This window comes from Massilia hydrophila, from assembly GCF_020208145.1.
GTDB classification, from domain to species: Bacteria; Pseudomonadota; Gammaproteobacteria; order Burkholderiales; family Burkholderiaceae_D; genus Telluria; species Telluria hydrophila.
In genome coordinates, this window is sequence record NZ_JAHYBX010000011.1 from 55881 (window position 1) to 111020 (window position 55140).

General features: G+C 66.7%; 56 protein-coding genes and 1 riboswitch (2 of these 57 running past the window's edge). Of the genes, 38 read left to right on the forward strand and 18 right to left on the reverse strand.

The window, feature by feature from the left end; translation table 11 throughout:
- From pheA to cysM, 14 genes are all read left to right on the forward strand, one after another.
- Window positions 1–156, forward strand: the end of a protein-coding gene (gene pheA, locus LE190_RS19495; RefSeq protein WP_225240262.1) for a prephenate dehydratase. 915 nt of this gene lie to the left of the window's left edge; the window shows 156 of its 1071 coding nt (coding positions 916–1071); its start codon lies beyond the left edge, outside the window; it ends in the stop codon at window positions 154–156.
- Window positions 157–182: 26 nt separating this feature from the next.
- Window positions 183–1286, forward strand: coding sequence for a histidinol-phosphate transaminase (gene hisC, locus LE190_RS19500; protein ID WP_225240263.1), 1104 nt, complete (start codon window positions 183–185; stop codon window positions 1284–1286).
- A complete protein-coding gene (locus LE190_RS19505) occupies window positions 1287–2192 on the forward strand; it encodes a prephenate dehydrogenase (RefSeq protein ID WP_225240264.1) in 906 nt (301 codons plus the stop codon).
- Window positions 2189–3532 carry a 3-phosphoshikimate 1-carboxyvinyltransferase gene (gene aroA / locus LE190_RS19510; RefSeq protein WP_225240265.1) on the forward strand — a complete coding sequence of 448 codons (1344 nt, stop codon included), beginning with the start codon at window positions 2189–2191 and terminating at the stop codon, window positions 3530–3532. Before LE190_RS19505 ends, aroA begins: the two co-directional genes overlap by 4 nt.
- 5 nt (window positions 3533–3537) lie before the next feature.
- Window positions 3538–4200 (forward strand): (d)CMP kinase, encoded by a 663-nt coding sequence (gene cmk, locus LE190_RS19515; RefSeq protein WP_225240266.1) that lies wholly within the window; start codon window positions 3538–3540, stop codon window positions 4198–4200.
- A 305-nt stretch (window positions 4201–4505) separates the two neighbouring features.
- Window positions 4506–6212 (forward strand): 30S ribosomal protein S1, encoded by a 1707-nt coding sequence (gene rpsA / locus LE190_RS19520; RefSeq protein ID WP_225240267.1) that lies wholly within the window; start codon window positions 4506–4508, stop codon window positions 6210–6212.
- 41 nt (window positions 6213–6253) lie between these two features.
- Complete coding sequence (locus LE190_RS19525; RefSeq protein WP_027864826.1) at window positions 6254–6559, forward strand: integration host factor subunit beta; 306 nt, start codon at window positions 6254–6256, stop codon at window positions 6557–6559.
- A gap of 138 nt (window positions 6560–6697) precedes the next feature.
- A complete protein-coding gene (locus LE190_RS19530) occupies window positions 6698–7003 on the forward strand; it encodes a LapA family protein (RefSeq protein ID WP_225240268.1) in 306 nt (101 codons plus the stop codon).
- Between the two features lie 30 nt (window positions 7004–7033).
- On the forward strand, window positions 7034–8209 hold the full coding sequence (lapB, locus tag LE190_RS19535) for a lipopolysaccharide assembly protein LapB (RefSeq protein ID WP_225240269.1): 1176 nt from the start codon (window positions 7034–7036) through the stop codon (window positions 8207–8209).
- Window positions 8210–8220: 11 nt separating this feature from the next.
- Window positions 8221–9198: a D-glycero-beta-D-manno-heptose-7-phosphate kinase gene (gene rfaE1, locus LE190_RS19540; RefSeq protein ID WP_225240270.1), complete on the forward strand. Its 978-nt coding sequence runs from the start codon at window positions 8221–8223 to the stop codon at window positions 9196–9198.
- A 100-nt stretch (window positions 9199–9298) separates the two neighbouring features.
- Window positions 9299–9661: a ComEA family DNA-binding protein gene (locus LE190_RS19545; RefSeq protein ID WP_225240271.1), complete on the forward strand. Its 363-nt coding sequence runs from the start codon at window positions 9299–9301 to the stop codon at window positions 9659–9661.
- Between the two features lie 207 nt (window positions 9662–9868).
- Window positions 9869–11497: a methyl-accepting chemotaxis protein gene (locus LE190_RS19550; protein ID WP_225240272.1), complete on the forward strand. Its 1629-nt coding sequence runs from the start codon at window positions 9869–9871 to the stop codon at window positions 11495–11497.
- A gap of 96 nt (window positions 11498–11593) precedes the next feature.
- A complete protein-coding gene (locus tag LE190_RS19555) occupies window positions 11594–12976 on the forward strand; it encodes a M20/M25/M40 family metallo-hydrolase (RefSeq protein WP_225240273.1) in 1383 nt (460 codons plus the stop codon).
- Window positions 12977–13075: 99 nt separating this feature from the next.
- Window positions 13076–13978 (forward strand): cysteine synthase CysM, encoded by a 903-nt coding sequence (gene cysM / locus LE190_RS19560; RefSeq protein ID WP_224946419.1) that lies wholly within the window; start codon window positions 13076–13078, stop codon window positions 13976–13978.
- A 147-nt stretch (window positions 13979–14125) separates the two neighbouring features.
- Here the strand turns inward: cysM and LE190_RS19565 are convergent, their stop codons facing one another.
- From LE190_RS19565 to LE190_RS19585, 5 genes are all read right to left on the reverse strand, one after another.
- Window positions 14126–14461 carry a hypothetical protein gene (locus LE190_RS19565; RefSeq protein ID WP_036216124.1) on the reverse strand — a complete coding sequence of 112 codons (336 nt, stop codon included), beginning with the start codon at window positions 14459–14461 and terminating at the stop codon, window positions 14126–14128.
- A gap of 452 nt (window positions 14462–14913) precedes the next feature.
- On the reverse strand, window positions 14914–16101 hold the full coding sequence (mltB, locus tag LE190_RS19570) for a lytic murein transglycosylase B (protein WP_225240275.1): 1188 nt from the start codon (window positions 16099–16101) through the stop codon (window positions 14914–14916).
- Window positions 16098–18113, reverse strand: coding sequence for a transglutaminase TgpA family protein (locus LE190_RS19575; protein ID WP_225240276.1), 2016 nt, complete (start codon window positions 18111–18113; stop codon window positions 16098–16100). The genes mltB and LE190_RS19575 overlap by 4 nt, the downstream gene beginning before the upstream one ends.
- A complete protein-coding gene (locus LE190_RS19580) occupies window positions 18110–19108 on the reverse strand; it encodes a DUF58 domain-containing protein (RefSeq protein WP_225240277.1) in 999 nt (332 codons plus the stop codon). Before LE190_RS19580 ends, LE190_RS19575 begins: the two co-directional genes overlap by 4 nt.
- Window positions 19109–19138: 30 nt before the next feature.
- Entirely contained in the window at window positions 19139–20059 is a 921-nt protein-coding gene (locus LE190_RS19585; protein WP_225240278.1) for an AAA family ATPase, read from the reverse strand.
- A gap of 152 nt (window positions 20060–20211) precedes the next feature.
- Between LE190_RS19585 and LE190_RS19590 the strand changes: the two genes are divergently transcribed.
- Window positions 20212–21141, forward strand: a complete 930-nt coding sequence (locus LE190_RS19590; protein ID WP_225240279.1) for a histone deacetylase family protein — start codon at window positions 20212–20214, stop codon at window positions 21139–21141.
- A gap of 10 nt (window positions 21142–21151) precedes the next feature.
- Here the strand turns inward: LE190_RS19590 and LE190_RS21845 are convergent, their stop codons facing one another.
- Window positions 21152–21274, reverse strand: coding sequence for a hypothetical protein (locus LE190_RS21845; RefSeq protein ID WP_267875344.1), 123 nt, complete (start codon window positions 21272–21274; stop codon window positions 21152–21154).
- 165 nt (window positions 21275–21439) lie between these two features.
- Here LE190_RS21845 and ylqF point away from each other — a divergent pair, with 165 nt between their 5' ends.
- The 3 genes from ylqF to LE190_RS19605 all read left to right on the forward strand — a co-directional run bounded on the left by ylqF (window position 21440) and on the right by LE190_RS19605 (window position 25636).
- Entirely contained in the window at window positions 21440–22387 is a 948-nt protein-coding gene (gene ylqF, locus LE190_RS19595; RefSeq protein ID WP_224946427.1) for a ribosome biogenesis GTPase YlqF, read from the forward strand.
- Window positions 22388–22436: 49 nt separating this feature from the next.
- Window positions 22437–22673, forward strand: a riboswitch (cobalamin riboswitch).
- Between the two features lie 84 nt (window positions 22674–22757).
- A complete protein-coding gene (locus LE190_RS19600; RefSeq protein WP_225240280.1) occupies window positions 22758–24731 on the forward strand; it encodes a TonB-dependent receptor in 1974 nt (657 codons plus the stop codon).
- Window positions 24731–25636, forward strand: coding sequence for a cobalamin-binding protein (locus LE190_RS19605; protein ID WP_225240281.1), 906 nt, complete (start codon window positions 24731–24733; stop codon window positions 25634–25636). The genes LE190_RS19600 and LE190_RS19605 overlap by 1 nt, the downstream gene beginning before the upstream one ends.
- A 22-nt stretch (window positions 25637–25658) precedes the next feature.
- Here LE190_RS19605 and LE190_RS19610 read toward each other — a convergent pair whose 3' ends face one another.
- Complete coding sequence (locus LE190_RS19610; RefSeq protein WP_225240282.1) at window positions 25659–25991, reverse strand: hypothetical protein; 333 nt, start codon at window positions 25989–25991, stop codon at window positions 25659–25661.
- A gap of 325 nt (window positions 25992–26316) precedes the next feature.
- Here LE190_RS19610 and LE190_RS19615 point away from each other — a divergent pair, with 325 nt between their 5' ends.
- Both LE190_RS19615 and LE190_RS19620 read left to right on the forward strand, forming a co-directional pair.
- Window positions 26317–26979: a thiol:disulfide interchange protein DsbA/DsbL gene (locus LE190_RS19615; RefSeq protein WP_225240283.1), complete on the forward strand. Its 663-nt coding sequence runs from the start codon at window positions 26317–26319 to the stop codon at window positions 26977–26979.
- Window positions 26976–27341: a hypothetical protein gene (locus tag LE190_RS19620; protein WP_225240284.1), complete on the forward strand. Its 366-nt coding sequence runs from the start codon at window positions 26976–26978 to the stop codon at window positions 27339–27341. Before LE190_RS19615 ends, LE190_RS19620 begins: the two co-directional genes overlap by 4 nt.
- Window positions 27342–27410: 69 nt before the next feature.
- Here LE190_RS19620 and LE190_RS19625 read toward each other — a convergent pair whose 3' ends face one another.
- On the reverse strand, window positions 27411–28712 hold the full coding sequence (locus LE190_RS19625) for an ATP-binding protein (protein ID WP_225240285.1): 1302 nt from the start codon (window positions 28710–28712) through the stop codon (window positions 27411–27413).
- A 290-nt stretch (window positions 28713–29002) separates the two neighbouring features.
- Between LE190_RS19625 and LE190_RS19630 the strand changes: the two genes are divergently transcribed.
- From LE190_RS19630 to LE190_RS19640, 3 genes are all read left to right on the forward strand, one after another.
- A complete protein-coding gene (locus LE190_RS19630) occupies window positions 29003–30235 on the forward strand; it encodes a protease complex subunit PrcB family protein (RefSeq protein ID WP_225240286.1) in 1233 nt (410 codons plus the stop codon).
- Window positions 30236–30301: 66 nt separating this feature from the next.
- The gene (locus LE190_RS19635; RefSeq protein WP_225240287.1) at window positions 30302–31150 is read left to right on the forward strand and encodes a MipA/OmpV family protein; all 849 of its coding nucleotides are present in this window, start codon (window positions 30302–30304) and stop codon (window positions 31148–31150) included.
- Window positions 31150–31854 (forward strand): hypothetical protein, encoded by a 705-nt coding sequence (locus tag LE190_RS19640; protein ID WP_225240288.1) that lies wholly within the window; start codon window positions 31150–31152, stop codon window positions 31852–31854. The genes LE190_RS19635 and LE190_RS19640 overlap by 1 nt, the downstream gene beginning before the upstream one ends.
- Window positions 31855–31876: 22 nt before the next feature.
- Here LE190_RS19640 and LE190_RS19645 read toward each other — a convergent pair whose 3' ends face one another.
- Window positions 31877–33259 carry a right-handed parallel beta-helix repeat-containing protein gene (locus tag LE190_RS19645; protein ID WP_225240289.1) on the reverse strand — a complete coding sequence of 461 codons (1383 nt, stop codon included), beginning with the start codon at window positions 33257–33259 and terminating at the stop codon, window positions 31877–31879.
- A gap of 656 nt (window positions 33260–33915) precedes the next feature.
- Here LE190_RS19645 and LE190_RS19650 point away from each other — a divergent pair.
- On the forward strand, window positions 33916–34365 hold the full coding sequence (locus tag LE190_RS19650) for a hypothetical protein (protein WP_225240290.1): 450 nt from the start codon (window positions 33916–33918) through the stop codon (window positions 34363–34365).
- Between the two features lie 68 nt (window positions 34366–34433).
- On the opposite strand, the gene LE190_RS19655 is transcribed toward LE190_RS19650, so the two are convergent.
- Window positions 34434–35138: a response regulator gene (locus tag LE190_RS19655; RefSeq protein ID WP_439847499.1), complete on the reverse strand. Its 705-nt coding sequence runs from the start codon at window positions 35136–35138 to the stop codon at window positions 34434–34436.
- Window positions 35139–35242: 104 nt separating this feature from the next.
- Window positions 35243–36349, reverse strand: a complete 1107-nt coding sequence (locus tag LE190_RS19660; RefSeq protein WP_225240292.1) for a tartrate dehydrogenase — start codon at window positions 36347–36349, stop codon at window positions 35243–35245.
- 94 nt (window positions 36350–36443) lie between these two features.
- On the opposite strand from LE190_RS19660, the gene LE190_RS19665 reads away from it, so the two are divergent.
- Entirely contained in the window at window positions 36444–37340 is an 897-nt protein-coding gene (locus tag LE190_RS19665) for a LysR substrate-binding domain-containing protein (protein ID WP_225240293.1), read from the forward strand.
- 89 nt (window positions 37341–37429) lie between these two features.
- Here LE190_RS19665 and LE190_RS19670 read toward each other — a convergent pair whose 3' ends face one another.
- Genes LE190_RS19670 through LE190_RS19680 form a run of 3 tightly spaced genes read right to left on the reverse strand, consistent with a single transcriptional unit; the run spans window position 37430 to window position 39538 of the window.
- Window positions 37430–38710, reverse strand: coding sequence for an arsenic transporter (locus tag LE190_RS19670; protein WP_225240326.1), 1281 nt, complete (start codon window positions 38708–38710; stop codon window positions 37430–37432).
- 19 nt (window positions 38711–38729) lie between these two features.
- The gene (locus tag LE190_RS19675; RefSeq protein ID WP_225240294.1) at window positions 38730–39209 is read right to left on the reverse strand and encodes an arsenate reductase ArsC; all 480 of its coding nucleotides are present in this window, start codon (window positions 39207–39209) and stop codon (window positions 38730–38732) included.
- Window positions 39206–39538: an ArsR/SmtB family transcription factor gene (locus LE190_RS19680; protein ID WP_225240295.1), complete on the reverse strand. Its 333-nt coding sequence runs from the start codon at window positions 39536–39538 to the stop codon at window positions 39206–39208. Before LE190_RS19680 ends, LE190_RS19675 begins: the two co-directional genes overlap by 4 nt.
- Window positions 39539–39746: 208 nt before the next feature.
- On the opposite strand from LE190_RS19680, the gene LE190_RS19685 reads away from it, so the two are divergent.
- The 3 genes from LE190_RS19685 to LE190_RS19695 are packed head-to-tail and all read left to right on the forward strand — an operon-like array spanning window position 39747 to window position 42778.
- Window positions 39747–41156, forward strand: a complete 1410-nt coding sequence (locus LE190_RS19685) for an NAD(P)-binding protein (protein WP_225240296.1) — start codon at window positions 39747–39749, stop codon at window positions 41154–41156.
- Between the two features lie 52 nt (window positions 41157–41208).
- Entirely contained in the window at window positions 41209–42423 is a 1215-nt protein-coding gene (locus LE190_RS19690) for an MFS transporter (RefSeq protein ID WP_225240297.1), read from the forward strand.
- Window positions 42424–42460: 37 nt separating this feature from the next.
- The gene (locus LE190_RS19695) at window positions 42461–42778 is read left to right on the forward strand and encodes an ArsR/SmtB family transcription factor (protein WP_225240298.1); all 318 of its coding nucleotides are present in this window, start codon (window positions 42461–42463) and stop codon (window positions 42776–42778) included.
- 16 nt (window positions 42779–42794) lie between these two features.
- On the opposite strand, the gene LE190_RS19700 is transcribed toward LE190_RS19695, so the two are convergent.
- The 3 genes from LE190_RS19700 to xseA form a co-directional block, all read right to left on the reverse strand.
- On the reverse strand, window positions 42795–43292 hold the full coding sequence (locus tag LE190_RS19700) for an arsinothricin resistance N-acetyltransferase ArsN1 family B (RefSeq protein ID WP_225240299.1): 498 nt from the start codon (window positions 43290–43292) through the stop codon (window positions 42795–42797).
- A gap of 162 nt (window positions 43293–43454) precedes the next feature.
- On the reverse strand, window positions 43455–44033 hold the full coding sequence (locus LE190_RS19705) for a superoxide dismutase (RefSeq protein ID WP_225240300.1): 579 nt from the start codon (window positions 44031–44033) through the stop codon (window positions 43455–43457).
- Window positions 44034–44119: 86 nt separating this feature from the next.
- Window positions 44120–45490 carry an exodeoxyribonuclease VII large subunit gene (gene xseA / locus LE190_RS19710; protein WP_225240301.1) on the reverse strand — a complete coding sequence of 457 codons (1371 nt, stop codon included), beginning with the start codon at window positions 45488–45490 and terminating at the stop codon, window positions 44120–44122.
- A gap of 1058 nt (window positions 45491–46548) precedes the next feature.
- On the opposite strand from xseA, the gene LE190_RS19715 reads away from it, so the two are divergent.
- The 6 genes from LE190_RS19715 to adk all read left to right on the forward strand — a co-directional run bounded on the left by LE190_RS19715 (window position 46549) and on the right by adk (window position 50442).
- Window positions 46549–47157: a MotA/TolQ/ExbB proton channel family protein gene (locus LE190_RS19715; RefSeq protein WP_224946450.1), complete on the forward strand. Its 609-nt coding sequence runs from the start codon at window positions 46549–46551 to the stop codon at window positions 47155–47157.
- Complete coding sequence (locus tag LE190_RS19720; RefSeq protein WP_225240327.1) at window positions 47157–47609, forward strand: ExbD/TolR family protein; 453 nt, start codon at window positions 47157–47159, stop codon at window positions 47607–47609. Before LE190_RS19715 ends, LE190_RS19720 begins: the two co-directional genes overlap by 1 nt.
- 37 nt (window positions 47610–47646) lie before the next feature.
- Window positions 47647–48672 (forward strand): tetraacyldisaccharide 4'-kinase, encoded by a 1026-nt coding sequence (lpxK, locus tag LE190_RS19725; protein ID WP_225240302.1) that lies wholly within the window; start codon window positions 47647–47649, stop codon window positions 48670–48672.
- Entirely contained in the window at window positions 48653–48823 is a 171-nt protein-coding gene (locus tag LE190_RS19730) for a Trm112 family protein (RefSeq protein ID WP_224946452.1), read from the forward strand. Before lpxK ends, LE190_RS19730 begins: the two co-directional genes overlap by 20 nt.
- A gap of 4 nt (window positions 48824–48827) precedes the next feature.
- A complete protein-coding gene (kdsB, locus tag LE190_RS19735) occupies window positions 48828–49580 on the forward strand; it encodes a 3-deoxy-manno-octulosonate cytidylyltransferase (protein WP_225240303.1) in 753 nt (250 codons plus the stop codon).
- Window positions 49581–49785: 205 nt separating this feature from the next.
- Window positions 49786–50442: an adenylate kinase gene (adk, locus tag LE190_RS19740; RefSeq protein WP_225240304.1), complete on the forward strand. Its 657-nt coding sequence runs from the start codon at window positions 49786–49788 to the stop codon at window positions 50440–50442.
- Between the two features lie 64 nt (window positions 50443–50506).
- Here the strand turns inward: adk and LE190_RS19745 are convergent, their stop codons facing one another.
- The gene (locus LE190_RS19745) at window positions 50507–51019 is read right to left on the reverse strand and encodes a DsbA family protein (RefSeq protein ID WP_225240305.1); all 513 of its coding nucleotides are present in this window, start codon (window positions 51017–51019) and stop codon (window positions 50507–50509) included.
- 171 nt (window positions 51020–51190) lie between these two features.
- Between LE190_RS19745 and LE190_RS19750 the strand changes: the two genes are divergently transcribed.
- From LE190_RS19750 to LE190_RS19765, 4 genes are all read left to right on the forward strand, one after another.
- Window positions 51191–51838 carry a hypothetical protein gene (locus LE190_RS19750; RefSeq protein ID WP_225240306.1) on the forward strand — a complete coding sequence of 216 codons (648 nt, stop codon included), beginning with the start codon at window positions 51191–51193 and terminating at the stop codon, window positions 51836–51838.
- A 141-nt stretch (window positions 51839–51979) separates the two neighbouring features.
- The gene (locus LE190_RS19755) at window positions 51980–52738 is read left to right on the forward strand and encodes a 3-hydroxyacyl-CoA dehydrogenase (protein WP_225240307.1); all 759 of its coding nucleotides are present in this window, start codon (window positions 51980–51982) and stop codon (window positions 52736–52738) included.
- A gap of 149 nt (window positions 52739–52887) precedes the next feature.
- Window positions 52888–54648: a gamma-glutamyltransferase gene (gene ggt / locus LE190_RS19760; RefSeq protein WP_225240328.1), complete on the forward strand. Its 1761-nt coding sequence runs from the start codon at window positions 52888–52890 to the stop codon at window positions 54646–54648.
- A gap of 188 nt (window positions 54649–54836) precedes the next feature.
- On the forward strand, window positions 54837–55140 hold the 5' portion of the coding sequence (locus LE190_RS19765) for a hypothetical protein (RefSeq protein WP_225240308.1). It continues 107 nt past the right edge of the window; 304 of the gene's 411 nt are visible here — the first part of the coding sequence; the start codon lies at window positions 54837–54839; the stop codon falls past the right edge of the window.

Genomic DNA, 55140 nt, shown 5'->3' on the forward strand with positions numbered 1-55140 from the left:
GAGTCGCGTCCGGCACGCGTCGGGACCTGGGAATACTACTTCTATGTCGACATCGAGGGCCACCTGCGCGATGCCGCGGTCGCCCGCGCCCTCGACGAACTGAAGGACAACGCCGCCTTCTTCAAGGTGCTGGGTTCCTATCCGCAAAGTCTTTAATCTTTCATCATTCACTGAGTACAACCATGTCGAAATTCGGTCCAGATTACGTCCGCGCCATCGCCCCCTACCAGGCCGGCAAACCCATCGCTGAAGTCGCCCGCGAGTTCGGCCTCGACGAAGCCAGGATCGTCAAGCTGGCTTCCAACGAGAATCCCTTCGGCGTGCCGGAATCGAGCCGCGCCGCGATGGCCGCCGCTGCCGCCGATCTCGGCCGTTACCCGGACGCCAACGGCTTCGAGCTGAAGGCCGCGCTGTCCAGCCGCTACGACGTGCCGGCCGACTGGATCACCCTCGGCAACGGCAGCAACGACATCCTGGAAATCGCCGCCCACGCCTTCGTGCAGCAGGGCGAGGCGGTGGTGTATTCGCAGTACTCGTTCGCCGTGTATGCGCTCGCCACCCAGGGCGTGGGCGCACGCGCCATCGTGGTCCCGGCCAGGGACTACGGCCACGACCTGGACGCGATGGCGGCCGCCATCGATGCCGACACCCGCCTGGTGTTCATCGCCAACCCGAACAACCCGACCGGCACCTTCATCCCGGCGGCCGAGATCGAGGCCTTCCTGCAGAAGGTGCCGGCCAACGTGGTGGTGGTGCTGGACGAGGCCTACAACGAATACCTGGCGCCCGAATACCAGTTCGAGTCGAGCCAGTGGGTGCGCAAGTACCCGAACCTGGTCGTCTCGCGCACCTTCTCCAAGGCCTACGGCCTGGCCGGCCTGCGTGTCGGTTTCGCCATTGCCCAGCCGGCAGTGACCGACCTGATGAACCGCATCCGGCAGCCTTTCAACGTCAACTCGCTGGCCCAGGCCGCCGCGATCGCCGCGCTGAACGACAAGGCATTCCTGGCCAAGGGCGCGCAGAACAACGCCGAAGGCTACCGCCAGCTGACCGCTGCCTTCGACGAGCTCGGCCTGGAGTACGTGCCGTCCTTCGGCAACTTCGTGCTGGTCAAGGTGGGCCAGGACGAAGGCGCCGGTGCACGCGTCAACCTGGCGCTGCTGAAGCAGGGCGTGATCGTGCGCCCGGTCGGCAACTACGGCCTGCCGCAGTGGCTGCGCATCTCGATCGGCCTGCCGCAGGAGAACGCCGCCTTCATCGCCGCGCTGAAGAAAGTTCTGGCCTGAATGATCGGCCGCCTCGTCATCGTCGGCACCGGCCTGATCGGCGGCTCCTTCGCGCTGGCCCTGAAGGCGGCCGGCCAGGTGGGCCGGGTGGCGGCGCTCGAGCGTTCGCCGCAGGCGCTGGCACGCGCGCTGGAACGCGGCATCGCCGATGAAGCCTGTGCCACGCCGGAGCAGGCGCTGCGTGGCGCCGACCTGGTGCTGCTGGCGGCGCCGGTCGGGCAGACCGGGGCGCTGCTTGCTTCGCTGCTGCCGCACCTCGAGCCGCACACGGTCGTGACCGATGCCGGCAGCACCAAGTGCGACGTGGTGGCCGCGGCGCGCGCCGCACTGGGCGAGCGCATCGGCCAGTTCGTGCCGGGCCACCCGATCGCCGGCAGCGAAGCGAACGGGCCGGATGCCGCCTGGGCCGGCCTGTACGGGGGCAAGAAGGCGGTGCTCACGCCGCTGCCGGAAAACGATCCGGCGGCCGTCGAGCGCGTGGCTGGCGCCTGGCGCGCCTGCGGCGCGCTGGTCCACACCCTGAGCGCCGGAGACCACGACCGCGTGTTTGCCGCCGTCAGCCACCTGCCGCACCTGCTGGCCTATGCGCTGGTGGACGACATCGCGGCCAGGCCCCATGCCGGCATGCTGTTCCAGTACGCCGCCAGCGGCTTTCGCGATTTCACGCGCATCGCCGGCTCCTCGCCAGAGATGTGGCGCGACATCAGCCTGGCCAACCGCGATGCGCTACTCGCCGAGCTCGATGCCTATCTGGCACAATTGAATTCATTGCGGGCGATGCTCGCCGCCGCCGACGGCCGCGCCCTCGAGACCGTGTTCGCCAGCGCCCAGCGCGCGCGGCAGGCCTGGCTCGACGCGATCGAGGCCGGCTCGCCACCCTTGCCGCCACACCGGGATACAGAATGACGCCTCAGTTACCTCACCCTAAACACTACCCCCAGCACATCGACCTCGAACCGGTGCTGCACGCCGAAGGCACGGTGCGCCTGCCGGGATCGAAAAGCATCTCGAACCGCACCCTGCTGCTGGCGGCGCTGGCCGAGGGCAGCACCACCATCCACGACCTGCTGGCCTCGGACGACACCATGGTGATGCTGGGCGCGCTGCGCGCGCTCGGCATCCGCTGGGACGAGATCGATGAGCGCACTATTGTGGTGCATGGTGGCGGCGGCCTGCTGCCCAAGCGCGAAGCCGACCTCTTCATGGGCAATGCGGGCACCGCGATCCGCCCGCTCACGGCGGCGCTGGCCGTGATCGGCGGCGACTACACGCTGCATGGCGTATCGCGCATGCACGAGCGCCCGATCGGCGACCTGGTCGATGCGCTGAACGCCGCCGGCGCCCAGATCGAATACATGGGCGAGCCGGGCTATCCACCGCTGCGCATCCGCCGCGGCCACATCCACGCCGAGCGCATTGCCGTGCGCGGCAACGTCTCGAGCCAGTTCCTGACCGCGCTGCTGATGGCGGCGCCGCTGATGACGGGCAGCCACCCGGTGTCGATCGACGTGGTCGGCGAACTGATCTCCAAGCCCTACATCGAGATCACCCTGAATTTGATGCGCCGCTTCGGCGTCGAGGTCGAGCAGAACGGCTGGGCCTCGTTCACCGTGCACCCGGGCCAGCGCTATGCCTCGCCGGGCAGCATCCATGTGGAGGGAGACGCCTCCTCGGCCTCCTACTTCCTGGCGGCCGGCGCGATCGCCGGCGGGCCGGTGCGGGTGGAAGGGGTGGGCCTGCACAGCATCCAGGGCGACGTGCGCTTCGCCGACGCGCTGGAACGCATGGGTGCCATTGTCACGCGCGGCGAGAACTGGATCGAGGCGCGTTCGAACGGGGTGCTGAAGGCGATCGACGCCGACTTCAACCACATTCCCGACGCGGCGATGACGATCGCGGTGGCGGCCCTGTATGCGGACGGCCCGAGCACGCTGCGCAACATCGCCAGCTGGCGGGTGAAGGAGACCGACCGCCTGGCCGCCATGGCCGCGGAGCTGCGCAAGCTGGGCGCCGAGGTGGAGGAGGGCGCCGACTACCTGCGCATCACGCCGCCGGAACAGCTGAAACCGGCTACCATCGCGACCTACGACGACCACCGCATGGCGATGTGCTTTTCGCTCGCCTCGCTCGACGGCCAGGCGCGGCGCGGCAATGCGATGCGGATCCTGGATCCGAAATGCGTCGCCAAGACCTTCCCCGACTACTTCGAGGCCTTCGTCGGCATCGCCCGCAACGAACTGTTTTGACCACCATGCCGAACAATCCTATTCCCGTCATCGCCATCGACGGCCCCACCGCCTCCGGCAAGGGCACGGTTGCCGCCCGCGTGGCCGAGCGCCTGGGCTTCCACCTGCTCGATTCGGGCGCGCTGTACCGCTTGAGCGCGCTGCAGGTACTGCGCCGCGGCGTCGAGCTGCGCGACGAGCATGCCATCGCCAAGCTGGCCGAGCACCTGCCGGCGCGCTTCGTCGGCGGCGACATCTTCCTGAACAACGAGAACGTCACCGAGGCCATCCGCGCCGAAGAGGTGGGCAACATGGCATCGAAGATCGCCGCGCTGCCGACCGTACGCCAGGCCCTGTACGGCCTGCAGCTGGGCTTTCGCGAGACCCCCGGCCTGGTGGCCGACGGGCGCGACATGGGGACCGTGATCTTTCCCGGCGCAAAGCTAAAAGTGTTTCTCACCGCAAGCGTCGAGGCGCGGGCGCATCGCCGCTATAAGCAATTGATTGACAAAGGATTTTCTGCTAATATGGAAGGTCTGCTGGCGGATTTGAAGGAACGTGACGAGCGCGACACCAAGCGCGCCATCGCTCCCCTGGTTCCGGCAGCGGATGCGCATTTGCTCGATACCTCGAACATGACGGCGCTTGACGCGGTCGAACAGGTCCTGGCCTGGTATGCGCAAGCCTGACTTGTCAGGCGTTGAACGAATGTTGTGAATTGTCTTCTTGCCTTGGGCAATGAAGACTTTCCGTGCAGGTGGATCCGGATGCTGTGCATCATCGCCGGCTTGAGTCATCGCCAGATGACTGCGCTGCGACTTCCGGAACGACGATGGCCGTTGCATCGTTCGCCCTTGCGCGGGGGCAGGGGCCTGGTCCTTGCCCATGCTGGTGCCTGCGACGGCAATTCCGCCGCCGCGGGTGTGTGTCAACCTAACCCCAGTTCAGTCCGCACCATCGCCGGCCTGCTGGGCTAACTCGAGTAATAACCTTTATGTCTACTGCAACCAATCAAGATACCGGCATGGAAAGCTTCGCCGCCCTGTTCGAAGAATCGCTGTCGCGTCAGGACATGCGTTCGGGCGAAGTCATCTCGGCTGAAGTCGTGCGCCTGGATCACAACTTCGTGATCGTCAACGCCGGCCTGAAGTCGGAAGCCTTCATTCCGGTCGAAGAATTCAAGAATGACCAGGGCGAACTGGAAGTCCAAGTGGGCGACTTCGTTTCCGTGGCCATCGAATCGCTGGAGAACGGTTTCGGCGATACCATCCTGTCGCGCGACAAGGCCAAGCGCCTGGCATCGTGGCTGGCTCTGGAAAAAGCAATGGAATCGGGCGAGATCGTCACCGGCACCGTCAACGGTAAAGTCAAGGGCGGCCTGACCGTCCTGACCAACGGCATCCGCGCATTCCTGCCGGGTTCGCTGGTCGACACCCGTCCGGTCAAGGACACCACCCCGTTCGAAGGCAAGACCCTGGAATTCAAGGTCATCAAGCTGGACCGCAAGCGTAACAACGTCGTCCTGTCGCGTCGCGCCGTCATCGAAGCATCGATGGGCGAAGAGCGCGCCAAGCTGATGGAAACCCTGAAAGAAGGCACCGTGGTCACCGGCGTCGTCAAGAACATCACCGACTACGGTGCGTTCGTCGACCTGGGCGGCATCGACGGCCTGCTGCACATCACCGACCTGGCATGGCGTCGCGTGCGTCACCCGTCGGAAGTGCTGTCGGTTGGCCAGGAAATCACCGCCAAGGTCCTCAAGTACGACCAGGAAAAGAACCGCGTCTCGCTGGGCGTCAAGCAGCTGGGCGACGATCCGTGGACCGGTCTGTCGCGTCGCTACCCGCAGGGCACCCGTCTGTTCGGCAAGGTCACCAACCTGACCGACTACGGCGCGTTCGTGGAAGTCGAGCAGGGCATCGAAGGCCTGGTGCACGTCTCGGAAATGGACTGGACCAACAAGAACGTGGCTCCGAACAAGGTTGTCCAGCTGGGCGACGAAGTCGAAGTCATGGTCCTGGAAATCGACGAAGAGCGTCGCCGTATCTCGCTGGGCATGAAGCAGTGCAAGGCCAATCCTTGGGACGACTTCGGCATGACCCACAAGAAGGGCGACAAGGTCAAGGGTTCGATCAAGTCGATCACCGACTTCGGCGTGTTCATCGGCCTGCCGGGCAACATCGACGGCCTGGTGCACCTGTCGGACCTGTCCTGGACCGAAGCCGGCGAAGAAGCCGTGCGCCGCTTCAAGAAGGGCGACGAGCTGGAAGCCGTCGTGCTGGCCATCGACGTCGAGCGCGAGCGTGTCTCGCTGGGCGTCAAGCAGCTGGAAGGCGACCCGTTCAACAACTTCGCTTCGCTGAACGACAAGGGCACCCTGGTCACCGGCACCGTGAAATCGGTTGAGCCGAAAGGCGCCGTGATCGCGCTGAACGAAGAAGTCGAAGGCTACCTGCGCGCTTCGGAAATCTCGCGTGACCGCGTGGAAGACGCCGGCACCCACCTGAAAGTGGGCGACAAGGTCGAAGCCCTGGTCATCAACATCGATCGCAAGGCTCGCAGCATCCAGCTGTCGATCAAGGCGAAAGACAGCGCTGACACCCAGGAAGCAATGAGCAAGCTGGCTCAGGACAACAGCGCTGCCTCGGGCACCACCAGCCTGGGCGCACTGCTGAAGGCCAAGTTCGATAACAAAAACTGAGCAAGAACTAAGCAGCGCTTACTTCTTACTGGAGCTTGCAGATGACCAAGTCCGAGCTGATCAACCGCCTGGCTGAACGCTATTCCCAGCTGGTGGCGAAAGATGCCGAGTTTGCCGTCAAGACCATTCTCGATGCGATGACCAACGCCCTGGCGACCGGGCAGCGCATCGAGATCCGCGGTTTCGGCAGCTTTGCGCTGAACAGCCGGCCTCCACGCATCGGCCGCAACCCGAAGTCCGGCGACAAGGTGATGGTGCCCGAAAAACGGGTGCCGCACTTCAAGCCGGGCAAGCAGTTGCGCGAGCGCGTGGACGCGATGGTCGGGCAACCGATCATCGAAGACTGAATCGTCTGCCAGTCTCCAGGCTAGAACGGCGTCCTTCGGGGCGCCGTTTTTTATTGCTGGCTTTTGAAATATCATGGCGGATATGCGACACTGCGCCTTTGCGCACCCATTTGCCTATCCTAACAGCGGGCACTGCTGATGAAATTCGTTTCCACCATTGTTGGCATCATCCTGTTCGTCCTGTTCTTCGGCTTCGCCCTGAAGAACACCCAGGAAGTCGACCTGCATTTCTTCCTCAACTACGAGCTGCGCGGCCCGCTCGTGCTGATGCTGCTGGCCTTTTTCGTGGCCGGCGCGGCGCTCGGCATCCTGGCCCTGACGCCGACCGTGTTCCGCCAGCGCCGCCAGAGCTCGCAGCACAAGAACACCATCCAGGCCCTGCAGAGCGCCGCCGGCACCGGCACCGTGCAGCCGCAGCCGGATGCCGTGAATCCGGCGCGCTAGCGCGTCCGCGCCAACACAGAACAAGAACACATGGAATTCGAACTCTGGATGCTGCTTGGCATCCCCGTCATCTTCGGCCTGGGCTGGATCGCCGCCCGCGTCGACATCAACGCCGTCGTCTCCGAATCGCGCAGCCTGCCGCGCGGCTACTTCAAGGGCCTGAACCACCTGCTGAACGACCAGCCGGACAAGGCCATCGATTCCTTCATCGAGATCGTCAAGCTCGATCCGGAATCGGCCGACATGCACTTCGCGCTCGGCAACCTGTTCCGCCGCCGCGGCGAGATCGAACGCGCCATCCGCGTCCACCAGAACCTGCTGGCGCGCCCCGACCTGCCGGGCGAGCAGAAGGCCCATGCCCAGTATGAACTGGGCATGGACTACCTGAAGGCCGGCCTGCTCGACCGCGCCGAGGAAACCTTCAACCTGCTGGTCGGCACCCCGTTCGAGGTGCAGGCGCGGCGCGCGCTGCTGGAAATCTACCAGCGCGAAAAGGAGTGGCGCCGCGCGATCGATGTCGCTAGTGGCCTGCAGGAATCGGGCGCCGGCGCGCGCCAGAAGGAAATTGCCCAGTTCTATTGCGAGCTGGCCCAGGACGCCCTGGTGCACCTGCAGCCGAGCGACGCCATTGTCCTGCTGGACAAGGCCCTGCTGGCCGACCGCTCCAGCGTGCGCGCCACCATCCTGATCGGCGACGCCCAGCTGGCCCAGGGCGATACCGAGGCCGCGCTGGCGACCTGGCGCCGCGTCGAGCACCAGAGCGTGCCGCACGTGGCCCTGGTGGCGGGGCGCCTGATGGACGGCTACCGCAAGGTGGGCAGGCCGCAGGAAGGGGTGAACCTGCTGCGCTCCTACCTGTCCGAAGCGTCGTCGATCGACCTGATCGAAGTGGTGTTCAAGGCCGTGATCGAACTCGACGGCGTGGAAGCGGCGAAGCAGCTGGTGGTCGAGGAACTGCGCCGCAACCCGACGCTGCTTGGTCTGGATAAATTGCTTGAAGCGCACCTGATGGAAGCCCGCACCGAAGTCTGGGAAGAGCTGTCGATGGTGAAGAACCTGGTCCAGCGCTATACCCAGAAGCTGGCCCGTTACCAGTGCAGCCACTGCGGCTTCAAGGCGCGCCAGTTCTACTGGCAGTGCCCGGGCTGCAGCCGCTGGGAGACCTACCCGCCGCGCCGCACCGAAGAACTCAATGTGATGAACTGACGCAGCAATCCATGACCCACCCGATCCCGAGCCGCCTGCTGGCGGCAGACAGCTTCCGCCGCCAGGCGGCCCCCGAACTTTCCAGCGTGCGCCTGCTCGTGGTGGGCGACGTCATGCTCGACCGTTACTGGTTCGGCGAGGTCTCGCGCATCTCGCCGGAAGCGCCGGTGCCGGTGGTGCGCATCGAGCGCCGCGAGGAGCGCCTGGGCGGCGCCGCCAACGTGGCGCGCAATGCCGCCGCGCTGGGCGCCCATACCGGCCTGCTGGGCGTGAGTGGCCAGGACGAGGCGGGCGACGAAGTCGAGAAGCTGCTGAAGGAAAGCGGCATCCACAGCTACCTCAAGCGCGACGAGGCGATTTCGACCATCATCAAGCTGCGCGTCATCGGACGCCAGCAGCAGATGGTGCGCATCGACTTCGAGGATGCGCCCACCGAGACCGTGCTGGTCGAGAAGCTCGACCAGTTCCGGACCCTGCTGCCCAGCTACGACGTGGTGATCCTGTCCGACTACAACAAGGGCGCCCTGGCCAACGTGGCCGAGATGGTGAAGGAGGCGCGCGCGGCTGGCAAGACCGTGCTGGTCGATCCCAAGGGCGACGACTTCTCTCCCTACCGCGGCGCCAGCATCCTGACCCCGAACCGCTCGGAACTGCAGCGCGTGGTCGGCGCCTGGAAGACCGAGGAACAATTGACCGAAAAGGCGCAGCGCCTGCGCGCCGAACTGGGCCTGGACGCCCTGCTCCTGACCCGGTCGGAAGAGGGCATGAGCCTGTACAGCGCCGACGAAGTGCTGCACGTGCATGCCGATGCGCGCGAAGTGTTCGACGTCTCCGGCGCCGGCGACACCGTGATCGCCACCCTGGCCGCGATGCTGGGCGCGGGCGCGTCGCTGGCCGAGGCGCTGGCCACGGCCAACCGCGCCGGCGGCATCGTGGTCGGCAAGCTCGGTACGGCCACCGTCACCCGCGACGAGCTGTTCCCGGCTTGAGCGCGATCAGGCCGGGACCGTCAACCCGGGCCGGACAGCCCCGTTAGGGCGTGGATGGGTGGCGCCGCTGCCCATCCCATAACCTACGGAGATCGAGAACATGATGAAGAAACTGGTATTCGCTGTTGCCGCGCTGCTCGCCTCGAGCGGGATCGCCTTCGCCCAGGTCGACGTCAACAAGGCCGATGCGGCCGCGCTGGACAGCGTCAAGGGCGTGGGCCCGAGCATGTCGAAGTCCATCCTCGACGAACGCGCCAAGGGCGAGTTCAAGGACTGGGCCGACTTCCGGCAGCGCGTCAAGGGTGTGGGCGACAAGAAGGCGCTCAAGCTGTCCGAGGCTGGCCTGGTGGTCAACGGCAAGCCGATGGAGGGCGCGGCGGCTGGGCCGGCCGGCGCGAAGGCGGAAAAGACTTCCGCCAGGGCGCCCGGCAAGGACAAGCCGGCCGAGCAGAAGGCGATGTAGCAGCAGGAACCCGCGGCAACGCGGGTTTTTTTTTGCCCGTTTCCAGGCGAATAAGGTGCCAGCACGGACTGTCCGGAATTGACCCGCATCTGTACGCGATTCAATTGACGAATCTGATGGAACGAAAAAGGCGCATGCTATATTCCTTTCCCCTTGGAAACACCCCTTGCTTTCCTTGCAGCCTTCTACGCGGATCGAGCCTCTCTCATGAACAAGAAGTCCCTCACCATCGGTGCACGCCTGGCAATCGGCTATGGCGCTGTGTTTTTCCTGATGATCGCCCTCACGGCCCTTGCCATCAGTCGCGTCGGCGACATCGAGCGTATCCTGAAGCACATCAACGACGTCAACAACGTCAAGCAGCGCTATGCGATCAATTTCCGCGGCAGCGTGCACGACCGTGCCATCGCCCTGCGCGACGTGGTGCTCTCCACCGATCCGGCTGCCGCCGCCGTACCGGTGCGGCTGATCGCCAGCCTGGACGAGAACTATGCGCGCTCGGCCGGACCGATGGACCGGCTGTTCAACGAGCTGGCCGACAGTTCCGCTGCCGAGAAGGAAGCGCTGGCCGCGATCAAGGCGCAGGAGCGCCGCACCAAGCCCCTGATCGAGCGCGTGATCGCGCTGCAGGCGGCCGGCCAGGCAGAGGAGGCGAGGAGCCTGCTGGCCCGCGAAGCGGCGCCGGCCTTCGTCGACTGGCTCGCCAGCATTAACGTCTTCATCGACATGCAGGAAAAAATGAGCAACGACGAAGCGGCCGGTGCGCGCACCGTGGCCTCGGGCTTCTTCGGCTGGATGACCTTGCTGTGCCTGGGCGCGATCGCGGCCGGCGCGCTCGGGGCCTGGATCATCACCCGCGGCCTGCTGCGCCAGCTCGGCGGCCAGCCCGAGTATGCCGCCTCGATCGTCAAGGCCATCGCTGCGGGCGACCTTGGCGTGAAGATCGAGACCGCGGCGGGCGACAAGCGCAGCCTGCTGTACGCCATGCAGGGCATGCGCGACAGCCTGGTCGCCATCGTCGGCCAGGTGCGCCACGGCACCCTGAACATGGCCAGCGTCTCGACCGAGATCGCGGACGGCAACCGCGACCTGTCGCAGCGTACCGTGCGCCAGGCCGATACGCTGGAAGCGACCACCGCGTCGGTGGCCCAGCTCAGCGCCACCGTGCGCCAGAACGCCGACAATGCCAGCCAGGCCAATGCGCTGGCGGAATCGGCTTCCGAAGTGGCGCTGCGCGGCGGCGCCGTCGTGTCGCAGGTGGTGCAGACCATGGCCTCGATCAACGACTCCTCGAAGCAGATCGTCGACATCATCGGCGTCATCGACGGCATCGCCTTCCAGACCAATATCCTGGCCCTGAACGCCGCCGTGGAAGCAGCGCGTGCCGGAGAACAGGGACGCGGCTTCGCCGTGGTGGCAACCGAGGTGCGCAGCCTGGCCCAGCGCTCGGCCGCGGCGGCCAAAGAGATCAAGGGCCTGATCGGCAGCTCGGTCGAGCGGGTCGATGCGGGTGCACGCCTGGTGGACGAAGCCGGCAGCACCATGAACGACATCGTCGCCTCGGTACGCCGCGTTACCGACATCATGGCCGAGATCACGCGCGCCAGCGCCGAGCAGAGCGCCGGCATCGGCCAGGTGCATGCCGCGATCGGCCAGATGGACGAGGCGACGCGCCAGAACGCGGCCATGGTGCAGCAGGCAACGGCAGCCGCGGCGGCGCTCGAAGACGAGGCCGAGCGGCTGGCGCAGGTGGTCAGCGTGTTCCGGCTCGATGCCGCGCATGACCCGGTGACCGGCGCCGGGCGTGCCGCCCCGCTGGCGATCGCCGCCGGCTGACATGCTCGTGCGGCGCATGCGTGTATTGACTGACATGGCGCAATCCGCATGAGAAGATGTGCATGACGTTTCGCTCCCATCACTAGAAAGGTATCCATGCCTCACGCCCGCGTTTCTTCCTCCCTGCTGGCGGCCCTGTTCGCCCTGACCGCCGGCGCAGCAGGCGCCGCACCGGCCGGCCAGGCCGCGCCGGACCTCAAGCGCCACCAGCCCCAGATCGACAGGATCCTCGCCGAGATCTCGCCCAAGCGCATCGAGGCCTATGTCGCCAAGCTGGTCAGCTTCGGCACCCGCCACACGATGTCCGAAACGGAATCGGACACGCGCGGCATCGGCGCCGCGCGGCGCTGGATCAAGGCCGAGATGGAGCGCTGCGGCGCCGGCACCCCGCTGCAGGTGGCCTTCGACAGCCACGTGGCGCCGGTGTCCGCCCGCATTTCGCGCCCGACCGAGATCGTCAACGTGGTCGCCACCCTGCCGGGCAGCCAGGTTGCCTCGAAGGACCGCCTCTATGTGGTAAGCGGCCACTACGATTCGCGCGTCAGCGACGTGATGAACTACACCGCCGACGCCCCGGGCGCCAACGACGACGCCTCGGGCACCGCCGCCGTGATGGAACTGGCCTGCGTCATGGCCAAGTACAAGTTCGACGCCACGCTGGTGTTCATGGCCGTGGCCGCCGAAGAGCAAGGCCTGCTGGGTGCCCGCCACTGGGCCGAGCAGGCGCGCAAGAACAGCCTGAACGTGGCCGGCATGTTCACCAACGACATCATCGGCAGCTCGCGCGCCGACAATGGCAAGGTGGACAACAAGCAGGTGCGCCTGTTCTCGCAAAGCATTCCGGCGACCAAGGAAATGAGCGAGACCGTGCGCCAGCTGGTGGCCACCGGCGGCGACAGCGATTCGCTGTCGCGCCAGCTGGCCCGCCACACCAAGGAGGTGGGCGAGCGCTACGTGAAGGGCTTCAAGGTGTCGGTGATCCACCGCGCCGACCGCTACCTGCGCGGCGGCGACCACATGCCCTTCCTCGAGCAGGGCTACGCCGCGCTGCGCTTCACCGAGCCGGCCGAGGACTTCGCGCACCAGCACCAGGACCTGCGTACCGAGAACGGCAAGGTGTACGGCGACCTGGCCGAGTTCAACGACTACGACTACATCGCCCGGGTGGCCCGGGTGAACGCCGCGGCGCTGGCCTCGCTGGCGCTGGCGCCAGCCGCGCCGCAGAACGTCAAGCTGCGCACCGACCGGCTGACCAACGATTCGACCCTCGTATGGCAGGCGAACGCCGAGCCGGACCTGGCCGGCTACCGCGTGGTCTGGCGTGACACCACCGCCAGCGACTGGCAAGGCGCGAAGTGGGTTGGCAACGTGCAGGAGGCCACGATCGACCTGTCGAAGGACAATGTGTTCTTCGGCGTGCAGGCAGTGGACCGGGACGGCAACGTCAGCGTTGCCAGCTATCCGTTGCCACAGCGCTGAGCCTTGCGCGATGCCGGGGCCCGCGGACCGGTCCCGGCAAATACGCCGCCTTGCAGACCGGATTAGAATAGCGGTTTAGGAATCGCGAGAAAGCAAGGAATGGCTTACAAGACCATCGAAGACACGATCGGCAACACCCCGCTGGTACAGCTGGTGCGCCTGCCCGGCGCCGAGGCCGCGGCGCGCAACAACATCATCCTCGGCAAGCTCGAAGGCAACAACCCGGCCGGCTCCGTGAAGGACCGCGCCGCCATGGCGATGCTGCGCGGCGCCGAGGCGCGCGGCCAGATCAAGCCGGGCGACACCCTGATCGAAGCCACCAGCGGCAATACGGGGATCGCGCTGGCGATGGCGGCCGCCATCCGCGGCTACAAGATGGTGCTCCTGATGCCGGACAACCTCTCGGTCGAGCGCCGCCAGAGCATGGCCGCCTATGGCGCGCGTATCGTGCTGACCCCGAAATCGGGCGGCATGGAATATGCGCGCGACCTGGCCGAGCAAATGCAGAAGAACGGCGAAGGCCTGATCCTCGACCAGTTCGGCAACCAGGACAATCCGCGCGCCCACTACGAGAGCACGGGCCCGGAAATCTGGCGCGATACCGAAGGCCGGGTCACCCATTTCGTCAGCGCCATGGGCACCACCGGCACCATCATGGGCGTGTCGCGCTACCTGAAGGAACAGAACGAGGCGATCCGCATCATCGGCGCGCAGCCGGAAGAAGGCTCCTCGATCCCCGGCATCCGCAAGTGGCCGGAAGCCTACCTGCCCAGGATCTACGACAAGGCGCGCGTGGACCAGGTCGAGCCGGTCAGCCAGGCCGCGGCCGAGCAGATGGCGCGCCGCATGGCGGCGGAGGAAGGCATCTTCTGCGGCATTTCGGCGGCCGGCGCCTGCGAAGTCGCGCTGCGCATCGCGCAGACGGTGGAGAACGCCACCATCGTGTTCGTCGTCTGCGACCGTGGCGACCGCTACCTGTCGACGGGCGTGTTTCCGGCCTGAAGCCTGGCAAGACCCATAAAAAAGCCATCCTGACGGATGGCTTTTGTTTTTCTGCAAGCAAGCGCAGGCGCGGCAAGGGCGGCAGGGCGGTGTGCCCGCAGCCTGCGCATCGGCGGCAGCCTGGCACGGGGCGCAAGGCCCCGCGGATCACGCCTCTTTCGGGGCGGCGCCTTCTTTCGGCTTGAACTGCTTGTCGCTGATGCGGAACTTCGCGCGGCGGTCGCCCATGAGGTAGCGCAGGTCGCGGATCGACAGGTCGCTCACTTCATGCATGCGGATCAGCAGCGATGCGCCGACCGGCAGGCGGTGATGGCGGATCTTGGAGATCACGGGCGGCGCCACTTCCAGTGCGCGCGACAGGGCCGCGTCGTTTTTCAGACGCAGGTTCTCGATCAGGGTGTCGAGCAGGCGATTCGGGTTGTACTGCAGGAGTTCATCGGACTCCGAATCGCTATTCATATCAATCCCGACTTGGTTTGTCATGATTCAAATTCCTATTTTTGGATGTGGACGGAGCCCCATGCGGTGCTCGGCTCCAGGCTTCGGTGTTTCGACATTTTCTATTCAATTGTACAACTAATTTCTAATCTGATACTCAGTAGCAATAGCAATCAGAAGACACGCATCAGTATTGTTGTCTTATCGCAACAATAGCTGCAATGCAATTCTCTCACAAAGTCACTGAAATAATAATTGTTTTTTGGTTAAGCATGAGTGTATCGCCACACCGGCATGAATGCCGCACGGTATGGAAAAAGCTATAGAAAAAAGCAAGAAATACGGGGGTATGGGGACCAGCGGGGTGTTTCTACAGAGAATCTGTACAAAAGAAGGATATACCCTGGGGGAGTATCAGGGATGTCGTTCGGGCAAAACAGGAACAAGCAGTGGGAAACCAGTTACAAATCGATACAAAGTTTCCCAGTGGGCAATGCTTACCCAGCGCGTGCGGCACGTACCGCCCGGCCCAGTTCTACCACCGACATAGCATAAAAATAACTTCGGTTGTACTTTGTGATGGCAAAAAAGTTATCGTTTGCCACCCAGTACTCGGTAGGATCGGCGCCGTTCTGCAGGTCGACCACGCCATACAGGCCTTGCGGCGGCAGCGCTTCGACGCTCTCCACGCCTGCCGTGCGCAGCTCTTCCGGCGTCAGCGTGGCCGCCAGGCCGCGCTCGCGCAGGGGTTCCCAGGCGCGGCTCGGCGAGACCTCGGCCGGGTACACCGGGCTGCCCTTGTGTTCCGGGTTCCAGCCATGCTTGACCAGGAAATTGGCCACGCTGCCGATCGCATCCTCGGCCGAGTTGCGCAGGTCCAGCTGGCCATCCCCGTCGAAGTCCACGCCATAGTCGAGGATACTGCCGGGCATGAACTGCGGCATGCCGATCGCGCCCGCGAACGAACCCAGCAGCGAAAAAGGGTCGACCCCATGCTCGCGCGCGAACAGCAGGGTATTCGCCAGTTCGCTGCGGAAGAAGGCCATGCGGCCGGCCCGGTTCGGCGCTTCCGGATAGGCGAAGGCAAGCGTGGCCAGGGTGTCCAGCACGCGGAACTTGCCGGTATCGCGCCCATAGATGGTTTCCACGCCGATGATGCCGACGATGACTTCGGCCGGCACGCCATAGACGGCCTCGGCGCGCTCCAGGGCCTGGGCATGTTCATCCCAGAAGCGCACGCCGGCCGCGATCCGGATCGGTTCGATGAAGCGGGTGCGGTAGACCTGCCAGTTCTTCGGCTTGCCCGGCGGCGCCGGCTTGACCAGCTGCACCGCCGAATCGATGAAGCGGGCCTGGCCGAACAGCGTCTCCAGCGCGGCGCGCTCGAAACCGTGGCGGGTGCCCATTTCATCGATGAAGGTGCGCACCGCTTCCCATTCGAGGAAATTGTGGTGTTCGCCATCGTAGTCGATCCTGGTGGCGGCCTGCACGGCCTTGCCGGATGTGGCGGCGCGCTTGCGGGAAGCCTTGGTTTTTTTTCCGGCGGACTTGGCCTTGGCGGCCTTGGCTGGCTTGGATGCCTTGCTTGCCACGCTGCGGGCAGGCGTTTCCTTTGCTGCGGCGGCCTGTCCGGCGGGGGCAAGGGCCAGTGCCAGCGCGGCAAACAGGGGAAGGATAGCTTTCATCTTACTTGCGACAATAGACTCTTCAGGACGGCGGCCAGTTGCCGGTCGCGCCGAAGCGGCGGGCCGGGCTGGGGAGGCGCATAGCGCCAGGCGCTGTAACGGCGCAGGAACTCGGCGGCGGCGGCAAGCGCGGACGGCGCCAGCTGCCGGGTGGCTGCGATCCGGGCCGCGTAGGCGCTGGGCCCTTCGTCCGCTGCGCGTGCCAGCCCGGGCGCGAGCTGGGCCAGGCGCTTGCACAGCGACGAGTATACCGCCTCAACCGGATTCATTTCCCGGCGGAGATAGAAAATCCTGAGTACAAGCAACACCGCGCCCGTGACCATGACCAGCACGGCAATCCGCCAGCCCGCCAGATGCTCGCCCAGCGCCTGCAGGAAGCCGCGCTGGCGTTCCGGCGTGTAGTTCAGCACCCACTGGTTCCAGCCGTTGTTGACGGCGCCGAGCGCATGGCGCAGGCGCCCCAGCAGGGCGTTGCCGCCGCCGTCGAACAGGGACAGGCCGCGCAGCGCGTCGATGCCGAAGGGCGCCGGCGGCGGCACGGCCGCGGCCAGGTTGCGGCGCACCCGTTCCGGCGCCACCGCGGCGGTGGGGTCGACCCGTACCCAGCCGTGTCCGTGCAGCCACACCTCGGCCCAGGCGTGGGCGTCGGACTGGCGCACCGTGAAGTAGCCGTCGAGCGGATTCAGCTCGCCGCCCTGGTAGCCGGTGACCACGCGCGCCGGGATGCCGGCCGCGCGCATCAGGAACACGAAGGCGCCGGAGTAGTGTTCGCAGAAGCCGGCCCGGGTCCCGTAGAGGAATTCGTCGACCGAATGGCGGCCCAGCAGCGGCGGCTCCAGCGTATAGCTGAAGGGCTGCTCGCGGAACTGGCGCAATACCGCCTCCACCCGGCGCGCCGGCTCCGTTTCGCGGCGCAGCGCAAGGCCGGCCGCCAGCGCCCGCGGGTTGTAGCCGTAGGGCAGCAGCAGCCACTGGTTCGGGTCTTCCAGCGCCTCCTGCCCGTCGAGCGCATAGTCCGGATAGGACTGCATCGCATAGCGCACCCGCTGCGCCAGCGGGCGCTCCGTGCTCAGCTCGAGCTGGTGCGAGGCACGCACGCGGTAGCCCGCCAGCTGCGGCATGTGGCCAGGCATCTCGAGCGTGAACAGCCAGCGCGCGTCGGACGGCTCCTGGGTGATCTCGTAGCGCAGGGCCTGGCCGCGCACGCTGAGCGAGGTGCCGGAGCGGGAGGCGATCGAGCCGCCGCGGGTCCAGGCGGTGCCGTCGAAGGCGTCGAGCACCAGGCCGCGCCAGTACAGTTGCTCGCGCGCCGGCGCCGCGCCCTGGAAGCGCACCCGGAACGCCGGCTCGCCCGACATCGCCAGGTTCGACAGCTGCCCCGGCGCCATGCGCTCGGACAGGCCCGACCGGCCGCCGCCATTGCCGCCGCCCGGCATGCCCCACAGGGGCCCGCCCAGGCGCGGGAACACGAAGAACAGCAGCACCGCGATCGGCGCCGCCAGCAGCAGCATGCGCGCGCCCAGCGCCAGGCGCGCGCGCAGCGGCGGCACCTTGCCGGTGAAGCCGAAGGAAATCTGGGTGGTGAGCAGGGCCAGCACCGCGGCCACCATCAGCAGCGCGCTGCCGATTCCCTGCGCATAGAAGAAATTGCTCAGCACCAGGAAGAAGCACAGGAAGATCACGACGTACAGGTCGCGCCGCGCGTGCATTTCGAGCATCTTGAAGGCCACCAGCAGCACCAGCATGGCAACCCCGGCGTCGCGCCCGAGCAGGGTCTGGTAGCTGAACTGCACGCCCACCATCGCCGCCACCGCCACCGGCAGCAGCAGCAGCGCCGGCGGCATGCGCCGGCCGCGCAGCGTGACCACGGCGCGCCAGGCCAGCGTGGCCGCGCACAGCAGCGTGACCCAGGGCGGCAGGTGGGCCGCGTGCGGCGCCAGCACCAGTACCACGCTGCCCAGCAGCAGCAGGGTATCGGCCTTGTCGCGTGGCAGCGAACGCAGGAAGCTCATGCCGGCTCCGCGCTGCCGTACAGGGCCAGCGCGCGCAGGCAGGCGGCCTGGTGGGCGGCGCCCTGGCCGGCCTCGTAGTGCACGCCCCCCAGGCGGAAGGCGTAGGGCAGGGCGCGCTGCTCGGCATCCAGCACCCAGCGCGTCATGCGCGACAGGCGCAGCTCGAGGTCGAGCCCGGGCGGCAGCCGGGCGAAGTCGAGCACCAGTTCGTCGCCCGCGCCGCCCTCGAAATGCTTGGTGACGAGCTGGCCGCCGAGGCTTGGGTCGAGGCGCGCAATCTGGCGCCAGGCCAGCTGGCGTGGCGAGTCGCCGGCCTGGTAGCTGCGCACGCCGGCGAAGTCGTCCTGGCCGGCCACGCGCCCGTTGGCGCCGGCCTGGGCATCGGCCTGCAGCGGCAGCGGCGGCCCGCCTTCTTCCGGACGCGGATAGACCAGGGCGCGCGCCGCTGGCCGCCAGTAGCTCCAGGCGCGGAACAGCCCGAGCGGAAAGCGGGTGGACAGCACCACCCGTTCCGGCTGCAGCCAGCCGCGCGCCGTGCTGGGCACGCCCAGCCGCACCGCGGCGCTGCCCTGGGCGCCGATGTCGGTCACGTGGCGCGGCTCGGCAGCGCCGGCGAAATCGATCCAGACCGCGTAGCGCGCCAGCTTGCCGCGGTTCGCGATGTGCAGTTCGAACTGCGCCTCCTGGCCCGCGAACACGCTCGCCGTGCGGCCCTGCTGCAGGGCCAGGTGGGCCAGGTTGCGGTAGGTGAAGACCATGTCCACCAGCGCGCAGGACAGCGCCAGGAAGCTCAGCGCGAAGCCCAGGCCGAGCGTGTAGTTGATCGAGCCGATCAGGAGCACCAGCACCAGCAGGGCGAAGCCGAGGCCGGCGCGGGTGGGCAGGATGAACACGCGGCGCTGGCTCAGCACCACTTCGCCGGCATCGAGCGCGCCGTGGCGCGGCAGCCAGTTGCCGGTCGTGCGCCGCAACCAGGCGCGCAGGCTGCCCCGCATGGCTCCCTGTGCCCCCGCCGTGCCCGCCATCTAGACCGGCACCGCTTTCTGCAGTTGCAGCACCAGGTCGCGGCTGGCGAGCGCCTGGCCGTGCGCGGCCTTCAAGGGACGCAGGCGGTGCGCGCAGACCGGCACCAGCAGCGCCTGGATGTCTTCCGGGATCACGTGGTCACGCCCCTCGAGCGCGGCCCAGGCGCGTCCCGCCTGCAGCAGCGCGATCGCGGCGCGCGGCGACAGGCCTTCGGCGAACAGGCCGTTCTGGCGCGAGGCCTGGGCCAGCGCCTGCACGTAGGTGATCAATGCCGGCGACGCGTGGATCTCCTTGAGCGCGCGCTGGGCCTGGGCCAGCTGCTCCGGCTGCATGGCCGGCGCCAGCTGGCGCAGCATCGCGCGCCGGTCCTCGCCCATCAGGAGGGCGCGTTCGGCCGCCGCGTCCGGATAGCCCAGCGACAGGCACATCAGGAAGCGGTCGAGCTGGGATTCCGGCAGCGGGAAGGTGCCGACCTGGTTGGCCGGGTTCTGGGTCGCGATCACGAAGAAGGGTTCGGGCAGGGCGCGGGTGACGCCGTCGGCGCTGACCTGGCGCTCCTCCATCGCTTCGAGCAGGCCGGACTGGGTCTTGGGCGTGGCGCGGTTGATCTCGTCGGCCAGCAGCACCTGGGTGAAGATCGGGCCCGGGTGGAACACGAAACCGTTCGTCTCGCGTTCGTACACCGAGATGCCGGCCACGTCGGCCGGCAGCAGGTCGCTGGTGAACTGGACCCGGTTGAACTTCAGCCCGAGCGAGATCGCCAGCGCGTGGGCCAGGGTGGTCTTGCCGACCCCGGGCAGGTCTTCCAGCAGCAGGTGGCCGCCCGCCAGCAGGCAGGTCAGGGCCAGGCGTACCTGCTGGTCCTTGCCTACCACGACCTGGCTGACCTGGCGCGCGACGGCATGCAGTTGATTGAACATGGTTGGGTTCCGGTAAACTGTTCGGTGCGAAGGCGGGCTCCCATGGTAGATTAGCGCCATTGGCAACCTTCATACTCCGTCGGCAACAAGCCTTTGGGTCGATTCTATGCGAGAACGGCGGCAAAGGTGCGCTATGGATGAGCATTCGCAAGATGAGTACAGCAATCTACAGCCACCCCGACTGCCTGAAGCACGAGATGGGCGACTGGCACCCCGAGGCGCCGGACCGCCTGCGCGCGATCGAGGACCAGCTGATCCTGGCGCGCCTTGACGGCCTGATCGAGCAGCGCAGCGCGCCGCTGGCCGAGACGGCCGCCGTGCTGCGCAACCACACGCCCGGCGCGCTGGCGCTGGTGCGCGACAACCTGCCGGCCGCCGGCGACTACTATCCGCTCGACGGCGACACCATCCTGTGCCACGACAGCTACCAGGCGGCCCTGCGCGCGGCCGGGGCCGCGGTGGCCGCCACCGACGCCGTCATCGCGGGTGAGCTGGACAACGCGTTCTGCGCCGTGCGCCCGCCCGGCCACCACGCGACCCCCACCTCGCCGATGGGCTTCTGCCTGTTCAACAACGTCGCCATCGCGGCGCGCCACGCGCTGGAAGTGCATGGGCTGGAGCGGGTGGCGATCGTCGACTTCGACGTCCACCATGGCAATGGCACCGCGGATGCCTTCCGCCACGATCCGCGGGTATTGATGGCCGGGCTGTTCCAGCATCCCTTCTATCCCTACTGCGACCCGGAACCGGTCAGCGCCACCAACGTCAACATGCCGGTGCCCGCGCTCGCCGACGGCGAGACGGTGCGCAAGCTGGTGCAGGACTACTGGCTGCCGGCCATGCATGCACACCGGCCGCAGATGATCTTCGTGTCGGCCGGCTTCGACGGCCACCGCGAGGACGACATGGGCGGCATCGGGCTGGTCGAAAGCGACTACGCCTGGATCACGCGCCAGCTGATGGCGGTGGCGCGCGAGCACGCGCGCGGACGCATTGTCAGCTGCCTGGAGGGTGGCTATGCGCTGTCGGCGCTGGGCCGCAGCGTGGTGGCGCACCTGAAGGCGCTGGCCGAGCTCGAATGAGGAGCCTAGCCTAGCCCTGCAGCAGCGGAAAGCGCCCGATGAAGCAGGCGGCAAGGACCATGCCGCACAAGGCGCCGAACGCGCACCAGCGCGCCAGCGCGCGTTTCGGGGAAAGGTGAACGGCGGTTCGCATAGTGGACCTCCAGGTCGCGGCAATGCACAAGAGCGCCAGTGTGCGCCGCCGCGCCGGCCGGATGTTGCTGAGCATCAATGAATTCCTCCTTGCCGCCTGTGGTTTTTTACAGTGTCCGCGCTCGGCGTAAAATAGCGGCCTGACCGAAGACGAAGAAAGCACAGCATGTCGATACAATGGTTCCCGGGGCACATGAATGCGGCCAAGAAGGAAGCCGCCGAGCAGATGGAGAACACCGACCTGGTGATCGAAGTGCTCGACGCCCGCCTGCCCGAGGCGAGCTGCAACCCGATGGTGGAGGAGCTGCGCAAGTTCCGCCAGCGCCCCTGCCTGAAAATCCTGAACAAGACCGACCTGGCCGACCCGGCCGCCACCGCGGCCTGGAAGGCGTATTACGAAGCCCAGCAGGGCGTGACCGCCTATCCGATGTCGACCAAGCACCCGGCCGACGTGGCGCGCATCCCCGCGCTCTGCCAGTCGCTGGCACCGCACCGCGGGGTGCCGACCAAGCCACTACGCATCATGATCATGGGCATTCCGAACGTCGGCAAGTCGACCCTGATGAATGCCCTGCTCAAGAAGCGGGTGGCCAAGGTGGGCGACGAGCCGGCCGTGACCAAGATCCAGCAGAAGCTCTATCTCGGCAAGCACACGGTGCTGGTCGATACGCCGGGCATGCTGTGGCCGAAGATCGCGATGGCGGGCGACGGCATGATGCTGGCCGCCAGCCATGCGGTCGGCTCGAATGCGCTGATCGAGGAGGAAGTGGCGGAGTTCCTGGCCAACCTGCTGCTCGACCGCTATCCGCAGCTGCTGACGGCGCGCTACGGCTTCAAGACCGAGGGCCTGGACGGCATCGCGGTCATCGAGCAGGTGGCGCAGCGGCGCGGCTTCCGCGTGCGCGGCGGCGAATTCGACTACGAAAAGGCGGCCCACGTGCTGCTGCACGACTACCGCACCGGCGCCCTCGGCCGGATCAGCCTGGAGACGCCGGAAACCCGCGCCGCGGCCCTCATCCAGCATGCGGCCGAGATGGCGGAAAAGGCCCGCATCGCCGAGGAAAAGGCGGCATTGAAGGCGGAAGAGGCGATGCGCGGCAAGCGCGGCACCTGAAGCTACCGAGGCAGCCGCCGCCTGCCCGGCGCAAGGCCGGCTTGTCAGGTTATAATCGCCCGGTTTTGGTGCCCGCGCACGCGATCAGCGTGCGCAGTTAAACGGGAAACACGAAGCAAAGGCGCATCGCGCCGGCGCCGAGGTGTGCTGCCCCCGCAACGGTCAACAAGCGCTGCATCCACCCTGGATGCGGCAGGCTGTCCCGAACACCACTGTGCGTCGTGCATAGGAAGGTGGGACAGTCGGTCTTGCAAGCCCGGATACCGGCCAGGACAGGTGGAAGCAGCGGCGCGCCCATGGCAGCCGCGGCTTCCGTTGAACTCCGGTGTGCGGGGACGCAGGCCGGTGCCATTACCGAGAACATCCTACAATGAAATCTGCTGTCGTTTCACGCAGCGCGCCGGCGTTCAAGCCGCTCGCGCTCGCTTGCGCCCTGTCGCTGTCCGTCCTGGCCGCCGATGCCCTGGCGCAGGAAATCCTTCCCTCGATCGTCGTCACCGGCGCGCGCTTCCCGGCGCAGGCCGCGGCCGCTCCGATCGGCGCCACCGTCATTACCGCCGACGAGATCCGCCGCGCCGGCGCGACCGACGTGAATGCCGCGATCCGCAAGGTCGGCGGCGTCTATGGCCGCCAGAGCCTGGACGGATCGCCCGACTTCGCGCTCGACCTGCGCGGCTTCGGCTCGAACAGCCCCCAGAACCTGGTGATCCTGGTCGACGGCGTACGCCTCAACGAGAACGAACTGGCCAATGCCGTCCTGTCGAGCATTCCGGTGGACACGGTCGAGCGCATCGAGATCGTGCGCGGCGCCGGCAGCGTCTTGTATGGCGAAGGCGCCACCGGCGGCGTGATCAACATCATCACGCGCCGCGGCACCCAGGGCGGCACCCACGGTTCGCTGTTCGCCGAGGGCGGTCGCCATGATTCCCACGACCTGCGCGCCTCGCTCGGCCATGGCGCCGGCCCGCTGTCCTTCGACCTGGCCCTGGCCGACCGCGGCACCGACAACTACCGCGACAACAACGCGTTCAAGCAAAAGAGCGTGAGCGGCGGTGTCCAGTACCGCCATGGCGCCGGCCGCGCCGGCCTGCGCTTCGAGCATTCTGAGCAGGATGCGCGCTTCCCCGGCTCGCTCAACGAAGCGCAATTCCAGGCCAAGCCGCGCCAGACCCTGACGCCGTACGACTTCGGCACCCTCGACACCGACCGCGTCAGCGCCTTCGCCGAGCACCGCATCGGCCAGGTCGAACTGGCTGCCGAACTGTCGCACCGCGAGCGCGAGGTCGGCGCCAACTATTTCTACCCGGGTGGCGTCACCCGGGTGGCGTATGACGCCAGCCAGACCCAGTTCTCGCCGCGCGCGCGCCACACGGCGCTCATCGGCGACAAGCGCAACGAACTGGTAGCCGGCATCGACCTGGTGCGCTGGAAGCGCCAGACCAGGTCCGACTTCTCGCTCGGCGACGCCGAGCAGGACGCGCAGGCGGTCTACCTGCGCAACGAACTCCTGTGGAACGCCGCGCACCAGGCGCGCCTGGCCGTCGGCGGCCGCCACGAACGCTTCACCAAGGACTATTCCGACCCGCTGGCCTTCCCGCCGGTGGTGAACGAGCACCGCAGGCAGTCGATCAATGCCTGGTCGCTCGAAGGCAGCATCGACCCGATGCCGCAGCTGACCGTGTTCGCGAAACTGGGGCGCAGCTACCGGATCGCCAACGTCGACGAGAACAGCCTGCGCGGCGGACTGGACGTGCTGGCGCCGCAGGTCTCGCGCGACCTCGAGCTGGGCGTCACCGCCGGTTCGGCCACGCGCCAGCTGACGGCGCGCGTGTTCCGCCATCGCCTGACCGACGAGATCTTCTACGATCCGACCATCGGCTGGGGCGCCAACACCAACCTCGACCCGACTCGCCGCCAGGGCTTCGAGCTGGAAGGACAGCAGGCCCTGACCGCGGCGCTGCGCCTGAGCGCCAAGTGGCAGCGGGTGGAGGCCGAATTCACCGGCGGCGCGAACGCCGGCCGCGAGATGGTGCTGGTGCCGGAGAACGTGGTCACGCTGCGCGCCGCCTGGATACCCGCCGGCGGCCACAGCGCCGACATCGGCGCCCAGTGGGTCGACAGCCAGCGCTACGGCAGCGATTTCGCCAACGACTGCGGCGCGCGGATTCCGTCCTATGCCACTTTCGACGCCCGTTACGCCTACCGCGTGGGAGGCTGGGAAGCCGCCGTCACCGCGCTCAACCTGGCCGACCGCCAGTACTACAGCAACGCCTTCGGCTGCCGTTCGGGGATCTATCCGAGCGATGGCCGCCAGCTGAAGCTGTCGCTGCGCTACGACTTCTGATGCGCGCGTCCCGACTCCTCGCCGCCGCGCTGCTGGCCGGCCTGGCCGGCAGCGCGGCCGGGGCCGCGGTAACCGTGGTGGACGATGCCGGCCGCCGCGTCACCGTGGCGCAGCCGGCGCGGCGCGTGATCTCGATGGCGCCGCACGCCACCGAACTGCTGTTCGCGGCCGGCGGCGGCGCGCGGGTGGTCGGGGCGATGAACTACAGTGACTTCCCGGCCGCGGCCAGGAAGATCCCGCTCGTTGGCAGCAACAGCGTGATCGACATGGAGCGGGTGCTGGCCCTGAAGCCCGACCTGGTCGTGGTCTGGCACACCGGGAACACGGCGCGCCAGATCGCCCAGATCGAGGCGCTGGGGGTGCCGGTGTTCCACAGCGAGCCACGCCGCATCGCCCAGGTGGCCGACAACATCGAGCGGCTCGGCCGGCTGCTGGGCACCGGGCCGGTTGCGGCCCCGGCCGCGGCGGCGCTGCGCACGCGCCTGTCCGCGCTGCAGGCGCGCTATGCCGGACGCCCGCCGGTGACGGTGTTCTACCAGGTCTGGGACCAGCCGCTGTACACCCTCAACGATGCCCAGATCGCCAGCGATGCGATCCGCGTCTGTGGCGGACGCAACGTGTTCGGCGCGCTCAAGGTGGTGGCACCCCAGGTCGGCATCGAGGCGGTGCTGGCGGCCGACCCGGAAGCGATCCTGGCCGGCAAGCGCTACGACCCGGGCAATCCCGGCCTGGGGCTGTGGCAGGCCTATCCAGGGATGACGGCGGTGAAGCGCGCCAACCTCCTGACCGTGGACGGGGAACTGCTCTCGCGCCCTGGCCCGCGTACGGTGGACGGCGCGGCGCGCCTGTGCGAGGCGCTGGAAGATGTGCGGCGGCGCCGGCCGCGCCAGGGCGCGGGTGAATGACCGGCGGGCGCGCGCCCGCATCCTAGCCGAAGACCAGCATGAGGGCGCCACCGGCGCCCAAAATCATCGGCCAGTACTTGACGGGGACGAAGAACAGGTCGTGCGCTTCGCGCAGTGTGTACCGCTCTCCGGTCGCCTCGTCGACGTGGACGCGCGCGCCGGCGTAGCGTGCCAGCACGAGGTGCAGCAGGTAGACCAGGACGGCGGCCAGCAGCAGCGCGACCGGCACGATCACCGAGCGCACCATCGCCGGCGAGGATTTGCCCCACAGCTGTTCGGCCGCTATCTCCGTCCCCAGAAAGCACAGGGACAGGAAGACCACGACCAGGATGCCAAAACCACGCCAGACCAGCATGCCAATCTCCTTTTGATGATGAGTGAGTTTGCCCGGTGGCCCCGGCTAGCGGCCGATGAGCCCGGCAAGAGAAGGCGAGTGTGGGGCCGGTCCGGATGGCCAGCAACCCGGATTCCGGCCAAACAGGATTGATTTCGATCACCCATCTACGCGACGGCGTTTGTGTTGCCGCTAAGATATATCTTGTGTGCAAGCGTCCTGCCGCCGCATGCATCACCTCTGTTAATTCCGTAAGCAAATGCAAAATTCCCTGCCTCACCACGAAGGCGGCGCGAAAAAGTGGTAATCTCCCGGCGTTTGCTCACTCTATTCTGGAAGGATATCCATGCGTTCCCTGCGTTTTGCCCTCATCGCCGCCACCATGGTCGCCAGTACCGCCTTCGCATCGCCCACCGATCCGAAGAACGGCGTCGACTACCAGACCCTGAGTGCGCCGCAGCCGGTACAGGCAGCGGGCAAGAAGGTCGAGGTCATCGAATTCTTTGCTTACCACTGCCCGGCCTGCAATGCGCTCGAGCCGAGCCTGAACCAGTGGGTCAGGAAGCAGGGCGACAACATCGTGATGCGCCGCATCCACCTGCCGTTCCAGGGCAACGCCGACCCGGAAGCGCACCTGTTCCTGACGCTGGAAGCGATGGGCAAGCTGGAGGAATACCATCCGCGCGTGTTCCAAGCCGTGCATGGGCAGCGCCAGCGCCTGATGAAGGATGACCAGATCATCGAATGGGCGGTCAAGAATGGCCTGGACCGCGCCAAGTTCATGGAAACCTGGAACTCGTTCGGCGTGACCACCAAGCTGCGCCGCCTCGGCCAGCTGGCCAACAACTACAAGGTCAGCAGCACCCCGACCATCATCATCGACGGCAAGTACGTGGTGTCGCCGTCCCAGGTGGGCACCGCCAACAAGCTGCAGGACATGGGCCAGGCAATCCAGGCCACCACCCAGGTGATGGATGCGCTCGTGAAGAAGGCGGCCGCCACCAAATGAGCAAGGACGTCGAGCGCGAAGTCCTGAAGATGTACGACAGGTCCCGTCCCAACGAGGACGACCTGTTCGAGACCAGCCGCGTGAACCACATCGCGTGGTCGCTCGCGGTGTTCTGCGCGGGACTCGCCATCTGGCTCGGCATTGCCCTCGTCAATGCCGAGAACCAGCGCTACGCCCTGATGACCAACCAGTGCCCCGATCCGCTGTTCAAGGGCGCCATCGACAAGGCCTGCCTGCTGACCGTGCACTCGCGCGAACACTGGTGGGAACACCTGTGGTACGCGGCCACCCACGTGCGCCCCGAATCCGAGCCGGTGGAGCGCTATCCCGCCAGGCGCCAGGCGCCAGCCGCCGCACGCTAGCGGCCAGGCCGCCGGCGCCTTCGTCCTTCTTCCATTGCCAATGTGACGGTGCTGTCGTGCCTGCCGCGCTCAGGCGGGCAGGGTGATCACGAAGCGCGCACCCCCTAGCGGCGAACCGGTCGCATGCAGGGTACCGCCGTGCAGGGCCACGGCCTTGCGCGCGATCGACAGGCCCAGGCCGAAGCCGCCGGTGGCGCGGTCGCGGCTGCGGTCGAGCCGGTAGAAGGGATCGAAGATGCGGTCGCGCTCTTCTTCCGGAATGCCGGGACCGTCGTCGTCCACCGTGATCTCGGCCTGGCCACCGCTGCGGCTGGCGGCCAGCAGGATGCGGCTGGACGCATATTTCTGGGCATTGCGCAGCAGGTTGCAGACGGCGCGCGCCAGCAGGCGGCGGTCGGCCTCGATCTCGCCCAGCGACGCGTCCAGCGCGCATTCGAGCTGGAGCGGGGAGGGTGGCAGCATGCCGGTGCATTCCTGCAGCACCGCGGCCAGCCCGACCGGCTCGGCCTGCAGGTTGCGTGCGCTGTCGAGCTTGCTCATGTCGAGCAGTTCGTTGACGAGGGAATTCAGTTCGCGCAAGTCGCCTTCCATGGCGCGCACGCGCTTGCTCAGGCCCGGGTCCTTGGCCCGCGCATCCAGCAGTTCCAGGCCGAATTCCAGGCGCGCGATGGGGGTGCGCAGTTCGTGCGACACCGAGTGCAGCAGGCTTTTCTGCGCTTCCAGCAGGTCTTCGATGCGGTCGGCCATGTGGTTGATGCGCTCGGCCAGCGGATAGATGCTGGCCGATGGTTTCATCTGCGAACGCGCGGTCAGCTTGCCACTGCCGAACGCGTCGGCCACGCGCGACAGCGACTGCAGGCCCTGCCAGTGCGCGCGCGACCACAGCGCGATCGGCACCAGGAGGGCGACCGCCACGATCACGTAGCGCAACGCTTCCATCTTGAGGGCTTGGCCGATGTCGACCGGCAGGTTGCGGGCATGCAGCACTTCTTCGTGGCTGCCGATGTAGCGCTCGCCTTCCAGGTCGACCCGGCGGTAGAAGCTGCGGCTGGCCGGATCGAGCACGATCTCGCCGCGGTCGAGCTGGGCGCGGCGGCCGCTGGGCAGCGCGGCCCTGGCCTCGGCCAGCGGAATCAGGTCGTAGCGCACGCTGGAGACCACGCGCACGTTGTTCAGGCGCGTCAGCCAGTCGTCCGGCGGGGCTTCGTCCACGTACTGCTCGAGCAGGAAGATCTGGGCCGCCGCCTGGCGGCGTGCGATGTCCTCGAGCGGATCCCCGAACAAGCGGCTGAAGGCGAAGTAAATCACGAAGGTAGCCGCCGTGATCGACAGCATGACCAGCACGAAGAAGCGGAAGAAGATCCGGTTCACGTACCCATCCTGCATGACTGGCGGTTACGGACTGCTACATACATAGTGTCTCCTTGGCCGGCATTGTATAGGAGCAACCGCCCAGCGTGAAAGCCTTACAAATTGTAGACAATTCCTCGACAGTTGGAGGGGGAATCCGCGGCCGGGAATCCATACCATGTTCCTACATCAGGTCAATCTGGTTTTCCGTTTGCCCGCCTGATATGCGAGTGTCGGCGGGTTTTTTTATTTCCAAGGAATCGATCGGTGCCGTCGCCCGGCGATGCCGCCCCAGCGTGGAGAACAAGAACATGAACAAGTCCGTACGCGCTGTCGCCCTGTTGGCAACGGCCGGCATCGCCATGGTGGCTGTGGTCGCCTGTGGCGGGGGCGAGGGCGACATGGCCGGCACCATGCGCAACCAGCAGGCCGGGCAGGGCATCACCGTCGGCGAGCCGAACGGCGGCGTGCCAGTCGTTTCCGAGTACATCAGGATGGCCAGGGAAGCCTCCTGCGCCACGACCCGCAACCGGCTGTATGTCATCGACAGCAAATACGTGCTGTGGGACCGCGCCGGCGATTGCGCCGACAACGCGTACGGCCAGCAACTGCTGGGCGCAAGCCCGCAGGCGCTGCTGTGCAGCGCCGCCGGCACGATCGCCGGAGCGCGCATCGGCTGTAGCGACGCCAGCCTGCGCCCGCTGTTCGACACGGTGCTGAACAACCTGGAGCGGGCCGACCTTGGCCTGGGCGCCAGCCACAAGGTGGAGCGGGTCGATTTCCTGCCGCCGGACGGCACCCCGGTGCCGTTCCGGACCGTGGCCAGCGAGGATACGTCGAATATCAAGGCGCCGCGCGAAGTCGTGGTCAAGGATGCCGCCGCCTGGACTGCCCTGTGGGCCGAGCATGGCGCAAGCCGCGCGGCGCCGCCGGTCGACTTCAGCCAGCACATGCTGGTGGCCGTCTTCGCCGGCGAGGGCAGTGCCGGTTGCGGCGGCTTCGACATCGTGCATGCCGGCGTCCACGCAGGCCAGCTGCTGGTCGAGTACGCATTGCGCCACCCGTCGCCGATGACGGCATGCCCGGCTGTGGTGACCCAGCCGATGCGCGTGGTGGCGCTGCCGCGCTCCGATGCCAGGCTCGTGTTCCGGAAAATCGTGTCGGACTTCGCCAACTTCACGACCGTCGAGCCGAACCTGCGCACCCAGGTGCTTGCGCAGCGCAATGTCGTGGTGCGCGACGAAGCGGCCTGGGCCGCCCTGTGGGCGGAGCATGCGGGTCGTGACGCCGCGCTGCCAAAGGTCGATTTCACGCGCCAGATGGTAATCGGCGTGTTCCGTGGCGCCCAGCCGGATGGCTGCCGCAGCACGGCGATCCGTTCCGTTGATTTCCGTGATGGCAAGCTCCATGTGGTGCATGTCGACACCGTTCCTGGTCCTGGCATCCTGTGCACAATGGCAATCGTGTATCCGTCCCACCTGGTCATCGTCGACCGCAGCGAAGCGCCGGTGGAATTTATTCGCGAAGTACGTACCTTGCAGTAACAATTCGTGAGTGTTCGGCTTGCTCGACGTAAAATATCGGGATGCCGAACTCCGATTGTGAAAAACATGAAAAAGCTATTCGCCCTGGTCCTGGCTGTCTCGGGCAGCGCTGCAAGCGCACAGACGCCGACCACCAACCCGATGCCCGATGGCAGCCGCGACATGTATGCCGGGCTGGGCGTCGTGTCGGGCCCGCGCTACGAGGGGGCGGATAGCAGCCGGACGGCGGCGCTGCCGGTCCTGCAGATCCAGTGGAGCAACGGGATCTTTGTCTCGGGCATGAGCGCCGGGATGCATCTGTCGGCCAGCCCGCTGGTCGAATACGGCCCGCTGCTGGCCCTGCATCCGCGCCGCACCGAGTCGGGCACGGGCGGGCGCCTGGACGGGGTCGAGGGCAGCGCCAAGCCCTTCCTGCCGAGTTCGGTACGCACCTATGAGTCGGACAATCCACTGGCCGGCATGGACGAGATCCGCATGCGCCCGGAAGCCGGCGCCTTCTTCAATTACTACCTGGCGCCGGAATGGCGCCTGACCAGCAGCGTGCTGGCCGGTGCCGGCAACGACCGCAACGGGGTGCGCGCCGCGCTGGGCATCCAGCGCCTGGCGATGGCGCTCGCGCGGCATCACAGCGTGTCGGTGAGCGCCGGCCTCGGCTTGGCCAACCGCGCCTACCAGCAGAGCTATTTCGGCGTCAGCCCGGCCCAGGCCCTGGCCAGTGGCAACCGCGTCTACCGCCCGGAAGGCGGCCTGAAGGACGTGTACGTCGGCGCGCGCTGGAACTGGGCGCTGTCGCCGTCCTGGATGCTGACGTCGAGCGCGCACCTGTCCCGCCTGGCCGGTGATGCGCGCCATAGCCCGCTCGTCGAGCGGTCCACCAACCTGACGGTTTCGACCGCCATCGCCTACCGCTTCTGATGATGCGCTTCGCCCACGTCACCACCTGCGTATGCTTCCTCGCCACGGCCGGCCTGGCTGCGGCGCAGGCGCACGCGCAGGTGCAGGGTGTGGACTGGGCAAGCTACCGCGACGCCTACCGGGCCGTGGTCGTGTTCGAGAAGTACGGCGGGGCCAAGACCCTGCTGCAGAACCACCTGCAGTTGCTGCCGCGCGAGAAAGGCGTGCTGGGCGAGGGCGTGCAGCTGATCCTGAAGGGCAAGACGGTCCAGACCAGCCTTGCCTTCGATGCGCTCGGACGCGGCGTGCTGCCGCTGATCAAGACGGCCTACGACGAGAACGCCGTGCTGGCGCCGAACCGCCCCATCGGCCCCTTTGCGCTGCGCGCCCGGGTCAGCATTGCAACGCAGGCGGACAACACCTACGACGCGGCCGAGCTGCGCGCCGCCTGCGAGCAGGCGCTGGACTTTGCCCGCCACACCGATGCCGGCGCGCGCAGCCGCCAGTGCGTGGGAGTGCGCCTGGTATTCCCGAAGAAGGGCACCGACACCACCGTCAAGCTGCGCCGCCCGGATGCCGAGGCGGCGCTGCCGGTGACCCAGGGCGCGGCCTTCGCCGGCGACGCCGATGCCGATTTCCCGGTGGTGAACTACCGCTTCGGCAACGAGCGCGCCCAGCTGGTCACCTACAGCGCGCCGCTGGCGATCGTGCCGCTGTTCGAGTAGCGCACCGCCTTTTCTTTTTCGCTCAGTAGCTCTCGTAGGCGCCGATGTCCCACGCACCGCCTTTCGGACGCGGCGTGCCGGCGATGTCCGTGAGCGGGGCGGAGGTCTTGGTGCCCTGGTTCACGGCCGGGGAGCCGCTTTGCAGGCGGTAGTCGCCATTGCCGGCCGGGTTGTAGCTGACGAACTTCGGATCCGCGTTGACCGTGCCGGTGGCGCTGCCGACGCGCAGCGTGATCGCCGAGCCATTGCCATAGACCAGGTTGTTTGCGGTGACATTGCCCGAGCCGATGCAGTTCTGGCCTGAATAGCAGTACTGCGCGATGCCCTGGCGCGGGTTCCGGACCACGATGTTATTCACCACCATCGTATTCTTCAGCTGGATGTTGCCCGGCTTGTCGCCCACGCCGGTAACGATGCCGCCGCCCATGCCGCTCGATCCGTTGGCGAACACGGTGTTGTTGGCGATGACCGAATCGGTCGCCGCATGCCACAGGTGGATGCCGTAGGCCGAGGCGCGGTAGACGATGTTGTTCAGGATCTTGCTGCCCTTGTTGGACGAGTAGATGCCCTGCACGCCATTGCAGCCGCCCGGCTTGCCGATGTCGTGCACCACGTTGCCGACGATGTCGCCGGCCGCGCTGCCGTAGTTGGCGTTGACGATGCCGGCGCCACCGCTGCCCGTGCAGCCGCCGGAGACGGTGATATGGTGGACGCGGTTGTTGGTGACCAGCGTGTTCGAGCCCATGTTCTGGATCCCGAGGCGGCCCGGGCCGCTGATGTCGAAGCCGTTGATCTCGACGTAGCTGCCGCTGTTCAGCCACATGACCTCGGTGCCGCTGCCGACGATCTTTGCGCCCCACCTGGTGTCGGACACGAAGCGGATCGGACCGGTGGCGCTGCCGCTGGCCCTGGTGCTCACGTTGCCGTTGTAGGTGCCCGGCGCCACGTGCACGGTGGTGCTGGCCCTGGCCACCGATGCGGCCTTGCCGACGGTCTTGAACGGACGCGCCTGGGTACCCGGGTTGGCGTCCGAACCGGTGGTGGACACGTACAAGTGGTAGAAGGACGCGGGGGCGGTGGAGGCTGTGCGGTTGGCGTATTCCTGGCTGCCGACCAGGGCGGCGCGCACGCTGTCCAGGGGCAGGCCCTGGTTGACCAGGCCCACCCAGTAAGCCAGGCCGGCGCTGTCGGGATCGCGGCCGAGCAGGCTACGGTAGAGTTCGGAGACGGCATCGACGGTGCTTGTGGCGGCGGCCACGGTGCCGGTACTCGGGGCGGCGTAGTCGGCGGCCTGGACGCTGGCGCCGAGGGCGGCCAGCAGGACGGCGGCGCTGCAGCAGAGCAGGGTACGTGCGCGGCCTGGGTGGGATGGACGGCAGTGTTCATCAGCTTGTTTCCTCTTCAAAAAGTGAATGCGAAACTTTGAGCCTAGGAAATTGCGCGAGTTCACTTTTTCAAGAGAAAAATTTTCGCCTGATATTGCTTTCTTAAGTGTGATTTCGATAGGGAAATAAAAGTGTTAGAACGGTGTGATCCGCAGAACAGCGCTGATGGAACAATCGCGGTTCAAAGCGGACCGGTTGCCAGACTGCGCTTGGTGCAGCGGCGCCAAGAACGTACACTGGGGCATTCCCGACCTGTCGAAAACCCTTTCCATGCCCTTCAGTCGCCTTGATCTCCCCCGGGTCTGCCTTCCGGAGCTGGCGCTGAGCGTTCCGCCGCTGACCAGCGACGATTGTGTGTTTGCTTTCTTCGCGTCCGAAGCTGCCGATGCGCTCAGGGCAGGGACGCTGCGATTCCACCGCCCTGGGGAGCCGCACCACGCATGAAAACCGGAAAAATCGTCCTTGGAGCATGTGTGCTGTCCTTGTTGGTCGCGCTTGGTATGTACTTGCGGAACGAAGTGCGAACAGACAGTTGCCTGGACCGTGGTGGCAGCTGGGACAAGGAACAACAACTTTGTCACGGCGCTACGCATTCGCATCGTCGCGCGAAGGTCCTTGTATCGGCTCCGGCGTACCCAATGCTCGCGTACCCCGTTCACGATAGGACAGCGGGCCCATGAACGAAAAAATTGGTTTGCCTGGATTGCTTCTGCTGGCACTCCTGGTCCACTCCGTGCCTGCCCATGCAGTTTGCCGCGATCCAGTCAGCGGCCGATCGGGATACAAGCTTCCCCTCGCTGAGGAGGTTCATACCGCCGAGGCGGTCATCATCGGTCGTGTGCTTTCCGAACAGCGCGTGCAGGAAGATCCAGACGATCCGGAGGGCCTGACGGCATCCAGGCTAGGCATCAAAGTGCTGAAAAAGCTGAAGGGCAGTCTGCCAGGCGTGATCATCGTCGAGAATGAAAACACATCATCCCGCTACCCCATGAGCGTCGGCGAAGAACACATCCTGTTCATTTCAAGCGCAAACCGAGGCAAGTGGATCGATAGCTGCGGCAATTCGGAGGCAATGCCCGGTGGACAATTGGTCGCTAGGAAGGTCCGGGCGCTCCTGGAGCGTTGAAGCCGTCACTGGGGACGGTGGTGCGCGGCGGATCCAGGGGAGGCGATCCGAGAGAAACGGCTTCCTCTTCAGTTCCAGGCCGACGGCGAAAACAGGTAGCCTTCTCCCCACACCGTCTTGATCTTCTCCGACTCGGCATCCTCGAACTTGCGGCGCAGTTTGGAGATGCAGTTGTCGATGCTGCGGTCGAGGCCATCGAACTCGATCCCACGCATCTTCTTGAGCAGCGCATCGCGCGAGAGCACGCGTCCAGCCGCTTCGGCCAGCACCAGCAGCAGCTTGTATTCGGTGTTCGACAGCACGCAGGGTTCGCCGCGCCACATCACGCTGCGGTCGGTGGTCACGATGCGCAGGGCGCCGAACTGCAGCACGCGCGCGTCGCTACCCTTGGCCTGGGCGGTGCGCCGCATCAGGGCGCGCAGGCGCGCCAGCAGCACCCGCGGCTGCACCGGCTTGTTGACGAAGTCGTCGGCGCCCTGTTCCAGGCCGGAGACTTCGTCGTAGGAATCCTCGCGCGCGGTCAGGATCAGGATCGGCACCTCCGACGTCTCGCGGATCTGGCGGCAGACCACCATGCCGTCCAGGCCAGGCAGCATCAGGTCGAGCACGACGACGTCGGGCGTGAGCGCGCGGAAGCGCTCCAGCGCCTGGTCGCCGCGACTGACCAGGTCGACCGTGAATTCATAGCCGGACAGGTATTCGGTGACGAGCTCGGCCAGGCGCGCATCGTCTTCCACCAACATCACTCGGTACATGCTCATGTTTTCCTCCAGCCGGAATTGTATAAGAGTGCTTGTCAGAAAGCACAGCCCCTACAAAGGGGGGACATTCTCATACAAACGGTGACATGTGCAAGAAGAAAGGCGCTGCGGCCCGTCTAGGCTTGCGCGACGCCCTCGGCGATCGCCCGTCCGACCTCGGTGGTGCTGGCCGTGCCGCCCATGTCCGGTGTGCGCGGGCCCTGCACCAGGCAGCCCTCGATCGCCCGCAGCAGCGCGTCGTGCGCCTCGCGGTAGCCCAGGAATTCCAGCAGCATCGCGCCCGACCACACCATGCCGATCGGATTGGCGATGTTTTTCCCATAGATATCGGGCGCCGAACCGTGTACCGGCTCGAACAGGGAAGGAAAGCGGCGCTCGGGATTCAGGTTGGCGGAGGGCGCGATGCCGATCGTGCCGGCGCAGGCCGGGCCCAGGTCCGACAGGATGTCGCCGAACAGGTTCGAGGCCACCACCACGTCGAAGCGTTCCGGCGAGAGCACGAAGCGGGCGGCCAGGATGTCGACGTGATACTTGTCCCATCGCACGTCCGGATAGTCGCCCCCGATTGCCGCCACCCGCTCGTCCCAATAGGGCATCGAGATCGCGATGCCGTTCGACTTGGTGGCCGCGGTCAGGTGTTTCTTCGGGCGGCGCTGCGCCAGTTCGAAGGCGTAGCGCAGGATGCGATCGGTGCCGTGACGGGTGAACACCGCTTCCTGCAGCACCAGCTCGCGCTCGGTGCCCTCGAACATGCGCCCGCCCACCGCCGAGTACTCGCCTTCGGTGTTCTCGCGCACGACGTAGAAGTCGATGTCGCCCGGCCCCTTGTTCGCGAGCGGGCAGGGCACCCCGGGCATCAGGCGCACCGGGCGCAGGTTCACGTACTGGTCGAACTCGCGCCGGAACTTCAGCAGCGAGCCCCAGAGCGAGATGTGGTCGGGCACCGTGTCGGGCCAGCCGACCGCGCCGAAGAGAATCGCCTCGCAAGCGGCCAGCTGCTGCTTCCAGTCGTCCGGCATCATCTGGCCGTGGGCGAGGTAGTAGTCGCAGCTGGCCCAGTCGAAGTGGACGAACTCCAGCGCGATACCGAAGCGCCTGGCGGCCGCTTCCAGCGCGCGCAAGCCCTCGGGCATGACTTCCTTGCCGATGCCGTCGCCGGCGATTACGGCGATCCTGTGCCGTGTTTGCTGCGCTTGCTGCGTTTGATTAGCGTGCTGCTGCATGCCTGGCTCCTGTAGATAGCTTATCGGCGCTCAGCTTAGCAAGAAAACACAGCGTTTATAATCGGGCATAACGTGGCTTCATGGAACATGATTCGTGAATAATCAAGTCGAAAATGGCGACCTGCGGGTCCTGGTCGAGGTCGTGCGCAAGGGCAGTTTCGCCGGCGCGGCCGAGGCGCTGGGGATGTCGGCCGCCTTTGTCAGCAAGCGTATCGGCGTACTCGAGTCAAGGCTCGGCGTACGCCTGTTCGAGCGCTCGACGCGGCGCATCCTGATCACCGAGGAGGGTGAGCGCATCTATGGGCGCGCCCAGCTGATCCTCGAACAGATCGACGACATGCTCGACGAGCTCGCCGAACAGCGCGAGGCGCCGGCCGGGCGGCTGCGCATCTGCAGCAGCTTCGGCTTCGGGCGCAAGGTGGTCGCGCCCGTGATCGCGCGGCTGGCGGCCGCCTATCCGCGGCTGCAGATCCGCTTCGAGGTGTTCGACCGCCTGGTGGACACGGCGGCCGAGGGCTTCGACCTGGACGTGCGCATCGGCGACGCCATCCCGCCCCGGCTGGTGGCGCGCAAGCTGATGGACAACCACCGCATCCTGTGCGCCGCGCCCGCCTATCTGGCGCGCCATGGCACGCCGGCGACGTTGAAGGAACTGGCCGCCCACCAGTGCCTGGCGATCAAGGAACGCGACCATCCGCTGGGCAGCTGGCGCCTGCAGGGACGGCACGGCGAAGAAACGGTGCGGGTGGCGGGCGCGCTGTCGACCAACCATGGCGAGATCGCGCTGCGCTGGGCGGTGGAGGGGGGCGGCATCGTGCTGCGTTCGCGCTGGGATGCGCAGGCCTACCTCGACGCGGGCAGCCTGCGCCATGTGCTGCCCGAGTACACCCAGCCGGCGAATGTCTGGGCCGTGTACCCGCAGCGCCTGGCCGGCTCAAGCCGGGTGCGGGTGTGCGTGGACTACCTGCACCGGCATTTGCAGCCGGCGTGAAGCAGGAAACGGCGCGCGCCGGCGGCAGGCCCGGCAGCGCCGCCCGATGGCGGGAAGCTGCGGGATGCTGCCGTGCCGCTTCCTTCGTCCTAGCTCAGACGCAGCGCAAGCGCGGCCAGGGTAAGCAGGAGAATCGGCAGCGTCAGCAAGATACCGGTCCGGAAATAATAGCCCCAGGAGATACGGATGTTGTTCGCCGCCAGCACGTGCAGCCACAGCAGGGTAGCGAGGCTGCCGATCGGCGTGATCTTCGGACCGAGGTCGGCGCCGATGACGTTCGCGTACACCATCGCCTCCCGCACCACGCCCTGGGCCGCGCTCGCATCGATGGCCAGGGCACCTACCAGCACGGTCGGCATGTTGTTCATGACCGACGACAGGATGGCGGTGAGGAAGCCAGTGCCGAGCGCGGCGCCCCAGAGGCCCTGCCCGGCGCACAGGTTGAGCAGGGTCGTCAGGTAAGCGGTCAGGCCGGCATTGCGCAGGCCATACACGACCAGGTACATCCCCAGCGAAAAGACGACGACCTGCCAGGGCGCTCCGCGCAGGACTTCCCGGGTCGAGATGCGGTGACCGCGCGCCGCCACCGCGAGCAGGAGGACAGCGCCGGCCGCGGCCACGGCACTGATCGGGATGCCGGCCTCGTCGAGCCAGAAAAAGCCTGCGAGCAGCATCGCCAATACCCACCAGCCAGTCAGGAAGGTCGTGCGGTCATGGATGGCTTCCTGCGGGCGCTTGAGCTGTGCCAGGTCGTAGTCGGCGGGAATGTCATTGCGAAAGAACCAGAGGAGCGCAGCCAGCGTGGCCGCCACCGACACCAGGTTCACGGGAACCATCACCGCGGCATAGCGTGCGAAGCCGATATCGAAATAGTCGGCCGAGACGATATTGACGAGGTTCGAGACGACCAGCGGCAGGCTGGCGGTGTCGGCGATGAAGCCGGCCGCCATCACGAAGGCAAGCGTCGCCCTGGGCGAAAAACGCAGGGCGACCAGCATGGCGATGACGATGGGCGTGAGGATCAGGGCGGCGCCATCGTTCGCAAACAGCGCGGCCACCGCGGCACCCAGCAGGACCAGCATCACGAACAGGCGCCGGCCATTGCCGCCACCCCAGCGCGCCACGTGCAGCGCGGCCCACTCGAAGAAGCCGGCCTTGTCGAGCAGCAGGCTGATGATGATCACGGCGACGAAGGCGCCGGTCGCGTTCCAGACGATGTCCCAGACGATCGGGATGTCGCTGACGTGGATGACGCCGGCAAGCAGGGCCACAGCGGCGCCCGCTGACGCGCTCCAGCCGATGCCCAGCCCGCGCGGCTGCCAGATGACGAATGTCAGGGTCGCCAGGAAAATGAGGAAAGCGATCATCAGAAAAAATCTTTCAAGCAGGTCAGGCGTCGATGCGGCCGATGCGGTCGAGCTCGGTCTTGAGCCTGGCGGGGTCGCCACGCAAGGCGTCCAGCGGCAGGGCCAGGAAGGCTTCGATGCGGGCGCGCAGGATCGCATAGGCTCGCTCGAAGGCGGCGCTGATCTCGTCTTCGGTACCGACGACATGGCTCGGGTCGTCCACGCCCCAGTGCGTCCGCAGGACCGGACCGAGGTAGGCCGGGCAGGTCTCGCCCGCGGCACTGGCGCAGACTGTGACGACGATGTCCGGCGTGACCGGGAGGCTGTCCCACGACTTGCTGGTAAAACCCTCGGTCGGAATGCCTTTGCTGGCCAGCAGGGCAAGTGCCCGCTCGTTCAGCTTGCCGGTGGGCTGGCTGCCCGCGCTCAGCGCGTGCCAGCCGCCGGGGGCGAGGTGCTTGAAGACGGCCTCGCTGATCAGCGAGCGGCAGGAATTGCCGGTGCAGAGGAACAATACGTTCATGTCGGGCCCGCTTCGCACGCCTGGCTGCCGATGGAGGAACAGGAATTGCCGCCGCAGCAGTTCTCGGTGAGGAAGCCAAGCAAGGCGTTCATCGTCCCGAACTGCGCGGCATAGATGACGAAGCGGCCTTCCTGGCGCGGCACGATGAGGTTCGCGTGGGTCAGCTCTTTCAGGTGAAACGAGAGCGACGATGGCGGCATGCCGAGTGCTTCCGCAATCCTGCTGGCAGCGAGTCCTCCAGGGCCGGCCTGGACAAGGAGCCGGAACGTTGCCAGTCGTGATTCTTGCGCGAGCGCGGCCAGGGCCACGACTGCATCCTTGTCTACCATGATCGCTTCCTTGGTCGTTTCCATACTTTGAGTATAGTCGAATAGATTTTCATAAACAATACGACTGTTCGAGATTTATCGAAATGTCTTGACACCCGCGATTCCCGGGCATTATTCTTCGTTCGTCGAATAACGAATAACGAATAACGGCCCGTTGCGACCGGTAACCGATATCCGGCGGACGCCGGTTTGACCAGGAGAGCAAACCATGAACACGAACGCCAAACAAGCATTGCCGGTCGCGGTACTGGGCGCAGGTCCGGTCGGCCTCGCAGCGGCAGCGCATCTGATCGAACGCGGCCTGACCCCGCTGCTTCTCGAGGCAGGGGCAAGCGTAGGCGCCAACCTGTCGACCTATCGCCACGTACGCCTGTTCTCGCCCTGGCAGTACAACGTCGACAAGGCCGCGCGCCGCCTGCTGCAGGGCCAGGGCTGGAAGGCGCCGGCCGCCGACGTCCTGCCTACCGCCGGCGAACTGCTCGACGATTACCTGCTACCGCTGGCGGGGGCGCCCGGGATTGCGGCTGGTCTGCGGCTCGGCCACCGTGTCACGGCGATCACCCGTGTGGGCTTCGACAAGGTCAAGACCCGTGGCCGCGACGGCGCTCCCTTCCTCATCCGTACCGAAACAGCCGATGGCCCGCGCCAGTTCCTGGCGAGCAGGGTGATCGATGCAACCGGTACCTGGTCGCATCCCAACCCCCTGGGCGCGGATGGGATCCCTGCGCTCGGGGAGGCGGAGCTGGCCGCGCGCATCGACTACGGCATGCCCGACGTGCTCGGTGCCGCACGCGCACGGTTTGCCGGCCGGCGGACCATGGTCGTGGGCGCCGGGCACTCCGCGGCCGGCACGCTGCTCGCGCTGGCCCAGCTCGCCCAGGAACACCCGGGAACCGGCATCGTGTGGGTGACCCGCGGCAGCCAGCTGGCCCGGGTGTTCGGCGGCGGCGAAGCCGATGGCCTGCAGGCGCGCGGCCAGCTGGGGATGCGCCTGAAGGCGCTGCGCGATGCCGGCGGCCTGGCGCTCCACCAGAATTTCCGGATCGAGGCGCTGCGCGAGGTCGATGGCAGGGTTCGGGTGATCGGAGCGCAGGTCGACGGCGCGGCGCCGGTAATCGACGGGATCGACCGCATCGTCTGCGCGGCTGGCGCACGGCCCGACCTGGCGCTGACCCGCGAGCTGCGCTTGCGCCACGATCCATGGCTCGAAAGCACCGATGCGCTGGCGCCGCTGATCGACCCGAACGAACATAGCTGCGGCACGGTCCGCCCGCACGGCCATCGCGAACTCGCCCACCCGGAGCCGGGCTACTACGCCGTCGGTGCAAAAAGCTATGGCCGCGCGCCGAACTTCCTGCTGGCGACTGGGTACGAACAGGTGCGTTCGGTGGTTGCGGCCCTGGTCGGCGACATGGCGGCGGCCGACGACGTCCAGCTCGACCTTCCCGAAACGGGCGTCTGCAATACGCGCCTGGCGTACGAGGATGCGGCAGCCGGGCAGGCAGGCGCCTGCTGCGGTGCGCCGGCTGCATCGGCCGCTTCCTGCTGCGAGCCCGCACCGTCTCTATCCGGCGCCTGCGGTTGCGGCAGGCCGGTCGAGGTGAGCTGCTGTGCCTGATCGAGCGATCCTGCCGCCGGCGCCGTCCGGCGCTGCCATCCCGGAGTGACCCGTGCATCAGCCATCGAAGACCATCGGCATCCTTGCCGTCACCCAGGTCGTTTCCTGGGGTGCGCTTTACTATGCTTTCACTATTGTCGCGCCGGACATCCAGCGTGACCTGGCCCTTGCGCCGGAACTCGTGTTCGGTGCCTTTTCATGGGCACTGCTGGTTGCCGGGCTGGCGGCCACGCCGGCCGGCATCCTGCTGGACCGCTACGGTGGCCGCACCATGATGGCGGCCGGCTCCTTCCTGTCCGCCCTGGGCCTGGGCTGGCTGGGCCATTGCAGCGGTGTCGTGTCCTACTATCTGGCCTGGACGCTGATCGGCCTGGCCATGGCGCTTACCCTGTACGAAGCCGCTTTCGCCACGATCAACCGCAAGCTCGACACCGGCTCCAGGGGGGCGATTTCAAGCCTGACGCTGTTCGGCGGCTTTGCCAGTACCGTGTTCTGGCCGCTGACCGCCGCGCTGCACACGGCGCTTGGCTGGCGCGACACCTACCTGTGGTATGGCGCCGTCCAGCTCATCGTGTGCATGCCGCTTCATCTCTGGCTTGGTTCCGACCGCGCACGCGGCGTCCAAGCGGGGCCGGCTGGCATTCGCCCGGGCCATACCCTGGCCCAGGCCGTGCGCCATCCCGCATTCTGGACGCTGGCACTGGCGTTCTCGGCCAATACCTTCATCTTCTCGGCCATGGCGGTCCACCTGATCCCCCTGCTGCAGGACCTGGGGCAATCCGCCGACGCGGCAGTCCTGCTGGCCGCGCTGATCGGTCCCATGCAAGTGCTCGGGCGGGTGGGGGAGATGACGCTGGCACGGAACATGGCCCCGCAAACGGTCGGCAAGCTGAGCTTCGCAATGCTGCCCGCGGCCTTGCTCGTCCTCGTGCTGTACGGGTCGCAGGCCTGGACAGCGGCTTTGTTCTGCGTGCTCTACGGCCTGAGCAACGGCATCCTGACGATCGTGCGTGGTGCGATTCCACAGGTGCTGTTCGGCCGCGAACACTATGGCGCCATCGCAGGAGCGATGGCAGGCCCTTCGCTGTTGTCGAAGGCGGCGGGACCGCTCGTTGCTACGGCGGTCCTGCGCCACGACGGCGGGCTGACGGTGTTGCTGTCCATGCTGCTGGCCATCTCCATCGTCTCGCTGGCGTTCTACCTGCGGGCAGTCACCATGGAACGAAAGGGGCAGGCTGCCAAAGGTTTTGACAAGCGCACTGCCTGACGTCTATCCTGCGTTCGCCACACAAGGAATGAACCCGATGTCAACCTCCTGCTGTCCTCCGGATACCCCGCGCGCGCGCGCTGCGCACATCGATGCCGATGACCTCGCGCGCATGTGCAAGGCGCTGGCGCACCCGGCGCGTATCCAGCTGCTGCGCCATCTCAGCGATCATGGTGCCTGCTATTTCGGCAATCTGGCTGACGTGCTGCCCCTGGCGCCATCGACGATCTCCCAGCATGTCTCGATCCTGAAGGAAGCTGGCCTGATCGAGGGCTCGTCCGATGTGCAGCGCGTCTGCTACTGCGTCAACCAGGAGCGGCTGCAGGCGCTGAAGTCGGCGATCGGCAGTCTCTAGCGAGAAAGCAGCGGGCTCAGAGTTTGCGTTCCCAGTAGCCCACGTCGATCCAGCGTCCGAACTTCAAGCCCACCTCCGTGAAGTGAGCGGCCTTGCGGAAGCCGAGGGCTTCATGCAGGCCGACGCTGCTGTCGTTCGGCAAGGCGATGCCGCCGATGACCATGTGCAGCCCGCGCTTGCCCAGCTCGTCCAGCAAGGCGCCGTAGAGCACACGCCCCAGGCCGCGGCCGGTGAAGGCCGCATCCAGGTAGATCGTGCTCTCGACCGAATGGCGGTAGGCCGGCCGCACTCTCCACCTGGTCGCGTAGGCATAGCCCGCAAGCTTGCCGTCCACCTCGAGCACCAGCCAGGGCAGGCCTGCGCCATGCACATCGGCAATGCGCTGCGCCATGTCGGGCGTCGTGACCGCTTCCTCTTCGAAGGTGATGGCGGTGTTCGCCACGTACGGGTGATAGATGGCGCAGATCGGCGCGGCGTCGGCCGGCGATGCGCAGCGCAGGTGAATGCTCGGCATGGGTGTCGTCGGGAATGGCAGGTCCAAGGAGAACGGATGCGCGGCACGTGCTACGCCGAAGCAGGTCCGGGCGAGCGCGACGCCAACGGACACAGCCCGCAGAAGCGGGCTGTGTGCATCAAGTCCTTGCTAACTTGATGATGACGAAACGCCGGACGGCGTTCAGGCCATGTTCTGGTTCACGAAGTCCCAGTTGGCGACGTTCCAGAAGGCGTCCAGGAACTTGGCGCGCGCATTGCGGTAGTCGATGTAATAGGCGTGCTCCCACACGTCGGCGGTCAAGAGCGGCTTGTCCGAGGTGGTCAGGGGGGTGCCGGCATTCGAGGTGTTGACGATGTCGACGCTGCCGTCGGTCTTCTGCACCAGCCAGGTCCAGCCCGAGCCGAAGTTGCCCAGGGCCGATTTGTTGAACTCTTCCTTGAACTTGTCGAACGAGCCCCACTTGGCGTTGATGGCATCGAGCGCCTTGCCGGTCGGCGCGCCGCCGCCGTTCGGCGACATGCAGTTCCAGAAGAAGGTGTGGTTCCACACCTGGGCCGAGTTGTTGAACACGCCGCCGGTCGATTTCTGGATGATCTCTTCCAGGGACATGTTTTCGTACTCAGTCCCTTTGATCATATTGTTCAGGTTGGTGACATAGGTCTGGTGGTGCTTGCCATGGTGGAATTCCAGGGTCTCGGCCGAGATGTGCGGCTGCAGGGCATCCTTGGCGTATGGCAGTGGCGGCAGGGTATGTTCCATGTTTCTTCCTTCGTGTGGTTGGACAGGTTTTGTTCCAGAGCGGCGTCATTCTAAACCGGATGGGCCGGTGTTGCATGGATGGCTAGCTATTCGGACAGGCTTTGTGTGCTGGACACGCCGATTTCCACGCTGCCGCCCGCCAGGCGCAGCGACAGCTTCCGGCGCGCCTTGACCTGGTCCGGGTCGCGCAGCACCTCGCCCTGCGCATTGCGCACGATGGCGTAGCCGCGCTCCAGGGTGCGCTGCGGATTCAGCAGTTCCAGCTGGGCCGCCAGCGCGCCCAGGGCGTCGCGGCGCGCCTTGATGCCGCTACACAGGCTGGCGTTCAGGTGGCGTCCCTCGGCGAGCAGCTGGGCGCGCAGCGTGCGCAGGTCGGGACGGTGGCGCACCCAGCGCTGCTGCAACTGGGCCAGCACCAGCGTCTGGCGGTTGACCGGGGTGCGTACCGCATGGGTCAGCGCGGCCGCCATCGCCAGCAGCTTCACGCGCTGGTGGCGGATCTGGGCCGCGGGGCTGAGCAGGCGGCGGCTGTAGCCGTCCAGGCCCTGGCTCGCATCCGACAGCGTGCGGCGCAGCGCGCGGCGCAGGTCCTGGGCGTCCCCTGCCAGCGAGGCCAGCCAGTCGGCACGCGGCGTGGCCGCCAGTTCGGCGGCGGCGGTGGGCGTGGCGGCGCGCACGTCGGCGGCGAAGTCGGCGATGGTGACGTCGGTCTCGTGGCCCACGCCCGAGATCACCGGGATCGCGCAGGCATCGATGGCGCGCGCCACGCACTCCTCGTTGAAACTCCACAAATCCTCGATCGAGCCGCCGCCGCGGCAGACCAGCAGCACGTCGGCTTCCTGGCGACGCGACGCGGTCATGATGGCTTCCGCGATCTTGTCGGCCGCGAACTGGCCCTGCACCGGGGCCGGGTAAAGGATCACCCGCACGTGCGGTACGCGGCGGCGCAGGGCGGTGAGCACGTCGCGCAGCGCGGCCGCCTGGGGACTGGTGACGATGCCGATGGTGCGCGGGAACAGCGGCAGCGGGCGCTTGCGGCCGGGATCGAACAGGCCCTGGGCCTCGAGTTTTTCCTTGAGCCGCAGGAAAGCTTCGTAGAGCTGGCCGACGCCGGCGCGGCGGATGGTCTCGACATTGATCTGGTAGTCGCCACGCGCGCCGTACAGGGTGACCAGGGCGCGCACCTCGACCTTGTCGCCTTCGCGCGGAGTGAATCCGGCGTACTGGGCACGGCTGCGGAACATCACGGCGCGCACCTGGGCCGCGTCGTCCTTCAGCGTGAAATACCAGTGGCCGGAGCTGGCGCGCGTGAAATTCGAGATCTCGCCGCCGATCCACACCAGGGGAAAGCTGCGCTCGAGCAGGCGCGCCACCTGCTGGTTCAGGGCCGTCACGCTCAGGACGGGCGGAGCGGTGTAGGCGGGGTCGGCGGGGACAGCGTCGAATCGGTCTTCCATGGCGGCTTTCGTGCGGGGCAAAGCGATGCTTATGTCATATCCGGGCGAAATCGACAAGGGCCGTCCCGCTGGCGTGCGCCTTGCCCGCGCAATCCTGTTGTTGCCAGTTTTCAATGCATTCTATTGAAAAGCCTTTCGATTCAAGGGTTTGCAGCCGGGTGGGGGAGCGCCAGGCGGGGCTTATCCACAAAAACTGTGGGCAACTCATCCATTGGCGCAATTGGTTGCATGCAAAACAGACCAGCCCCCCGCTTGCCTTATGCATCAAGCACTTAGCATGCATATGCCTGGCTTGAGCACAATGTTGTCCACAAAAGCTGTGTACAAACTGGATTGCATCGCGCATGGCAGGGAAGACAGGCCGACGCATGAAGGAGTCTCGCGCGCTGCATGTTCTGCAGGCAGTCAGCAACTATCCCATTAAAATCATAAGCTTAGTTCCAGGCATACAGGCTTCATCACAAACTTATCCACAAAAAGTGTGCAGAGGAAAATTTTCTCTGCATTCGGGCGCCAAAAGCCGCAGGTGCAGTGCAAAACACGCGAAAAACGCGTTGGAATGTTGCCTATGGCAGATTTTGACTAAATTTTGTGCAGACTAGGTTTTTTGTGCGAGATCAAACACTTAGCTGTCGAAAAAGGGCATTGCTCACATTTTTGTCCACAAAAAATGTGAGGAACCGCACAGTCCCAACATGTGATGCGTACGGCGAAGCCTGCCTAAATTTTTTGCTTAGGAAAATTATCTATGCAAATCAATGGTTTAGTTAGCAGGCTCGGCCATTGCACACAATTTTGTCCACGGATTGTGTTCGTAACTGGCCGCCGACCGGTCGCTTCGATGCATGGCAAAGCCGGGCCGACCCACGCATCGCAACCTGCCTTATTCTTGCGCAGCTTCAAAATGTCCTTTCAAATCAACGCACTTTGCTTCGGCGCAGGGCCTTGCGCACATTTTTATCCACAGAACTTGTGCAGAACCCGCACGTCGCGCACTTGCCGCACTGCTAGCAACTTGTTACATTGCTGAATTGATTTCTTTCCCTCAGGAGTTTCTCTTGCTCGCCATTTTCCAAGCTGCAGGCTGGCCCATCTGGCTCTTGCTGGTCGCCTCGATCGTCGCCGTCGCCCTGATCGTGGAACGTCTGCTCTACCTGCGCCGCGAGAAGATCCTCCCCCGCGACCTGCTAGCCGAAGTCACTCAGGTCTACCGTGCCGGCAAAGTCACGCCCGACGTCATCGACAAGCTGGAACACAATTCCCCGCTCGGCACCGTGCTGGCCGCCGCGCTGCGCAACGTGGACGCGCCGCGCGACGTCATGAAGGAGTCGATCGAGGAAGCGGGCCGCGGCGTCGCCCACGGCCTGGAACGCTTCCTGACCACCCTCGGCACCATCGCTTCGCTGGCCCCGCTGATGGGCCTGTTCGGCACCGTGGTCGGCATGATCGAGATCTTCGGCGCCCAGAGCCCGACCGGCGGCAGCAACCCGGCCCAGCTGGCCCACGGCATCTCGGTGGCCCTGTACAACACCGGCTTCGGCCTGGCCATCGCGATGCCGGCCCTGGTGTTCTACCGCCACTTCCGCGCCCTGGTCGACAGCTTCATCGTCGAGATGGAACTGCAGGCCGTGAAATTCGTCGACGTCGTGCACGGGACCCGCAAATGATGAACTTCCGCCGCGGCCGCCAGCGCGAGGAGCCGGAGATCAACCTGATTCCGTTCATCGACGTGCTGCTGGTCGTCCTGATCTTCCTGATGGTCTCGACCACCTACAGCAAGTTCACCGAACTGCAGATCACGCTGCCCACGGCCGACGCCGAGCAGGTCGAGCAGCGCCCCTTCGAGATCAACGTGACCGTCGATGCCAAGGGTAACTACACGGTGAACAATGTCCCGGTCGCCTACCAGAGCGTGGCCGGCCTGGCCGAGGACCTGCGCCGGGCGGCCCAGAACGGCGGCCCGAACGGCCAGCCCGCCACCGACCCGGTGGTGATCGTCAATGCCGACCAGTTCGCGATGCACCAGATGGTGATCAACGTGCTGGAAGCGGCGCGCGTGGCCGGCTACGACAAGCTGACCTTCGCCGCCCAGACCGGTCCCGGCAATCCCGGCAAATGAGCACGCGGACGCCCCGGCGTCCGCCTTGCGTCCTGTGATGGCTTCCCTCGAATCGACCCTGACCCGCGCCTGGCTGCGGCGCGGCCCGCTGGCGCTGGCGCTGCTGCCGCTTTCCCTGCTGTTTCGCCTGCTGGCGGCGCTGCGCGCGCTGCTCTACCGCAGCGGCATCAAGCACGGCGAACGCCTGCCGGTGCCGGTGATCGTGGTCGGCAATATCTTTATCGGCGGTACCGGCAAGACCCCGCTCACGATCTGGCTGGCGGAAAACCTGCGCGCGGCTGGCTTGCGTCCGGGCGTGATCTCGCGCGGCCACGGGGGGCAGGAAGCGGCGCCGCGCGCGGTCGGCCCGCAGTCGGATGCGCGCGAAGTCGGCGACGAACCGCTCCTGATCGCGGCCCGCGCCGGCTGCCCGGTGGTGGTCGGACGCCGGCGTGCCGAGGCGGGCAGGGCGCTGCTGGCGGCGCACCCGGAGGTCGACGTGCTGATCGCCGACGACGGCCTGCAGCACTACGCGCTGGCGCGCGACATCGAGATCGTCCTGTTCGACGGCCGCGGTGTCGGCAACGGCTGGCTGCTGCCGGCCGGCCCGCTGCGCGAGCCGCCTTCGCGGCGGCGCGACTTCACGGTGGTGAACGCGCCCGAGATCAGCGCGGCGCTGGCGCGTGCGGTCGGCGGCCAGCCTTTTCGCATGGAGCTGGCGGGCGGCTTCGCCGAACCCCTGGGGCGGCCGGAAGCCTGCCTCCCCTTGGGGCGCCTGCAGGGCCGGCGCATCGTGGCCGCGGCCGGCATCGGCAATCCGGGCCGCTTCTTCGCCATGCTGCGCGGCGCCGGGCTCGACTTCGCCGAACTGCCCTTGCCCGACCACCACGACTTCCTCGACCGTCCCTTCGACGGGGTGGATGCCGATGTCATCCTGATCACCGAGAAGGATGCAGTAAAATGTCGGCAACTTGATAACCTGAAGGACGATCCGCGCTTGTGGGTCGTGCCGGTGACGGCGCGGATCGACCCCGCGCTGGCCGAACAAATCGTGGAGAAATGTCGTGGACGCTCGACTGCTTGATATCCTGGTCTGCCCGCTGTGCAAGGGCCCACTCCAGTACGACAAGAAGGCGCAGGAACTCATCTGCAGCCCGGACCGCCTTGCTTACCCGATCCGGGATGGCATTCCGATCATGTGGGCCGACCAGGCGCGCAAGGTCGAACCGGTGTAAGCGGATGGGTTTTACCGTCATCATCCCGGCCCGCCTGGCCTCGACCCGCCTGCCGAACAAGCCGCTGGCCGACCTCGGCGGCAAGCCGATGGTGGTGCGCGTGGCCGAGCGCGCCCGCGCCTCGGGCGCGGCGCGCATCATCGTGGCCACCGACCACCCCGACATCCTGGCGGCCTGCGCCGCACATGGCGTGGAGGCCGTCATGACCCGTGCCGACCATCCGTCGGGCACCGACCGCATCGCCGAAGTGGCCCACAAGCTGGGCCTGGCGCTAGACGAGGTCGTGGTCAACCTGCAGGGCGACGAGCCGCTGATCGACCCGGCACTGCTGGCCGCCTGCGCCGCGCGCATCGCCGACGGCGTGCCGATGGCCACCGTGGCCCACCCGATCAGCGACGTCGCCGAGGTGTTCAACCCGAACGTGGTCAAGGTGGTCCTCGACAAGGCGGGCAGGGCGCTGTATTTCTCGCGCGCGAGCATTCCCTGGCACCGCGACGCCTTTGCCGCCACGCGCGATGCGCTCCCCGCGGGCGCCGCGCCGCTGCGCCACGTCGGTCTTTATGCGTACAGCAACGCTTTCCTCCAGGCCTACCCGGCGCTGGAAAGTTCACCGCTCGAAACCATCGAGGCGCTGGAACAGTTGCGCGTGCTATGGCACGGCCATCCGATCGCCGTGCACATCACCGACAGTGCGCCGCCGGCCGGCGTCGATACGCCCGAGGACCTGGAGCGGGTGCGCCGCCACTACGCTGCCTGAACTTCCTTACGCCAGTTTTACGTTGTCTGCGCCATGCCAAAACGGGTTGGCGGAGGCCCCCCGGATTGGCGTTAAAGCTGACTTTTGTGGTAACTTTCGTGTCAAGTAGCCAGATATACATCAAATGCGGCATCACACGTGGCATCAAACGCGATCGTTAGCGCACATAAAAATTATCAACATCCTCTAGGAATCTAGGAAACTCATGCGTCTCATTCTGCTAGGAGCACCGGGAGCCGGTAAGGGCACCCAGGCCAACTTCATCAAGGAAAAGTTCAACATCCCGCAGATTTCCACCGGCGATATGCTGCGTGCCGCGATCAAGGCGGGAACCGAGCTGGGCCTGGCTGCCAAGAAGGTGATGGATGCGGGCCAGCTGGTGTCGGACGACATCATCATCGGTCTCGTGAAAGAGCGCCTGAAGGAAACCGACTGCGCCAACGGCTACCTGTTCGACGGCTTCCCGCGCACCATCGCCCAGGCCGACGCCATGAAGGACAGCGGCGTGATGATCGACTACGTGCTGGAAATCGACGTGCCTGACGAGCTGATCGTCGAGCGCATGTCGGGCCGCCGCACCCACGCCGCCTCGGGCCGCGTGTACCACACCAAGTTCAATCCGCCGAAGGTCGACGGCGTCGACGACGTCACCGGCGAACCGCTGGTGCAGCGCGACGATGACAGGGAAGAGACCGTCCTGAAGCGCCTGGCCGTGTACCACAACCAGACCGAAGTGCTGCTCGGCTACTACAACAAGTGGGCGCAGTCGGGCCTGCCGGGTGCGCCGAAGTACCGCAAGATCTCGGGCGTGGGTCCGGTCGAGCAGGTGCGCGATGCGGCGTTCACGGCGCTGACCGAATAAGCGGACCAGGTTCCGCTTCCATGCGGCCCTTCGGGGCCGTTGTTGTTTCCGGTTCTGGATCCCGCTACAGATAGCGCTCGATTGCCGCCGTCAGCGACGCTTCGTCCGAATCGCCGTGATAGCGCTCGCCGTTGATGAAGAAGCTCGGCGTCCCGCTCGCCCCCAGCGTCTTGCCCTGTTCCGCCTGCTCCCGGATGCGCTCCCGGTGCCGGCGTTCGGCCAGGTCGGCGTCGAAGCGCCCGCCATCCAGGCCCAGTTCCTGCGCCAGCAGCGGCAGCTGGCCCGGTGCCAGCTGGGCCTGGTGACGGAACAGCGCGTCGTGCATGTCCCAGAAGCGGCCCTGCGCGGCGGCCGCTTCCGCCGCCTCGGCCGCTGCTTGCGCATGGGGGTGCATGGTGAGCGGCAGGTGGCGGTACACCAGCGCGATGCGCTCGCCGTGGCGCTGCTGCAGCCCGGCCAGGATGGGACGGGCACGGGCGCAATAGGGACACTGGAAATCCCCGTACTCGACAATGACGATATCGGCGTCGCGGCTGCCGCGGACGTGGTCCTGCTCGGATACCTGCAACTGGCTCATTCCTGCTCCCTTGGCTGTGAGGGGCCGATCTTCGCATGCCTCCCGTCGCCGCGCCGCCCGTTACCGCCCGACAAGCCGCCGGGCGCGAGTGTGAGGAATTGTTTCGCGTGCGACGAAGCCGGCTGCGCCGGCCGATAATGGCCTGTCCCCATTTGAATCGCGAGGTGCGCCATGCGTCCCATCCCGTCCCTGATCGCCGTCCTGCTGGCCTTTGGATCCGCCGGCGCACTGGCGCAGAACACGGCCGCGCCGCAGCCGCCGACCGGCAAGCCGGTGTCTGACAGTGCCAGCTACGGCCCGGTGCTCAACCCCCAGGACAGCCCGGCCACGCGCCAGCGCGCCGGCGAAGCCCGGCCCCAGGCGCAGGAAGAGCGCGCCGGCCAGCCGCCGGTGACGGGCAAGCAGGACGAGGCCGACCCTTCGGCGCGTCCGGCGCCGCAGCCGCCTGCCCAGCCGCAAACCCAGCCGCAAACCCAGCCGCAAACCCAGCCGCAAACCCAGCAGGAGCGCCAGGGACGTCCCGAAGCGCGGCCGGCCGACAAGCGGGGCAAGCAGGCGCAGCGCCGCCCGGGCGCGGTCCAGCGCGTCGGAAGCACGCCCCGCATCGCCGCGCCGGCGCCGATCCCGTTCCCGCCCACGACGACGGCGCCGGCGGCACCGGCGCCACTGGTGCCGCAGACCAGCCAGGCCGTGGGCTGCGCCGGCAGCCTGTGCACGGACGCCAGCGGCGCCACCTACAACGCCGGCAACGGCAATGTCGGGGTCAGCAGCAGCGGGCGCCTGTGCACGCGCAACGGCGCGAATATCCAGTGCATCTGAGGCACGCAGCCGCATAAATGGTTTTTCCAGCAAAAAGTTCGCTACAATCGCTGTTTGACGTTTACGTAAACGTAATTGCGTAATCACTGCGTCATCACCGCGTGCAGACAGCGGCACCAGAACTTTTAAAAAGGGAAAACCATGCAAATTCAGAACAACGTGTTCATCGTCACCGGTGGCGCCTCGGGCCTGGGAGCGGCCACCGCGCGCATGATCACCGAGGCGGGCGGCAAGGTCGTCATCGCCGACGTGCAGCTTGACGCCGGTGCGGCCCTGGCGGCCGAACTGGACGGCCAGTTCGTCAAGTGCGACGTGACCTCGGAAGCCGACGGCCTGGCCGTGGTCGAAGCGGCCACCAAACTGGGCACGCTGCGTGGCCTGGTCAACTGCGCCGGCGTGGCGCCGGCCGTCAAGACCGTCGGCAAGGACGGCCCGCACCCGCTGGATGCCTTCCAGCGCGCGGTGAACATCAACCTGGTCGGTACCTTCAACATGTGCCGCCTGGCGGCCGACGCCATGGGCAAGAGCGAAGCGGCGGAATACGGCGAGCGCGGCATCATCATCAACACCGCCTCGGTCGCGGCCTTCGACGGCCAGATCGGCCAGGCCGCCTACGGTTCCTCGAAAGCGGCCGTGGCCGGCATGACCCTGCCGATGGCGCGCGACCTGGCGCGCAGCGGCATCCGCGTGATGACCATCGCCCCGGGCATTTTTGAAACCCCGATGCTGATGGGCATGCCGCAGGAAGTGCGCGATTCGCTGGGCAAGATGGTGCCGTTCCCGCCGCGCCTCGGCATGCCGAAGGAATACGCGCACCTGGCCAAGGCCATCATCGAGAACGTCATGCTGAACGGCGAGACGATCCGCCTGGACGGCGCGATCCGCATGCAGCCGAAGTAAGCGGCGCAGAGCGGGCGTCCTGAACGCCGCCGCCAATTGCTGTACGATGGGCGGATGTCGGGCGCGTGGCGCAAGCCGCGCGCCCGTTTGCTTTCCGGAGAACCGATTTGACGAAGAACAATACGATGCCGCGCGTGGCCCTTGCGCTCATGCTGGCCCTCGGCGCCACCGTGGCCGCCAACCCCTCCGCGCTGGCGCAGGACGTCCTGCAGCGCGCGCCCGAAGCCGCCAGCGGCTACCAGGACAAGGCCGGCTGGCCGGCCCGCACCTTCATGGTGGCCGCGGCCAATCCGCTGGCGGTGGACGCCGGCTACGCGATCCTGAAGCAGGGCGGCAGCGCGATCGATGCCGCCATCGCCACCCAGCTGGTGCTGACCCTGGTCGAGCCGCAGTCTTCCGGCATCGGCGGCGGGGCCTTCCTGGTCCACTACGACGGCCGCAAGACCCAGGCCTTCGACGGCCGCGAAACCGCGCCCTCGAAGGCCGACGAGCGCCTGTTCCAGCGGCCCGACGGCAGCCCGCTGTCGCGTACCGAGGGCATCGTCGGCGGCCGTTCGACCGGCGCGCCGGGCGTGCTGCGCATGCTGGAACTGGCCCACAAGGAGCATGGCAGGCTGCCGTGGAAGGCCCTGTTCGCCCCCGCCATCCGCCTCAGCGAGGAAGGCTTCGCGGTCAGCCCGCGCCTGCACGCGCTGCTCAGCGGCGAGCGCCACCTGCGCAAGGACCCGGAGGCGGCGCGCTACTTCTACGGCAACGGCGGCCAGCCCTGGCCGGTCGGCCACATCCTGAAGAACCCGGCGCTGGCCAGGACCCTGCGCGAGATCGCCGCCGGCGGCGCCGACGCCTTTTACCAGGGCCGCATCGCGCGCGATATCGCGGCGAAGGTCGCGGGGCACCCGAGCAACCCGGGCCTGCTGAGCGCCGCCGACATCGCCGGCTACCGGCCGAAAGTGCGCACCCCGGTGTGCAGCGACTACCGCGCCTACACCGTGTGCGGCATGCCGCCGCCGTCTTCGGGCGGCATCGCCGTGGCCCAGATGCTGGGCATGTTCGAGACCTTCGACATGCGGGCGCTGGCGCCCATGAACGGCGTGCCGGGCGTCGAGGCCCTGCACCTGTTCAGCGAAGTAGGGCGCCTGGCCTATGCCGACCGCAACCGCTACGCGGCCGACACCGACTTCGTGCCGCTGCCGGGCAAGGGCGTGCCCAGCCTGATCGACAAGACCTACCTGGCCACGCGCGCCCGGCTGGTCGGCGCGCGCTCGATGGGCGAGGCGCCGGCCGGCAAGCCGCCCGGCATGGAAGTGGCCTGGCACTGGGGCAAGGACAATGCCATCGAAACGCCGTCCACCTCGCACCTGTCGGTGGTCGACGGCTACGGCATGGGCCTGGCCATGACCACGACCGTCGAAGACGCCTTCGGCTCGCGCCAGATGGTGGACGGCTTCATCCTGAACAACCAGCTGACCGACTTTTCCTTCGCTTCGCGTGACGCCGACGGTCCGATCGCGAACCGGGTCGAAGCCGGCAAGCGCCCGCGCAGCGCAATGTCGCCCACCATCGTGTTCGACCGCAAGAGCGGCAAACTGGTGCTGGCGGTCGGTTCGCCGGGCGGTCCGGCCATCATCAATTACGTGGCCAAGGTGCTGGTCGGCACCCTCGACTGGGGCCTGAACGTGCAGCAGGCTGTCAACCTGCCGAACTTCGGCAGCCGCAACGGCCCCACCGAACTGGAGGCGGGGCGCTTCCCGGCCGCCACGGTCGAGGCCCTGAAGGCGCGCGGGCACGCGGTGCGGCAGGGCGAGCAGACCTCGGGCCTGCACGGCATCCAGCGCATCGAGGTGCATGGCGTGCCGCTCTGGTACGGCGGGGCCGATCCGCGCCGCGAGGGCGTGGCCCGGGGCGACTGATCTGCGGGGCGGCGCGCCGGACGCGACCGCCGGTAGCGGGCCACGCGACCGTGGCCGGTCCCGCTTGCACTGCGCTGCGCCGGCGTGGGAATGTGAGGCTTTCCGCGACAGGCGCTGCGCTACACTCGCTGCTTGCGCGCAACAGTCGCCGGACGACCCCGGCAGGCACAATGGACACCAGCACCGCTTTGCATCGTTCTACCCGCACCGAACGCATCCTGTTCGCTGCCTCGTTCCTGGCCTACCTGGCCTGCCTGCAAGCCCCGGCCTATGCAACGCATGTCGACGCGCATCCAGGCTGGGGGGCCCTGGCGCTGGGCCTGGTTGGCTTGCCGCTTGGCTACCTGGCCTGGCTTGCCAATCCACTGCTGTGGTATGCCTGGCTTGCCAAGGCGCGCGCCCGGCACCTGCGGGCGGTGGTGAGCGTGGTGTTCGCCATCCTGTTCGCCTTGAGTTTCCTGCTGCACGAGAAGATCCCGGTCGGCAGTTCGG

What these genes read in the sequence shown, in the direction of transcription:
- LE190_RS19745 (WP_225240305.1), bottom strand. Translation starts at nt 51,019, where the DNA reads ATGAGCCAGTTGCAGGTATCCGAGCAGGACCACGTCCGCGGCAGCCGC.
- LE190_RS19680 (WP_225240295.1), bottom strand. Translation starts at nt 39,538, where the DNA reads ATGGTAGACAAGGATGCAGTCGTGGCCCTGGCCGCGCTCGCGCAAGAA.
- cmk (WP_225240266.1), top strand. Translation starts at nt 3,538, where the DNA reads ATGCCGAACAATCCTATTCCCGTCATCGCCATCGACGGCCCCACCGCC.
- LE190_RS19675 (WP_225240294.1), bottom strand. Translation starts at nt 39,209, where the DNA reads ATGAACGTATTGTTCCTCTGCACCGGCAATTCCTGCCGCTCGCTGATC.
- LE190_RS19525 (WP_027864826.1), top strand. Translation starts at nt 6,254, where the DNA reads ATGACCAAGTCCGAGCTGATCAACCGCCTGGCTGAACGCTATTCCCAG.
- lpxK (WP_225240302.1), top strand. Translation starts at nt 47,647, where the DNA reads ATGGCTTCCCTCGAATCGACCCTGACCCGCGCCTGGCTGCGGCGCGGC.
- cysM (WP_224946419.1), top strand. Translation starts at nt 13,076, where the DNA reads ATGGCTTACAAGACCATCGAAGACACGATCGGCAACACCCCGCTGGTA.
- adk (WP_225240304.1), top strand. Translation starts at nt 49,786, where the DNA reads ATGCGTCTCATTCTGCTAGGAGCACCGGGAGCCGGTAAGGGCACCCAG.
- LE190_RS19550 (WP_225240272.1), top strand. Translation starts at nt 9,869, where the DNA reads ATGAACAAGAAGTCCCTCACCATCGGTGCACGCCTGGCAATCGGCTAT.
- LE190_RS19575 (WP_225240276.1), bottom strand. Translation starts at nt 18,113, where the DNA reads ATGAGCTTCCTGCGTTCGCTGCCACGCGACAAGGCCGATACCCTGCTG.
- LE190_RS19635 (WP_225240287.1), top strand. Translation starts at nt 30,302, where the DNA reads ATGAAAAAGCTATTCGCCCTGGTCCTGGCTGTCTCGGGCAGCGCTGCA.
- mltB (WP_225240275.1), bottom strand. Translation starts at nt 16,101, where the DNA reads ATGAAAGCTATCCTTCCCCTGTTTGCCGCGCTGGCACTGGCCCTTGCC.
- LE190_RS19650 (WP_225240290.1), top strand. Translation starts at nt 33,916, where the DNA reads ATGAACGAAAAAATTGGTTTGCCTGGATTGCTTCTGCTGGCACTCCTG.
- kdsB (WP_225240303.1), top strand. Translation starts at nt 48,828, where the DNA reads ATGGGTTTTACCGTCATCATCCCGGCCCGCCTGGCCTCGACCCGCCTG.
- LE190_RS21845 (WP_267875344.1), bottom strand. Translation starts at nt 21,274, where the DNA reads ATGCGAACCGCCGTTCACCTTTCCCCGAAACGCGCGCTGGCGCGCTGG.
- LE190_RS19505 (WP_225240264.1), top strand. Translation starts at nt 1,287, where the DNA reads ATGATCGGCCGCCTCGTCATCGTCGGCACCGGCCTGATCGGCGGCTCC.
- lapB (WP_225240269.1), top strand. Translation starts at nt 7,034, where the DNA reads ATGGAATTCGAACTCTGGATGCTGCTTGGCATCCCCGTCATCTTCGGC.
- LE190_RS19580 (WP_225240277.1), bottom strand. Translation starts at nt 19,108, where the DNA reads ATGCGGGGCAGCCTGCGCGCCTGGTTGCGGCGCACGACCGGCAACTGG.
- rpsA (WP_225240267.1), top strand. Translation starts at nt 4,506, where the DNA reads ATGTCTACTGCAACCAATCAAGATACCGGCATGGAAAGCTTCGCCGCC.
- ylqF (WP_224946427.1), top strand. Translation starts at nt 21,440, where the DNA reads ATGTCGATACAATGGTTCCCGGGGCACATGAATGCGGCCAAGAAGGAA.
- LE190_RS19750 (WP_225240306.1), top strand. Translation starts at nt 51,191, where the DNA reads ATGCGTCCCATCCCGTCCCTGATCGCCGTCCTGCTGGCCTTTGGATCC.
- LE190_RS19610 (WP_225240282.1), bottom strand. Translation starts at nt 25,991, where the DNA reads ATGCTGGTCTGGCGTGGTTTTGGCATCCTGGTCGTGGTCTTCCTGTCC.
- LE190_RS19600 (WP_225240280.1), top strand. Translation starts at nt 22,758, where the DNA reads ATGAAATCTGCTGTCGTTTCACGCAGCGCGCCGGCGTTCAAGCCGCTC.
- ggt (WP_225240328.1), top strand. Translation starts at nt 52,888, where the DNA reads ATGCTGGCCCTCGGCGCCACCGTGGCCGCCAACCCCTCCGCGCTGGCG.
- LE190_RS19685 (WP_225240296.1), top strand. Translation starts at nt 39,747, where the DNA reads ATGAACACGAACGCCAAACAAGCATTGCCGGTCGCGGTACTGGGCGCA.
- LE190_RS19705 (WP_225240300.1), bottom strand. Translation starts at nt 44,033, where the DNA reads ATGGAACATACCCTGCCGCCACTGCCATACGCCAAGGATGCCCTGCAG.
- rfaE1 (WP_225240270.1), top strand. Translation starts at nt 8,221, where the DNA reads ATGACCCACCCGATCCCGAGCCGCCTGCTGGCGGCAGACAGCTTCCGC.
- LE190_RS19590 (WP_225240279.1), top strand. Translation starts at nt 20,212, where the DNA reads ATGAGTACAGCAATCTACAGCCACCCCGACTGCCTGAAGCACGAGATG.
- LE190_RS19640 (WP_225240288.1), top strand. Translation starts at nt 31,150, where the DNA reads ATGATGCGCTTCGCCCACGTCACCACCTGCGTATGCTTCCTCGCCACG.
- LE190_RS19545 (WP_225240271.1), top strand. Translation starts at nt 9,299, where the DNA reads ATGATGAAGAAACTGGTATTCGCTGTTGCCGCGCTGCTCGCCTCGAGC.
- LE190_RS19555 (WP_225240273.1), top strand. Translation starts at nt 11,594, where the DNA reads ATGCCTCACGCCCGCGTTTCTTCCTCCCTGCTGGCGGCCCTGTTCGCC.
- LE190_RS19700 (WP_225240299.1), bottom strand. Translation starts at nt 43,292, where the DNA reads ATGCCGAGCATTCACCTGCGCTGCGCATCGCCGGCCGACGCCGCGCCG.
- LE190_RS19720 (WP_225240327.1), top strand. Translation starts at nt 47,157, where the DNA reads ATGAACTTCCGCCGCGGCCGCCAGCGCGAGGAGCCGGAGATCAACCTG.
- aroA (WP_225240265.1), top strand. Translation starts at nt 2,189, where the DNA reads ATGACGCCTCAGTTACCTCACCCTAAACACTACCCCCAGCACATCGAC.
- xseA (WP_225240301.1), bottom strand. Translation starts at nt 45,490, where the DNA reads ATGGAAGACCGATTCGACGCTGTCCCCGCCGACCCCGCCTACACCGCT.
- LE190_RS19530 (WP_225240268.1), top strand. Translation starts at nt 6,698, where the DNA reads ATGAAATTCGTTTCCACCATTGTTGGCATCATCCTGTTCGTCCTGTTC.
- LE190_RS19620 (WP_225240284.1), top strand. Translation starts at nt 26,976, where the DNA reads ATGAGCAAGGACGTCGAGCGCGAAGTCCTGAAGATGTACGACAGGTCC.
- hisC (WP_225240263.1), top strand. Translation starts at nt 183, where the DNA reads ATGTCGAAATTCGGTCCAGATTACGTCCGCGCCATCGCCCCCTACCAG.
- LE190_RS19585 (WP_225240278.1), bottom strand. Translation starts at nt 20,059, where the DNA reads ATGTTCAATCAACTGCATGCCGTCGCGCGCCAGGTCAGCCAGGTCGTG.
- LE190_RS19660 (WP_225240292.1), bottom strand. Translation starts at nt 36,349, where the DNA reads ATGCAGCAGCACGCTAATCAAACGCAGCAAGCGCAGCAAACACGGCAC.
- LE190_RS19630 (WP_225240286.1), top strand. Translation starts at nt 29,003, where the DNA reads ATGAACAAGTCCGTACGCGCTGTCGCCCTGTTGGCAACGGCCGGCATC.
- LE190_RS19565 (WP_036216124.1), bottom strand. Translation starts at nt 14,461, where the DNA reads ATGACAAACCAAGTCGGGATTGATATGAATAGCGATTCGGAGTCCGAT.
- LE190_RS19695 (WP_225240298.1), top strand. Translation starts at nt 42,461, where the DNA reads ATGTCAACCTCCTGCTGTCCTCCGGATACCCCGCGCGCGCGCGCTGCG.
- LE190_RS19755 (WP_225240307.1), top strand. Translation starts at nt 51,980, where the DNA reads ATGCAAATTCAGAACAACGTGTTCATCGTCACCGGTGGCGCCTCGGGC.
- LE190_RS19615 (WP_225240283.1), top strand. Translation starts at nt 26,317, where the DNA reads ATGCGTTCCCTGCGTTTTGCCCTCATCGCCGCCACCATGGTCGCCAGT.
- LE190_RS19605 (WP_225240281.1), top strand. Translation starts at nt 24,731, where the DNA reads ATGCGCGCGTCCCGACTCCTCGCCGCCGCGCTGCTGGCCGGCCTGGCC.